This is a genomic window from Stappia sp. TSB10GB4, from assembly GCF_900185745.1.
GTDB lineage: Bacteria > Pseudomonadota > Alphaproteobacteria > Rhizobiales > Stappiaceae > Stappia.
On sequence record NZ_FYAV01000042.1, the window covers coordinates 1 to 56926 of the forward strand.

44 protein-coding genes, 2 tRNA genes and 1 pseudogene are annotated in these 56926 nt (G+C 66.9%); 27 read left to right on the plus strand and 20 right to left on the minus strand.

The window, feature by feature from the left end; translation table 11 throughout:
* Positions 1–446 precede the first annotated feature (446 nt).
* On the plus strand, positions 447–968 hold the full coding sequence (locus TSB10GB4_RS09025; protein ID WP_186395476.1) for a DUF4405 domain-containing protein: 522 nt from the start codon (positions 447–449) through the stop codon (positions 966–968).
* 286 nt (positions 969–1254) lie between these two features.
* Here the strand turns inward: TSB10GB4_RS09025 and TSB10GB4_RS09030 are convergent, their stop codons facing one another.
* Positions 1255–3960, minus strand: coding sequence for a ribonuclease E/G (locus TSB10GB4_RS09030; RefSeq protein ID WP_186395477.1), 2706 nt, complete (start codon positions 3958–3960; stop codon positions 1255–1257).
* 916 nt (positions 3961–4876) lie between these two features.
* Between TSB10GB4_RS09030 and TSB10GB4_RS09035 the strand changes: the two genes are divergently transcribed.
* The 3 genes from TSB10GB4_RS09035 to prfB all read left to right on the plus strand — a co-directional run bounded on the left by TSB10GB4_RS09035 (position 4877) and on the right by prfB (position 10252).
* Positions 4877–6229: an N-acetylmuramoyl-L-alanine amidase gene (locus tag TSB10GB4_RS09035; protein WP_244570865.1), complete on the plus strand. Its 1353-nt coding sequence runs from the start codon at positions 4877–4879 to the stop codon at positions 6227–6229.
* A 237-nt stretch (positions 6230–6466) separates the two neighbouring features.
* Positions 6467–8917, plus strand: a complete 2451-nt coding sequence (locus TSB10GB4_RS09040) for a penicillin-binding protein 1A (protein WP_186395478.1) — start codon at positions 6467–6469, stop codon at positions 8915–8917.
* A gap of 203 nt (positions 8918–9120) precedes the next feature.
* A protein-coding gene (prfB, locus tag TSB10GB4_RS09045) for a peptide chain release factor 2 (RefSeq protein ID WP_186395479.1) occupies positions 9121–10252 on the plus strand; the annotation gives its coding sequence in 2 pieces (ribosomal slippage) (positions 9121–9189 and positions 9191–10252; 1131 coding nt in all).
* Between the two features lie 90 nt (positions 10253–10342).
* Here prfB and TSB10GB4_RS09050 read toward each other — a convergent pair.
* The 3 genes from TSB10GB4_RS09050 to TSB10GB4_RS09060 form a co-directional block, all read right to left on the minus strand.
* Positions 10343–11722 (minus strand): peptidoglycan DD-metalloendopeptidase family protein, encoded by a 1380-nt coding sequence (locus TSB10GB4_RS09050; protein WP_186395480.1) that lies wholly within the window; start codon positions 11720–11722, stop codon positions 10343–10345.
* A 118-nt stretch (positions 11723–11840) separates the two neighbouring features.
* Entirely contained in the window at positions 11841–12692 is an 852-nt protein-coding gene (locus tag TSB10GB4_RS09055) for a ferritin-like domain-containing protein (RefSeq protein ID WP_186395481.1), read from the minus strand.
* 81 nt (positions 12693–12773) lie between these two features.
* Positions 12774–13244 (minus strand): peroxiredoxin, encoded by a 471-nt coding sequence (locus tag TSB10GB4_RS09060; protein WP_186389273.1) that lies wholly within the window; start codon positions 13242–13244, stop codon positions 12774–12776.
* A 198-nt stretch (positions 13245–13442) separates the two neighbouring features.
* Between TSB10GB4_RS09060 and TSB10GB4_RS09065 the strand changes: the two genes are divergently transcribed.
* A complete protein-coding gene (locus TSB10GB4_RS09065; RefSeq protein ID WP_244570870.1) occupies positions 13443–16715 on the plus strand; it encodes an AsmA-like C-terminal domain-containing protein in 3273 nt (1090 codons plus the stop codon).
* A 79-nt stretch (positions 16716–16794) separates the two neighbouring features.
* Here TSB10GB4_RS09065 and tyrS read toward each other — a convergent pair whose 3' ends face one another.
* The 4 genes from tyrS to rpsF all read right to left on the minus strand — a co-directional run bounded on the left by tyrS (position 16795) and on the right by rpsF (position 19809).
* Positions 16795–18048: a tyrosine--tRNA ligase gene (gene tyrS / locus TSB10GB4_RS09070; protein ID WP_186395483.1), complete on the minus strand. Its 1254-nt coding sequence runs from the start codon at positions 18046–18048 to the stop codon at positions 16795–16797.
* Positions 18049–18420: 372 nt separating this feature from the next.
* Positions 18421–19005, minus strand: a complete 585-nt coding sequence (rplI, locus tag TSB10GB4_RS09075) for a 50S ribosomal protein L9 (RefSeq protein WP_186389276.1) — start codon at positions 19003–19005, stop codon at positions 18421–18423.
* 90 nt (positions 19006–19095) lie between these two features.
* Positions 19096–19344 (minus strand): 30S ribosomal protein S18, encoded by a 249-nt coding sequence (gene rpsR / locus TSB10GB4_RS09080; protein WP_186389277.1) that lies wholly within the window; start codon positions 19342–19344, stop codon positions 19096–19098.
* A 12-nt stretch (positions 19345–19356) separates the two neighbouring features.
* Positions 19357–19809 carry a 30S ribosomal protein S6 gene (gene rpsF / locus TSB10GB4_RS09085; protein WP_186389278.1) on the minus strand — a complete coding sequence of 151 codons (453 nt, stop codon included), beginning with the start codon at positions 19807–19809 and terminating at the stop codon, positions 19357–19359.
* Positions 19810–20207: 398 nt separating this feature from the next.
* Between rpsF and fabD the strand changes: the two genes are divergently transcribed.
* From fabD to gmk, 7 genes are all read left to right on the plus strand, one after another.
* Positions 20208–21149, plus strand: coding sequence for an ACP S-malonyltransferase (fabD, locus tag TSB10GB4_RS09090; protein WP_186395484.1), 942 nt, complete (start codon positions 20208–20210; stop codon positions 21147–21149).
* Positions 21150–21187: 38 nt separating this feature from the next.
* Positions 21188–21925 carry a 3-oxoacyl-[acyl-carrier-protein] reductase gene (gene fabG, locus TSB10GB4_RS09095; RefSeq protein ID WP_186389280.1) on the plus strand — a complete coding sequence of 246 codons (738 nt, stop codon included), beginning with the start codon at positions 21188–21190 and terminating at the stop codon, positions 21923–21925.
* Between the two features lie 292 nt (positions 21926–22217).
* Positions 22218–22454 carry an acyl carrier protein gene (locus TSB10GB4_RS09100; RefSeq protein WP_186389281.1) on the plus strand — a complete coding sequence of 79 codons (237 nt, stop codon included), beginning with the start codon at positions 22218–22220 and terminating at the stop codon, positions 22452–22454.
* A 60-nt stretch (positions 22455–22514) separates the two neighbouring features.
* On the plus strand, positions 22515–23780 hold the full coding sequence (gene fabF / locus TSB10GB4_RS09105; protein WP_186389447.1) for a beta-ketoacyl-ACP synthase II: 1266 nt from the start codon (positions 22515–22517) through the stop codon (positions 23778–23780).
* A gap of 155 nt (positions 23781–23935) precedes the next feature.
* Positions 23936–25114, plus strand: a complete 1179-nt coding sequence (gene mltG, locus TSB10GB4_RS09110; RefSeq protein ID WP_186389282.1) for an endolytic transglycosylase MltG — start codon at positions 23936–23938, stop codon at positions 25112–25114.
* Between the two features lie 54 nt (positions 25115–25168).
* A complete protein-coding gene (locus TSB10GB4_RS09115) occupies positions 25169–26065 on the plus strand; it encodes a YicC/YloC family endoribonuclease (RefSeq protein WP_208984610.1) in 897 nt (298 codons plus the stop codon).
* 16 nt (positions 26066–26081) lie between these two features.
* Positions 26082–26777 (plus strand): guanylate kinase, encoded by a 696-nt coding sequence (gene gmk / locus TSB10GB4_RS09120; protein WP_186395485.1) that lies wholly within the window; start codon positions 26082–26084, stop codon positions 26775–26777.
* Positions 26778–26786: 9 nt separating this feature from the next.
* Here the strand turns inward: gmk and rsmA are convergent, their stop codons facing one another.
* From rsmA to lptF, 6 genes are all read right to left on the minus strand, one after another.
* On the minus strand, positions 26787–27629 hold the full coding sequence (gene rsmA, locus TSB10GB4_RS09125) for a 16S rRNA (adenine(1518)-N(6)/adenine(1519)-N(6))-dimethyltransferase RsmA (protein WP_186395486.1): 843 nt from the start codon (positions 27627–27629) through the stop codon (positions 26787–26789).
* On the minus strand, positions 27626–28645 hold the full coding sequence (gene pdxA / locus TSB10GB4_RS09130) for a 4-hydroxythreonine-4-phosphate dehydrogenase PdxA (protein WP_186389285.1): 1020 nt from the start codon (positions 28643–28645) through the stop codon (positions 27626–27628). The genes rsmA and pdxA overlap by 4 nt, the downstream gene beginning before the upstream one ends.
* A 10-nt stretch (positions 28646–28655) precedes the next feature.
* Positions 28656–29573, minus strand: a complete 918-nt coding sequence (locus tag TSB10GB4_RS09135) for a peptidylprolyl isomerase (protein WP_208984612.1) — start codon at positions 29571–29573, stop codon at positions 28656–28658.
* 405 nt (positions 29574–29978) lie between these two features.
* Entirely contained in the window at positions 29979–32420 is a 2442-nt protein-coding gene (locus TSB10GB4_RS09140) for an LPS-assembly protein LptD (protein ID WP_244570866.1), read from the minus strand.
* Complete coding sequence (lptG, locus tag TSB10GB4_RS09145) at positions 32420–33526, minus strand: LPS export ABC transporter permease LptG (RefSeq protein WP_186395487.1); 1107 nt, start codon at positions 33524–33526, stop codon at positions 32420–32422. The genes TSB10GB4_RS09140 and lptG overlap by 1 nt, the downstream gene beginning before the upstream one ends.
* The gene (gene lptF / locus TSB10GB4_RS09150; RefSeq protein ID WP_186395488.1) at positions 33526–34713 is read right to left on the minus strand and encodes an LPS export ABC transporter permease LptF; all 1188 of its coding nucleotides are present in this window, start codon (positions 34711–34713) and stop codon (positions 33526–33528) included. Before lptF ends, lptG begins: the two co-directional genes overlap by 1 nt.
* Positions 34714–35019: 306 nt before the next feature.
* On the opposite strand from lptF, the gene TSB10GB4_RS09155 reads away from it, so the two are divergent.
* Complete coding sequence (locus tag TSB10GB4_RS09155; RefSeq protein ID WP_186395489.1) at positions 35020–36516, plus strand: leucyl aminopeptidase; 1497 nt, start codon at positions 35020–35022, stop codon at positions 36514–36516.
* A gap of 147 nt (positions 36517–36663) precedes the next feature.
* Here TSB10GB4_RS09155 and TSB10GB4_RS23965 read toward each other — a convergent pair whose 3' ends face one another.
* Positions 36664–36786, minus strand: a complete 123-nt coding sequence (locus TSB10GB4_RS23965; protein WP_256376471.1) for a hypothetical protein — start codon at positions 36784–36786, stop codon at positions 36664–36666.
* Between the two features lie 302 nt (positions 36787–37088).
* Here TSB10GB4_RS23965 and TSB10GB4_RS09160 point away from each other — a divergent pair, with 302 nt between their 5' ends.
* The 3 genes from TSB10GB4_RS09160 to TSB10GB4_RS09170 all read left to right on the plus strand — a co-directional run bounded on the left by TSB10GB4_RS09160 (position 37089) and on the right by TSB10GB4_RS09170 (position 39869).
* Positions 37089–37538 carry a DNA polymerase III subunit chi gene (locus TSB10GB4_RS09160; protein ID WP_186389289.1) on the plus strand — a complete coding sequence of 150 codons (450 nt, stop codon included), beginning with the start codon at positions 37089–37091 and terminating at the stop codon, positions 37536–37538.
* On the plus strand, positions 37535–38242 hold the full coding sequence (locus TSB10GB4_RS09165) for a bifunctional 2-polyprenyl-6-hydroxyphenol methylase/3-demethylubiquinol 3-O-methyltransferase UbiG (protein ID WP_244570868.1): 708 nt from the start codon (positions 37535–37537) through the stop codon (positions 38240–38242). The genes TSB10GB4_RS09160 and TSB10GB4_RS09165 overlap by 4 nt, the downstream gene beginning before the upstream one ends.
* Positions 38243–38396: 154 nt before the next feature.
* A complete protein-coding gene (locus TSB10GB4_RS09170) occupies positions 38397–39869 on the plus strand; it encodes a diguanylate cyclase domain-containing protein (RefSeq protein WP_186395491.1) in 1473 nt (490 codons plus the stop codon).
* A gap of 22 nt (positions 39870–39891) precedes the next feature.
* On the opposite strand, the gene TSB10GB4_RS09175 is transcribed toward TSB10GB4_RS09170, so the two are convergent.
* Both TSB10GB4_RS09175 and TSB10GB4_RS09180 read right to left on the minus strand, forming a co-directional pair.
* On the minus strand, positions 39892–40590 hold the full coding sequence (locus TSB10GB4_RS09175; protein ID WP_186395492.1) for an HAD family hydrolase: 699 nt from the start codon (positions 40588–40590) through the stop codon (positions 39892–39894).
* A gap of 20 nt (positions 40591–40610) precedes the next feature.
* Complete coding sequence (locus tag TSB10GB4_RS09180; RefSeq protein ID WP_186395493.1) at positions 40611–42509, minus strand: ABC-F family ATP-binding cassette domain-containing protein; 1899 nt, start codon at positions 42507–42509, stop codon at positions 40611–40613.
* Positions 42510–42649: 140 nt separating this feature from the next.
* Between TSB10GB4_RS09180 and TSB10GB4_RS09185 the strand changes: the two genes are divergently transcribed.
* Positions 42650–43474: a cyclase family protein gene (locus tag TSB10GB4_RS09185; protein ID WP_186395494.1), complete on the plus strand. Its 825-nt coding sequence runs from the start codon at positions 42650–42652 to the stop codon at positions 43472–43474.
* Between the two features lie 93 nt (positions 43475–43567).
* Here the strand turns inward: TSB10GB4_RS09185 and glnA are convergent, their stop codons facing one another.
* Together glnA and TSB10GB4_RS09195 are read right to left on the minus strand one after the other, a co-directional pair.
* Positions 43568–44977 (minus strand): type I glutamate--ammonia ligase, encoded by a 1410-nt coding sequence (gene glnA / locus TSB10GB4_RS09190; RefSeq protein ID WP_186395495.1) that lies wholly within the window; start codon positions 44975–44977, stop codon positions 43568–43570.
* A gap of 126 nt (positions 44978–45103) precedes the next feature.
* Positions 45104–45442, minus strand: a complete 339-nt coding sequence (locus TSB10GB4_RS09195) for a P-II family nitrogen regulator (protein ID WP_067218098.1) — start codon at positions 45440–45442, stop codon at positions 45104–45106.
* 406 nt (positions 45443–45848) lie between these two features.
* Between TSB10GB4_RS09195 and TSB10GB4_RS09200 the strand changes: the two genes are divergently transcribed.
* The 10 genes from TSB10GB4_RS09200 (at position 45849) to TSB10GB4_RS09245 (ending at position 56563) form a co-directional block, all read left to right on the plus strand.
* Positions 45849–46271 carry a VOC family protein gene (locus TSB10GB4_RS09200; RefSeq protein ID WP_186395496.1) on the plus strand — a complete coding sequence of 141 codons (423 nt, stop codon included), beginning with the start codon at positions 45849–45851 and terminating at the stop codon, positions 46269–46271.
* Complete coding sequence (locus TSB10GB4_RS09205) at positions 46271–47806, plus strand: NAD(P)H-hydrate dehydratase (RefSeq protein ID WP_186395504.1); 1536 nt, start codon at positions 46271–46273, stop codon at positions 47804–47806. Before TSB10GB4_RS09200 ends, TSB10GB4_RS09205 begins: the two co-directional genes overlap by 1 nt.
* Before the next feature lie 124 nt (positions 47807–47930).
* Positions 47931–48015, plus strand: a tRNA-Leu gene (locus tag TSB10GB4_RS09210).
* Between the two features lie 124 nt (positions 48016–48139).
* On the plus strand, positions 48140–49480 hold the full coding sequence (gene tig, locus TSB10GB4_RS09215) for a trigger factor (RefSeq protein ID WP_186395497.1): 1341 nt from the start codon (positions 48140–48142) through the stop codon (positions 49478–49480).
* Between the two features lie 288 nt (positions 49481–49768).
* Positions 49769–50407 carry an ATP-dependent Clp protease proteolytic subunit gene (locus tag TSB10GB4_RS09220; RefSeq protein ID WP_186395498.1) on the plus strand — a complete coding sequence of 213 codons (639 nt, stop codon included), beginning with the start codon at positions 49769–49771 and terminating at the stop codon, positions 50405–50407.
* Positions 50408–50651: 244 nt separating this feature from the next.
* Positions 50652–51917 carry an ATP-dependent Clp protease ATP-binding subunit ClpX gene (gene clpX / locus TSB10GB4_RS09225; protein WP_186389300.1) on the plus strand — a complete coding sequence of 422 codons (1266 nt, stop codon included), beginning with the start codon at positions 50652–50654 and terminating at the stop codon, positions 51915–51917.
* Positions 51918–52369: 452 nt separating this feature from the next.
* A complete protein-coding gene (gene lon, locus TSB10GB4_RS09230; RefSeq protein ID WP_186395499.1) occupies positions 52370–54793 on the plus strand; it encodes an endopeptidase La in 2424 nt (807 codons plus the stop codon).
* A gap of 184 nt (positions 54794–54977) precedes the next feature.
* Positions 54978–55253 (plus strand): HU family DNA-binding protein, encoded by a 276-nt coding sequence (locus TSB10GB4_RS09235; RefSeq protein WP_186389302.1) that lies wholly within the window; start codon positions 54978–54980, stop codon positions 55251–55253.
* 164 nt (positions 55254–55417) lie between these two features.
* Positions 55418–56314 (plus strand): aspartyl/asparaginyl beta-hydroxylase domain-containing protein, encoded by an 897-nt coding sequence (locus tag TSB10GB4_RS09240; RefSeq protein WP_186395500.1) that lies wholly within the window; start codon positions 55418–55420, stop codon positions 56312–56314.
* A 173-nt stretch (positions 56315–56487) separates the two neighbouring features.
* Positions 56488–56563: transfer RNA gene (locus TSB10GB4_RS09245), tRNA-Val, on the plus strand.
* A gap of 44 nt (positions 56564–56607) precedes the next feature.
* On the opposite strand, the pseudogene TSB10GB4_RS24040 reads toward TSB10GB4_RS09245, so the two are convergent.
* Positions 56608–56926: pseudogene (locus TSB10GB4_RS24040) on the minus strand (hypothetical protein); the annotation flags it as partial.

The following is a 56926-nucleotide window of genomic DNA, read 5'->3' on the forward strand; positions in this document are numbered from 1 at the left end:
GTCTCTCCGGCGGCATCAACCCCGTGGAGTTGGAAGAGATGCTTGGACGTGTCCATGCCGATGCGCGTAATCTCGTTCATTGGGCGGCTCCTTCGATGTGTTGGGACCATCATCTTGGCGCAAAACGGCGCCGGATGGGGGCCGTCCACCCCAACGGGACCGGAGAGCCGGGGGCCTCGCGAAGGCACTTGCGACCGAACCCGCCAGCGCGACCCGGTGCCCATTGGCTGCCAGAGCGTTCGTGAGAACAAGCCGCCCTGCACGGCAATGCCTCACCTCCAGGGCATCGCTTCGCCCACGCGGTCCTCTCGCCCGCCCATCAAAACTGTCCGGATCTGTCGCGGCGCCACGCCTTGCGACACTCCGTTACAGTCTGGCCGTTGCCGGGCGCGCGCCGGTCTGCCACGCCTTGCCGCAGAGGAGGCAGATCAGTTTCGGAGAGCCCCATGCTGCGCGTCCTGAAAACCCATGGAACCACGTTCACCATCATCCTTTTCGCCGTCTCCGCCGTGTCCGGCGTCGCCCTGTTCTTCCATTGGAGCAGCGCCGTGTTTCACGGCATGCACGAATGGCTGTCGATGCTGCTGCTCGCGCCCGTCGCCCTGCACCTGTGGCGCAACTGGAACGGCTTCACCGTCTATCTGAAGCGCCGCCAGCTTCTCGTCCCGGCAGCCCTCGGCCTTGCCGCCTCCCTGGCCTTTGCCGTGCCGGTCCTGACCGCCGGGACCAGCGGCGGCAATCCGATGCGCGCCGCCCTCGGCGCCCTGGAGAAGGGGAGCATCGCCGAGGTCGCGCCGCTGTTCGACCTGACGCCGCAGGCGCTGGCTGAGCGTCTTGCCGCCAAGGGCTACCGGGTGGCGCCGGACGGCGACCTCGCCGCCGCCTCGCTGGCCGAGATCGCCAGCGCCTCGGGCAAGCCCGCCGGCCCGGCGCTGATCGCCGACGTGGCCTTCGCTCAAGGACTATAGCCGCAGGCCGGCGGGCGGGGACAAGTTTCGCGTGGCCCGGGGATAGCGCGGGGATACGGCAATCACGCAAGGGGGCGGGCGAGGGGCGTGCCGGCCTGCGCCGGTCCCGGCTTATCCCCGCCGCCGGCCGATCCGGATCGCCGGTCGAATTTGCGCGCGTGTCTCGAATTTTCGCGATTTCGAGACGGAATTTTGCAAAATCCGTCTCGAAATTTCTCAAAATTCCGCAAAACGAAAACGGCGCCCGGATGTCCCCAGGCGCCGTCGTCATGTCATTTATGAAAGATCAGAAGAAGCTGCGGCGCTGCCACCAGCCGGACCGCTTCGGGCCGTCCGGGTCGGTTTCCTCGCTGCTGCCGTCCTTGGCGACCGTCTCGCGCACCACGACAGGCTCGCTGGGAGCCGCCGGTTCGGCCGCAACCTCGGGCTCGGCCGCAGGCGTAACCTCCTCGGCGACAGCTTCCGCCGGCGCGTCCCCAGAACGGTCTTCAGAACCGTCTTCAGGCGTCGTTTCGCTCGTCTCTTCAGCAGGTTCGGCGTCCGCGGCGATCTGTGCTGCCGGCTCGGCCGGCTCCTGCGCTTCGGCCTCGGGCGCTTCGGCCGCTGCCTCCACGACCGGCTCGGTCACCGGCTCGTCCGTGCCCACAACCGTTTCGGAAACCGTCTCGGCCGGAGCCTCGTCCGCCGGCGCGTCGGGGCTCTCCGCCCCCTCGTCGCCGGCCTCGTGCGCCACCGCCTCGCTCACGCTGTCCCCAGCCTCGGTCTCGGCCTCAGTCCCGGCCTCGGCGTCGCTCTCGCCGTCGCCGGAGGTCTCCGACGCCTGCGCGACCGGCTCGTCGCTCTCGCTCTCGCCGTTCTCGCCTTCGCCGTCGCGGCGGCTGCGGCGGCCACCCCGGCGGCCGCGGCGGCGCTTGCGGCGGGCCCGCTCGTCCTCGTCGCCGTCCTCGCCGCGTTCGCTCGCCCCGGCCTCGGCTTCGCCGTCCGGCTCGCCGTCCTCAAGGCTCTCGTCGTCGCTCTCGCCGGTCCTCTCGTCAGCCCGGTCGCCGGCAACGCCCTGCGTCCGCTGCTGATCCTCCTCGGAGGACGGACGCCGGCGCCGGCGGCGGCGGCGGCGCTTGCTGCGGGCGCCGTCCTCGCCGTCGCTCTCGTCGCGGGCCCTCTCGTCGCGGCCGGACGACGACCGCGGGGCCTCCTCGTCCTCCTCGATCTCGTCGATCTCATCGATCTCGTCGGCCTCGTCCACCGTCATCGGCATCACGGTCGAGGGCTGGATCATGCGCGGGGCGATGTTCGGGCGCGCCTCGATCGGCTCGCCGCGCTCCAGCACATAGTGCTGGCCATTGTCCATATGGCCGGCCTGCACGGTGACCTCGAGGCCGAACCGCTCCTCCAGGTCGGCGAGGTGACCGCGCTTCTGGTTGAGGATGTAGAGCGCCGCCTCGGTCGTCGTGCGGACGATCAGATTGTGCGTCGCGCCCTTCAGCAGGTGGTCCTCAAGCGAACGCAGCACATGCAGCGCCACCGATTCCACCGAGCGGATCATGCCGGTGCCGTGGCAATGCGGGCAGGGCGTCATCGAGCTTTCCAGGACGCCGGTGCGGATGCGCTGGCGCGACATCTCCAGAAGGCCGAAATGCGAGATGCGGCCGACCTGGATGCGGGCGCGGTCGTTCTTCAGACAGTCCTTCAGCTTGCGCTCGACGGCCCGGTTGTTCTTGTTCTCCTCCATGTCGATGAAGTCGATCACGATCAGGCCGGCCAGGTCGCGCAGCCGGAGCTGGCGCGCCACTTCCTCCGCCGCTTCCAGATTGGTCTGGACGGCGGTGTCCTCGATATTGTGTTCGCGCGTCGACTTGCCGGAGTTGACGTCGATGGCGACCAGCGCCTCGGTCTGGTTGATGACGATGTAGCCGCCCGACTTCAGCGTCACCTGCGGCGAGAACATCGCATCGAGCTGGCTTTCGACCATGAAGCGCGAGAAAACCGGCGTCGCCTCCTTGTAGGGCTGGACGTTCTTGGCATGGCTCGGCATGAGCATGCGCATGAAGTCCTTGGCTTCGCGATAGCCGTCGTCGCCGGCGACCAGCACCTGGTCGATGTCCTTGTTGTAGAGGTCGCGGATCGAGCGCTTGATCAGCGATCCCTCCTCATAGACGAGATAGGGCGCCGACGACTGCAGCGTCAGGTCGCGCACGTTCTCCCAAAGCCGCATCAGGTATTCGAAATCGCGCTTGATCTCGGCCTTGGTGCGGCTGGCGCCGGCGGTGCGCAGGATCACGCCCATGCCCTGCGGCACTTCCAGTTCGGAGGCGATCTTCTTCAGCCGCTTGCGGTCGGTCGGGGTCGTGATCTTGCGCGAGATGCCGCCGCCGCGGGCGGTGTTCGGCATCAGGACCGAATAGCGGCCGGCCAGCGACAGGTAGGTGGTCAGCGCCGCGCCCTTGTTGCCGCGCTCCTCCTTGACGACCTGCACCAGGAGCACCTGCCGGCGCTTGATGACTTCCTGGATCTTGTACTGCTTGCGGTGCTTGCGGACGCGCTGGGGAACCTCCTCCATCGCGTCTTCGGCGCCGACCGACTCGACGTCGTCCTCGCCGTTCTCGCTCTCCTCGGAGGCGACAGCCTCGCCGTTCTCCTGGCTGGCGGGCCTGGCGGCCTTCGGCTTGCGGCGCGAGGGGCGCTCGTCGTCGTCGGCGCGGGCCGCCTCGGCCTCCTCTTCCTCGATGAGGGCCTGCCGGTCGGCGACCGGGATCTGATAGTAGTCGGGGTGGATCTCGCCGAAGGCGAGGAAGCCGTGCCGGTTGCCGCCATAGTCGACGAAGGCCGCCTGCAGCGACGGCTCGACCCGCGTTACCTTGGCCAGATAGATGTTGCCGCGAAGCTGCTTGCGGTTCGCGGCCTCGAAATCAAATTCCTCGACCCTGTTTCCACGCACCACGACGACCCGGGTCTCCTCCGGGTGCGCGGCGTCGATCAGCATTTTGTTTGCCATTGATGGATGTCTCCACGACCGTCGCGCCCGGGCGGCTTGTTATGCCGGCCCGGATCCGCGCGAAGGCGGCCGTCCTGTTCTGCGGTGTGATGAAAGACGAAGGGGTGCTGCACCGCGCGGCGATCCGTCCGGACCCGGCGACGCCGGTGACGGCGGCCTCGTGTCCCTTCAGGATCGTCTTCGCGCATTGGTTCATTGCAGCGCCCAGTAAGCCATGTTGCGGCGGCCGCCGCCTTGCGGCGGGCCGGATGTGTCAGTCCTGTCGGCTGCCTTGCCGGGCGCTGAGGCGGCCGTCGGTGGCAAGCCGAGACGGGGCTCCGGCCAGCCTTGCGGCCATCGTGTGCCGGCCGCGCAGTGCGCTGCCGGACGCTTCATGCGCATCGTTCCGTCGCCGATGCCCGAAGCGCCGCCGATGAGCGGGGCCAGGGGCGCTGCGGAACGCCGGTCGGGACGCAAGCGTCCGGAATGCGGGGTGTCGTCGACACGCGGCGCGCCGTTGCTGGCACGAGGCATCGCTGACACGCGGCACCATCGACCGGTTCCCGGTGTTCGGCCTTCGCCACGCAGACCGGGAACGCACGAATTCGATGGCCACCCTGCCGGGCGCCGCTGCCAATTGATCGTTCGCTGTTTACGAAAGTACAGTTGGCTTGACCGGACGCCGCCAGATGGCACCAGAACGATCCAGGCTGAATCAGCTTCAACTCCCGGACCCGTCGCATTTCTTTTACGGTCGCGGAAGGCATATGGCAAGTAGGCTGACGGAAGGACACTGACCCAGGCTTGCATCGTGCCGCTTCTGCCTCGCATCCGTGCAGCGGGCGTCGTATCGTCAATGAAAGGTTAACTTGCCCCGAGGTACATCTTGCTGCAGTAAACCGGCGGGGCGGGCAGGGACCGGCGAGAGGCATATCGAGTGACGATCATCGCGCGCATGACAGGTCTGCTGGCGCTGGTTGCCCGTCTGGCGCCGGCGCGCGGCCCTGTGCTGGCGAGCGGCCTGGTCTTGGCCGCCGGTCTGGCGCTGGCTGGAGGTCTGGTGCTTGCTGCCGGTCCGGCCCTGGCCGAACAGGCCTCCGGGAGCGCGGCGGGGCAGGCGGTGGCGCGCGAGGCGCGGATCGCCGGCGACGAGGCGCGCACCCGCTTCATCATGGACCTGTCCGCGCCGGTGGACTTCGCCGTCTCGACCCTGTCCGATCCCTATCGCGTCGTCATCGACCTGCCGCATGTCAATTTCGACCTGCCGGCGGCGGCCGGTCAGGACGGACGCGGCCTGATCACCGCCTGGCGCTTCGGCATGTTCGCCGCCGGCAAGTCGCGCATCGTGCTCGACGCTTCCGGACCGGTCGCGGTCGACAAGTCCTTCGTGCTGCCGCCGGTCTCCGACCAGCCGGCGCGGCTGGTGCTCGATCTTGTCGGCACCAGCCGCGAGACGTTCCTGGAGACGGCGAAGACGCCGGCGCCTCAGGCCGCGCGCAAGGGCGACAAGCTCACCGCCACCCGCCGCCGCGACAAGCCGCTGATCGTGCTCGACCCCGGCCATGGCGGCATCGACACGGGCGCCCGGGGCACCACCGGCACGCTGGAAAAGGCCATCGTGCTCGACTTCGCCCGGCTGCTGCGCGACAGGCTGATGGCGAGCGGGCGCTACGAGGTGCGGATGACGCGGGACGAAGACGTGTTCGTTCCCTTGCGCGAGCGGGTCCACATAGCCCGCGAGCTGGAGGCCGACCTGCTGCTGTCGATCCATGCGGATTCGGTGCGAATCGGCCGCGACCAGGTGCGCGGTGCCGGCGTCTACACCCTGTCGGAGACGGCGAGCGACGAAATCGCCGCTGCCCTTGCCGAGCGCGAGAACCGCTCGGACGTGATCGCCGGCATCGACCTTGCCAACGAGCCGGACGACGTCACCGACATCCTCATCGACCTGGCTCGCCAGGAAACCAAGAAGTTCTCCTTCCTGTTCGCCCGGACGCTGGTGGACGAACTGCGCGGCACCGCGCAACTGGTCAAGAATCCGCACAGATCCGCCGGTTTCCGCGTGTTGACGGCGCATGACGTGCCGTCCGCGCTGGTCGAGCTCGGCTATCTGTCGAACCGCCTGGACGAGAAGCTGATGACCACCGAGGAGTGGCGCGGACGCATGACGCAGGCGCTGGTCGCGGCGATCGACGGCTATTTCGGGCGCCGCTTCGGCGATGGCGCGATGAAGCTTTCGCACACGACCGCGGTCACCGCCAAGACCGACTCGGAGGAGCAGGTGGAGTGAGGTGGGGCTCCGCCTCAGCATCGCCATATTGGTCGCGGAAGGAGTGGGGGTTCTCAAACGCGGCCGCGAGCGGCGCCCGCGACAGGGAACAAGGGGCAGCGCGGTCCCGATCCGCTATTGCGCCGGGATCGTAACGGGGGCATGACGGCGCGGCGCAAGTTCGCTCCGTCCGGGCCGGCCGGAAGACCGGCCAGCGCATCGCAAGATCGAGATTACCGGGATAGACGAGCCGGATATATGAAGTTCCTGATCAAACTCTTCGGCTACCTGTTCGGCATCGGTGCCGTGCTGGGTCTGCTCGTGGCCACGGGCATCTGGCTGTTCCTGCAGGACCTGTCCGAGGACCTGCCGGACTATACCGCGCTCAAGAATTACGAGCCGCCGGTGATGACCCGCGTGCATGCGGCCGACGGCCAGTTGATGGCCGAATATGCCAAGGAGCGGCGCCTGTTCCTGCCGATCCAGGCGGTCCCCGACCTGCTGAAGCAGGCCTATATCTCGGCCGAGGACAAGAACTTCTATTCCCATCTCGGCATCGATCCGGAAGGCATCGCCCGTGCGGCGGTCGCCTATTTCCGCAATTACGGCAGCGGCCGCCGGCCGCAGGGCGCCTCGACCATCACCCAGCAGGTGGCGAAGAACTTCCTCTTGACCAACGAAGTGTCGATGGAGCGCAAGGTCAAGGAGGCGATCCTCGCCCTGCGCATCGAACAGGCCTACACCAAGGACGAGATCCTCGAGCTCTATCTCAACGAGATCTATCTCGGGGTCGGCGCCTATGGCGTCGCCGCCGCCTCGCTGCTGTATTTCGACAAGTCGGTGCACGAGCTGACCCTGGAGGAGGTGGCTTATCTCGCCGCGCTGCCGAAGGGGCCGAACAACTACCACCCGTTCCGCGAGCGCGATGCGGCGATCGAGCGTCGCAACTGGGTGATCGACCGCATGGTCGAGAACGGCTACATCGACAGCCTCGTGGCCGAGGAAGCCAAGGCCAAGCCGCTGACCGTCAAGCTGCGCTCGCGCGGCACCCACCTCTTCGCCTCGGAATATTTCTCCGAGGAGGTGCGCCGGCTGATCGCCAATCTCTATGGTGAGACGCGCCTTTACGAAGGCGGCCTGTCGGTGCGCTCGACCCTCGACCCGAAGCTGCAGGTGATCGCGCGCAAGGCGTTGATGGACGGTCTCATCGCCTTCGACCAGCGCCGCGGGGGCTGGCGCGGCCCGGTGCAGAAGATCGAGCTGGGCGCGGGCGACTGGGGCGCGGACCTGTCCCGGATCGACGGCATGTCCGACGTGCCGGAGTGGCAGCTTGCCGTGGTCCTGTCGACGTCTGGCGATCGCGCCGAGGTCGGCCTCAAGCCGGGCCGGCTGGCCAGCGGCGAACTGTCGAGCGAGCGCGAGCGGGTGTCCCTGCCGCTCGCCGGCATGAAATGGGCGCGGGTCAGCGGCCGCTCGCCGAACAGCGTCGGCGACGTGCTGTCGCCCGGCGACGTGGTCTATGTCGAGAAGGGAGCGGACGGGGCTTACGAGCTGCGCCAGTTCCCGAGCGTCTCCGGCGCGCTGCTGGCGATGGATCCCTATACGGGCCGCGTGCTGGCGATGGTCGGCGGCTTCTCCTTCTCGCAGAGCGAGTTCAACCGCGCGACGCAGGCCTATCGCCAGCCGGGCTCGTCGTTCAAGCCGTTCCTCTATGCGGCGGCGCTCGACAACGGCTACACGCCCTCCAGCGTGATCATGGACGCGCCTTTCGAGATGGCGCAGGGCCCCGGCCTGCCGATGTGGCGGCCGCAGAACTATGGCGGCAAGTATTACGGCCCCTCGACCCTGCGCGTCGGCATCGAACTGTCGCGAAACGTGATGACGGTGCGTCTGGCACAGGACATGGGCATGCCGCTCGTCGCCGAATATGCCAAGCGGTTCGGCATCTACGATGCGATGACCCCGGTTCTGTCCATGTCGCTCGGCGCCGGCGAGACCACCGTCATGCGCATGGTCACCGCCTATGCGATGATCGCCAATGGCGGTCGCAAGGTGCAGCCGACGCTGATCGACCGGATCCAGGACCGCTATGGCAAGACCGTCTATCGCCATGACGAGCGGATCTGCGAGACCTGCGCCACCGATCACTGGGCGAACCAGGGCGAGCCGGAGCTGATCGACAATCGCGAGCAGGTGCTCGATCCGATGACCGCCTATCAGATCACCTCGATGATGGAAGGCGTCGTCCAGCGCGGCACCGCCACCAGCATCAAGGTCCTCGGCCGTCCGGTCGCCGGCAAGACGGGCACGACCAACGAGGAGAAGGACGCCTGGTTCGTCGGCTACACGCCCGATCTGACGGTCGGTGTGTTCGTCGGCTACGACACGCCGAAGCCGATGGGGCGCGGCGCGACCGGCGGTCAGGTAGCGGCGCCGATCTTCACCGAATTCATGCAGGCGGCGCTGAAGGACAGCCCGCCGGTCGAGTTCCGCGTGCCCAAGGGGCTGCAGCTCATCCCGATCAACCGGCAGACGGGCCTGCGCGCGGGCGCCGGCACGCCGGGCACGATCCTGGAAGGCTTCAAGCCGGGCACGGCGCCGCCGGACGAATATTCGATCATCGGCTTCCAGGACGAGATCGGCATTCCGCGCACGGTCTCGCCGGAAGCGGGGCAGGCGGTGATGAGCGGCACCGGCGGCCTGTACTGACCTGACGCGTCCGCTTCGGCACTGCCGTATGTCTGGACCTGAAATCTTCGGCGCCGCGGCGGGGGAGACCCGGCCGCGGCGTTTGCGATCGGCGAGCCGATCAACTATGGTCCGCGACCGAAACGGACGCGCCGCCGGGCCTTTGGCCTTCGCCGCGTCCCTCTTTTCGAACTGCAACCCCCAACTGGCGAGAAAGGACGGCGATGCGCGCTGAAACCGAGGCCGTGGTCGACGAAATCAAGCAGGCCATAAGCCTGCTGAGGAGGCATCTTTGACTGGGACAACGCGATTGTCCGTCTGGATGAACTGAACGCTGCGTCCGAAGATCCGACCCTTTGGAACGACCCTGCCAAGGCGCAGAAGCTGATGCGTGAGCGCCAGCAGCTCGATGACGGGCTGACCGGCGTGCGCAGGCTGGAAGCCGACCTTGCCGACAATCTCGAACTGATCGAACTCGGCGAGATGGAAGGCGACAAGGAGGTGATCGGCGAGGCCGAGGCGGCGCTGAAGGCGCTGCGCAGCGAGGTCAACAAGCGCCAGATCGCCTCGCTCCTGTCGGGCGAAGCCGACGGCAACGACGCCTATCTGGAAATCAACTCCGGCGCCGGCGGCACGGAGAGCCAGGACTGGGCGAGCATGCTGCTGCGCATGTACACCCGCTGGGCGGAGCAGCACGGCAACAAGGTCGAGGTGCTCGAGCTTCATGACGGCGAGGAAGCCGGCATCAAGTCGGTGACGCTCAAGGTCAAGGGCGAGAACGCCTATGGCTGGCTGAAGACGGAATCGGGCGTGCACCGGCTGGTGCGCATCTCGCCCTATGACAGCCAGGCGCGGCGGCACACCAGCTTCGCCTCCGTGTGGGTCTATCCGGTCATCGACGACTCGATCGAGATCGAGGTGAACGAGAGCGACTGCCGCATCGACACCTATCGCGCCTCGGGCGCGGGTGGCCAGCACGTCAACACGACCGACTCGGCGGTGCGCATCACCCATCAGCCGACCGGCATCGTGGTGCAGTGCCAGTCGGAGCGCTCGCAGCACAAGAACCGGGCGACCGCCTGGTCGATGCTGAAGGCGCGGCTCTACGAGCTGGAGCTGCAGAAGCGCGAGGAGAAGGCCAATGCCGAGGCGGCGTCGAAGACCTCGATCGGCTGGGGCCACCAGATCCGCTCCTATGTGCTGCAGCCCTACCAGTTGGTGAAGGACCTGCGCACGGGCGTCGAGAGCACCAACCCGACCGGCGTGCTGGGCGGCGACCTTGACGACTTCATGGAAGCGACGCTGGCGCAGCGCGCCTTTGGCGGCGCGCCGGAGACGGTCGAGGACGTGGACTGACGGCCACTCCGCTCGCCAGTATGAGGCCAGGCAACAGGAAACGGCGCCCGCGGGCGCCGTTTCGCGTTTGTGGGTCTGCAGGAGCGGTGGTCAGTCGCCGAGCAGCGGGCTGATCTTCTCGCCGGTGCGCAGGAAGCGGGCCGGATTGAGCGGCCGGTCGTTGACCCGGATTTCGTAATGCAGGTGCGGGCCGGTGGAGCGGCCGGTGGAGCCGACGGTGCCGAGCCGGGCGCCGGTCGCGACCGTCTCGCCCTCGTTCACCGAAATCCGGCTCATATGGGCGAAACGGGTGACGACGCCGCTCGGGTGGCGGATCTCGACCGACTTGCCATAGCCGCCGTTGCGCCCGGCGAAGATCACCTTGCCCGGCGCCGGCGCACGGATCACCTCGCCGGTGGCGGCGCGGAAGTCGAGGCCGGTATGCATCGCCATGCGGCCGAGGAAGGGGTCGACGCGCGGGCCGAAGGAGGAGGAGAGCTCGGCGCCGGGAAGCGGCGAGGCGAGCGGGATGCCACGGGCGGCGTCCTTGACCTGGGAGAGGGCGAGAAGCGCCGTCTCCGCGCGCTGGATGCGCGAATCGAAATCGGTGTCGGCGAGCGGCACGAACGGGCCGCCCTGGCCGGAGGCCGGCAGATGCTTGGCGCCGGCAAGCTGCAGGCCGAGCTGGTCGGCGGCATCGGCGATGGTCGCCGCGTCGCGCTCGGCGGTGACGGCGATCACGTCGAGCGCCGCGTGCGCCTCGCTGTCCATGCGGTCGAGCGCGGCATTGACGTCCTCGATGATCTCGATGCGCCGGTCGGGACCGGCGGCGGCGCCCTCGGCAGAGGGCCCGGCCGGGGCGAGGTCACGCAGCGGCTTGCCGGGGGCGGCGGCCCCCTGACGGGCGGCGGCCTCGGCGGCGGCATTGTCTTCGGAGCGGGTGCCGCGCAGGCTCAGCAGCGGTGAGATCTCGATCGGCTCCGGCGTGCCGCCGATGCCGGTGGGCGCATTGGTCGTGTCGATGGCGAGGCTGGCCGGCTTGGCGGGCGGCACCGGTCCGGCGACCGCGACGCGAATGCCGCTTTCGGCCGCCTTGGCGAGCAGTCCGGAAACGCGCGCCTGACGGGTGTCGAGATCGCGCTGGCGCTCGACCACGTCGGCGAGCTGCTCCTCGATGCTGCGGCGCTCGAGCACGCGGCGGCTGGTGAGCTGGTCGATGCGCGAGCGCAGCGAGGCGATGCGGTCCTCGTAGGAGAGCTGCATCTGCGCCTGACGTTCGGCAGAAGACTGGATGATGTCGTCGCGCAGGACGAGATAGGCGGTGGCGCCGATATAGCCGACCGCAAGCGCGGCCACGACCGTCGTCGCCAGACCCGCCATCAGGGGGGAGATGGTGAAGCTGCGGACATGGTCGCCGCGGGCGATGATCACCCGATGCGGCTCCTTGCGCTTGCCGAAGTCCCTGCGGCCGTTTGCAGCGTGTCCTGTCATGCGTCTGTGGACCCGTTCCCGGCGGTGCCAGACACTCACGCGGCACCTCGTTCGGCTCCGATCATGCGCCCGTTAAGGTTAACAAAAGCTAAGGAACTGTCCGAATTCGAGAATCCATTCAGCCGGTAAGGCGAACCAGCGGTCGGTAGAAGCCGGGCGTCAGTCCGGCTTCCGAGCGTGCCCGGTCGTTGAACGGCGGCTTCAAGCCGGCCTTGAAATGGCGGCGCACCAACTCCTGGAAGCGGGCTTCGGGATCGCGGCGGTCCTGGTCGCACAGATAGCGGAACCATTTGGCGCCAAAGGCGACATGGCGTTTCTCGTCGCGATAGATGATCTCCAGGATCGCGGCGGTTTCCGGGTCGCCGCGCTCGCGCGCCTTCTCGATCATCGGCGGGGTGATGTCGAGGCCGCGCGCCTCCAGAACCAGGGGAATCACCGCCAGCCGGCCGGCGAGATCATCGCCCGTGCTTGCGGCCGCCTCCCACAGCCCGTGATGGGCGGGCAGGGCGCCATAATGCGAATCGAGCTCCTCCAGCCGCCGGCGCAGCAGCGAGAAATGCTTGGCCTCTTCCAGCCCCACGCGCACCCAGTCGTCGAAGAAGGAGCGGGGCAGGGGGCGGTCGGCGAAGCGGCCGACCATGTCCCAGGTGAGGTCGACGGCGTTGAGCTCGATATGGGCGAGGGAATGCAGCAGGGCGATGCGGCCCGAGGTGCCGCCGATGGCGCGCTTGGGCATGTCGCGGGGCGGCAGCAGGATCGGCGTCTCGGGACGGCCGGGCTGGTCCGGCATCCGCTCGCCGCCGGTGCGCCGGCGCAGCGACAAGGTGCGGCCGAACCAGGCGCGGGCGGTGGCATGGGCCACGGCGGTCTTCTCGTCCAGCGAGCGGGCCGCCACGACGCGGCGCGCGCCGCAGGCAAGGGATGCGGGAGTGAAGTCGGCCGTGTCGGCCTTGCCTGGTGAGACGCGCATGCAAGCTCCGAAGGCGTTACGGGCGGCGCCGCCGCACGGCTCTCATGCGGAGTGCTTCGCGGCGGCGGGCCCCACGACGGCTCACCGGGTCGCGCGGACGGCCTCCAGCACGGCCTCTGCATGGCCGGGAACCTTGACCTTGCGCCACGTCTCGACGATCTGGCCGGCCCCGTCAATCAGGAAGGTCGAGCGGTCCACGCCCATATAGGTCCTGCCATACATCGACTTTTCCACCCAGACGCCCCAGGCGGTGGCGACCGCGGCGTCCGGATCGGCGGCGAGGATCACCGAGAGGTCGTGCTTGGCCTTGAACTTGTCGTGCTTGGCCGCCGTATCCGGCGAGATGCCGACGACGACCGCGCCCGCTGCCTCGAACTCCGAGGCCAGGGCGGTGAAGGCGATGGCCTCCTTGGTGCAGCCCGGCGTGTCGTCCTTGGGGTAGAAGTAGAGCACGACCTTGCGGCCGCGCAGATCGGACAGGCGCAGCGTGCCGCCGCCGTCCCGCTCGAGCTCGAAATCCGGTGCGGCGATTCCTGTCGTGATTTCCGTCATGCTGCCTTCCTTTGGTCATTTGGGGGAGGGATAGTCCACGAATCCCTGCCAGTTGCGGATACGTATTACCGACCGGCTCGGATCCCCTTTCGCGGACATAGTATGATCATTCCGATTCGCGGATGATCAGCCTGCCACGCCCAAAGGACCGGGACACTGCTTAAACGCCTCATACATCGTGACAGGCCCTTGCGGGACGTGCTGCATGGCCGGCGGCGTCGCCGACCCTGGCGGGTGGTGCTGGTGATCGTCGGCATCCTGGCCGTGTCCGCCCTTGGCGGGCTGGCGGTGACCTTCGGCAGCGGGCCGGTCTCCATGCCTTACCTGGCGCAGTATCTCTCCGAGGGCGCGCTGGCGCCGGGGGCGCGGCTGCGGGTGGGGGCGGTGACCATAGATCTCTCCGAAGGTCTGCCGCCCAAGGCCGAATTGCTGGACCTGTCGATCGAGGCGGAGGCGGATGACGGCCTCTCGCTGCAAGTGCCGCGCGTGTCCGCGCCGCTCGACCCGCTGGCGCTTCTGCAAGGCGAGATGCGCCTGTCCGAGATCCGGCTCGAACATGCGCGCCTGAGCATTGCCAATGCGGCGCGCTCCGCCTCGTCGAGCGAGATCCCGGACATGGCGGTGATCGCCGAGGCGGCCGATCGCATGGCGCGGCTTGCCACGGCGCAACTGGCGCAGCGCGGCATCGCCCGGATCGAACTGGTCTCGGCGGAGATCGTCGCGGAGGGCGAGAAGACCTATCGCATGCGCGGCATCGACGCCGAACTGACCAGGGCCGACGACGGCACGCTGCAGGCGGATGCCGAGATCGCCGGCCGGCTCGGCCAGTGGAAGGCCAAGGCCCGCCGCTCTGTCGACCCCGAGACCGGCGAGAGCCTGATGCGGGTCGACCTGTACGACGTCACGCTGGGCGAGTTCGTCTCCGTCGAGTCCTCGGTCGACGCGGGCAAGGGGCTCGGCATCCCGGTGCGGGCCCGGCTCGACGTGGCCATGGGCGCGGACGGGGCGTTCGACACGACGCGGGCCGGCGTCATTGTCTCGCCGGGCTGGATCAACACCGGTCACACCGTGGTCGGTTTCGACAAGATCGACATTCAACTCTATTGGGAGGCCGGAACCCCCGGCTTTCGCGTGGTTCCGTCCCTCTACCAGTACGGCAACACGGTCCTGCCGTTCGAGGGGCTGGTGGAGCCGCCGCGGGAATGGCAGGACATGTGGTCCTTCCGCATCGTGTCGCGGGACGCGCGCATCGGCCCCTCGGACGTGGCGGGCCCGCCTTTCGAGATGGAGGCGTTCCTGGCGGAGGGGCGCGCCGACCTCAAAGAGAGAGAGCTCCATTTCGACAAGCTGGCGCTGCGTTCGGGTGCGGCCGAGATGGATGGCGCCGGGTCGGTGCGCGCCGGCGGTGACGGCCTCTACATGGCCCTTGCGGTTGAAAGCGGCCCGATGTCGGTCGCGAGCCTGAAGCGGTTGTGGCCGATCACCATGATGCCGCCGGCGCGGGCCTGGGTGATCGAGCATCTGGTCGACGGGCGGATCGACAGCGGCAGGGCGATGGTCTCGCTGCGGCCGGCCGCCTTCGACGTCGACGATCCGGAAGCCGGGTGGTCGGGCGACGACGTGCAGGTCGACATTGCCTTTTCCGATCTGAGCCTCAGCACGGTCGGCACGGTGCCGGTGGCCCAGGGCCTGTCGGGGCGTATCCATGTCGCCGACGAAGTGCTGACCGTCACGTCGTCCTCAGGCGTGATGGTGGCGCGGCCGGGCGAGCAGATTGCCATCAGCGACACCGTGTTCCAGGTGCCGGATCTGCGCGAGAGCGGCACCAAGACCGGCGTGCTCAAGCTGACGGCGAAGGGGCCGGCGAAGTCGCTGGCGACGCTGCTCGACGCCGAGCCGTTCACGGTGCTGTCGCGCAACGACCTGGCGCCGGAGGACGTCGCCGGATCCGGCGCGATGACGCTCAACGCACGCTTTGCGCTGGTCAAGGATGTTCGTGTCGACGATGTCGACTGGGACCTGTCCGGCTCGCTCAAGGGCTTCTCCAACAGCCGGGCGATCCGGGGACACAAGCTGAGCGGCGCCGATCTCACATTCGATGTCGACGAGGGCAGCCTGTCGCTGAAGGGACGCGGAAAGCTCGACGGGCTGCCGGCGAATCTGGACCTGGTGGTGCCCTTCGACAACGCCGACGGCAAGGCGGTCGCCGCCCGTCAGGGGGTGGTGATCGAGGCGACGGCAGCCCAGCTCGCCGAGCGCGGTATCGACATTCGCGGCTTCGTCAACGGTCCGCTCAAGCTGACGACCGAGGAGACGGAGGCCGGGCAGTCCTATCAGGTGGATCTCACGCGGGCCTCCATCGAACTGGCGGATCTGGGCTGGAGCAAGAGCCCTGGCGTTGCCGCGCGCGCGCAATTCCGCATGAGCGAGAGTGGCGGACAGCGGGAGATCCGCGGGTTCCGGCTGACCTCGGAGGGCGTGGAGGTCGAGGGCAACATCACCCTGACTGCAGCGGGCGATCTGGAGCGGGCGGAGTTTTCGCGCTTCGCCTTGCGGGCAAGCGACGATGCCAGCCTGCGGCTGTCCAAGCGCGGCAAGCAGATCACCGTCGACCTGCGGGCGAACCGGCTCGACGCGCGCGGGCTGGTCGCCAATCTCAGCGGCAAGGGGGGACCCGGCGGCGGCGACAAGACCGCGCTGAAGATCACCGCCGAGGTCGGGCAGTTGATCGGCTTCAACGGCGTCACCTTGTCGGGCGTGTCGCTGTCCATGTCGAAGACGGGCGGCGATCTGCGGGCGCTCGACCTGTCCGGCTCGTCGGGCGGCAGGTCGGTGTTCCAGGTGAGGATGACCGGGGAAGGGGCGGGCCGCGAAGTGACCGGCACCTTCCAGGATACGGGCGCAATCCTGCGTTTCGCCAATCTCTACCAGCGCATGCGGGGCGGTGTCGGCATTCTCTCGATCGCCATGCCGACGGCCAATGACTGGAACGGGAACTTCAAGATCAAGCGGCTGGCGATCACCGAGGATCCGGCGATCCAGGCGCTGGCGCGCAGCCCGGCGGTGCTGGATGCGCGCGATCCGCGCCGCAACCAGGTCCTTGCCGGAGTGGAGCGTCGTGGCGAGGCGAGTTTCAGCGTGCTGGAGCTGGTGTTCCGCCGCAGCGGCGACATGCTGACCGTCACCGAAGGCACGCTGGCCGGCCCGACGATCGGCGGCACGGTCTCGGGCAATGTCGATCTCGCGACCCGTTCGCTCGACATGACGGGCACGTTCGTGCCGGCCTTCGCCATCAACAATCTCTTCGCCAAGATCCCGATCCTCGGCTTCGCGCTTGGCGGCGGGGCCGACGAGGGGCTGATCGGCGTCACCTATCGGCTGACGGGGTCGCTCGCCGATCCGGTGCTGACGGTGAACCCGGCCTCGGCGATGGCGCCGGGCATCTTCCGCAAGATCTTCGAATACCGCTGAGGGCGATGCCCCCAGAACGACAGACCCCCGGGCGCGAGCGCCCGGGGGGCTGCAGTCGTGTCGGCAGTGGCTTGACGGCTCAGACGGCCTTCAGCAGCACGTGGCGCTTCTTGCCGAGGGAGAGCTTGATGACGCCGTCCTCGACGAGATCGGTTGGCCCAAGAACGCGCTTCTCGTCCTGCGCCACCACATCGTTGACGCGCAGGCCGCCGCCCTTGACCTGACGACGCGCCTCGCCGTTGGAGGCGCACAGGCCTGCCGTGACGAAGGCGGCCAGCAGGCCGAGCCCCGCTTCCAGCTCGCCGCGGGCGATCTCCACCGTCGGCAGTCCCTCGGCCAGCGCGCCTTCCTCGAAGGCGCGGCGCGCGGTCTCGGCGGCCTCTTCGGCAGCCTTGCGGCCATGCGCCATGGCGGTCGCTTCGGTGGCGAGCACCTTCTTCGCCTCGTTGATCTCCGACCCGCCGAGAGCGGCAAGGCGGGCGATCTCGTCGAGCGGCAGCACCGTGAACAGCTTCAGGAAGCGCTCGACATCGCCATCCTCGGTGTTGCGCCAGAACTGCCAGTAGTCATAGGCCGACAGCATGTCCGGGTTGAGCCAGACCGCGCCTTCCGCCGTCTTGCCCATCTTGGCGCCCGAGGCGGTGGTGAGCAGCGGCGTCGTCAGCGCGAAGAGCTCGATTTCCTCCATGCGGCGGCCGAGATCGACGCCGGAGACGATGTTGCCCCATTGGTCGGAGCCGCCCATCTGCACCCGGCAGCCGGTGCGCCGGTAGAGCTCGACGAAGTCGTAGCCCTGCAGCAGCATGTAGTTGAACTCCAGGAAGGAGAGGTGCTGCTCGCGCTCCAGGCGGGTGCGCACGGCATCGCGCTGGATCATCTGGTTGACCGAGAAGTGTCGGCCGACGTCGCGCAGGAACTCGACATACTTGATGCTCATCAGCCAGTCGGCATTGTCGAGCATCAGGGCGTCCTTGGGGCCCTCGCCAAAGGTGAGGAAGTGGTCGAACACCTTGCGGATGCCGTCCTTGTTCTCCTCGATCTGGGCATCGTCCAGCAGCGGGCGGGCGCTGTCGCGGAACGACGGGTCGCCGATCCGCGTGGTGCCGCCGCCCATCAAGGCGATGGGGCGGTGCCCGGTCTTCTGCATCCAGTGCAGCATCATGATCTGGACGAGGGAGCCGACATGCAGGCTCTTGGCCGTGCAGTCGAAGCCGATATAGGCGGTGACCGTCTCGGACCGATACAGATCGTCGAGCCCTTGCGGGTTCGAGATCTGATGGATGAAGCCCCGTTCGCTGAGGGTCTTCAAGAACTCCGATTTGAAAGCGGTCATTTCCCTTGTGTCCATTTTGAAAGGGTGTGTGGAAACCCGGACCGCCCGCGCGGGACGCACCGGGCCCGCACCTCTTAGCCGAACTGCTTGCCAAGATCACGGAGAAATCAGGCCGCTGGCGGCTTGATCGCAAAAAGCGCAAGCGGCGGACGGGCTCCGGGACCCGCGAACAAAAAAACGGCCGGACAGGCCGGCCGCTGTGAAGTTTTGCGGGTCGAGGCCGGGCGAGGGTTGGGTCGCGCCGACATCGGAATTTTGGTAGCAGGCGCGGATGACGCGGCAGTGACAGGTTCGCTTGGCGAGCGCAGAACCAAAACAAAAAGGCCCCGCCGGAGCAGGGCCTTCTCGTTCATGGGGCGAGAGGGGAACGGCTCAGAGAGCCTCTTCCTCGCCAGCCTCGGCCTCAGCGGCTTCCTCGCCCTCGGCCTCTTCGTCCTCGTCCTCTTCGAACTCGAACGTGTCCTGCTCGCGGGCGGAGAGATCCTCGCCGCGCGCCTGGCGCTCGGCCTCGTCGGCGGAGCGGGCGACGTTGAGCGTCACCGAAACCTCGACCTCCGGATGGAGGACGATGGCGACCTCGTGCAGGCCGATGGTCTTGATCGGACGGTCGAGGCGGACCTGCGAACGGGCCGAGGAGAAACCGCCCTCGGTCATCACGTCGGCGATGTCGCGGGTCGACACGGAACCGTAGAGCTGGCCGGTCTCGCCAGCCTGGCGGATGACCGTGAAGCTCTGGCCGTCGAGCGTCTTGGCGACCGACTCGGCCTCCGACTTGCGCTCCAGGTTGCGGGCCTCAAGCTGCGCGCGCTCGCTTTCGAAGCGCTGCAGGTTGGCCTTGGTGGCGCGCAGCGCCTTGCCCTGCGGCAGCAGATAGTTGCGCGCGAAGCCGTCGCGCACGCGCACCACTTCGCCCATCTGGCCGAGCTTGGCGACGCGCTCGAGAAGAATAATGTGCATTGTCGTAATCCTTTTCGTCTGTCCCGCGCCTGGCGCGGTTAGGGACGGCCGGCATGCCGGCCTGTCCCAGCCGATTGGAACGTCGTGATCTTACTTGATCACGAAGGGCAGCAGGCCGAGGAAGCGGGCGCGCTTGATGGCACGCGCGAGCTCGCGCTGCTTCTTGGCCGACACCGCGGTGATGCGGCTCGGCACGATCTTGCCGCGCTCGGAAATGTAGCGCTGCAGGAGGCGGATGTCCTTGTAGTCGATCTTCGGCGCGCTGGCGCCGGAGAACGGGCAGGTCTTGCGACGGCGGAAGAAGGGGCGGCGCGTCGGAAGCTGTGCGATATCGACCATTGCGTTTGCTCCTTATTCGTCGTCGAAGCGGCGGGGGCCGCGATCGCCGCGGTCACGGCCGCCGCGATCACCGCGGTCACCACGATCACCGCGGTCGCCACGCTCACCGCGCTCGCCACGGCCGCCGCGGCGGTCGTCACGGTCGCGCTTCTGCATCATCGCGGACTGCTCTTCCTCGTGCTCCTCGACGCGCAGCGTCATGAAGCGCAGGATGTCCTCGTTGATGCGCATCTGGCGCTCCATCTCGGCCACGGCGGCCGGAGAGGCGTCCAGATTCATCAGCGTGTAGTGCGCCTTGCGGTTCTTGTTGATGCGATAGGCCAGCGTGCGCAGGCCCCAGGTCTCCACCTTGCCGACGGTGCCGCCGTTCTCGGAGATCAGGGACTTGTACTGCTCGACCATCTGCTCGACCTGCTGGGCCGAGACGTCCTGGCGAGCCAGGAACACATGCTCGTAAAGCGGCATGAGATGCGCCTTTCTTTTCGTTTCAGTTCCCGGAACCCGGCGCTAAGCCTCTTCGAGCCCTCAAGAAAGGCGGACGAAGCAACTTCGAAGGCGGAGACACGGGAAGACGGGCGGCACTGTGCCGTCCTGCCCGCTTGGCGCCTGCCTCTCCTCTATACTGAAGAGATGCGGGCATGCGGCGGACCTTCCGTTCAGCCCCCGGCCAGAGTTCCGAACGAAGCGTGGCTTATACACCAGTTGCGCGGCTTCGCAAGGCGGAGCGAAGGGATTGCGCGCGATTTTTCTCTGCACCACCTTGACAGTGTGTGCCTGCGACGTCTCTTTGCGGCACATTTTGCGACAAGGCGGACGGGCAGACGCGAATCCGGCCGCGCCAAGGGATGTTGGAGCCAGCGCCAATGAGTATCGCATTCACGTTTCCGGGACAGGGCAGCCAGGCTGTCGGCATGGGCAAGGACCTGGCCGACAGCTTCGCCGAGGCTCGGGCGGTGTTCGATGAGGTGGACGAGGCGCTGGGGCAGAAGCTCAGCGAGATCATGTGGAACGGCACCGCCGAAGAGCTGACGCTGACGGCCAACGCCCAGCCGGCGCTGATGGCGGTGAGCCTTGCGGCCATGCGCGCGGCCGAGGCGCGCGGCCTGAACCTTGCCGCGAGCGTTGCCTATGTGGCCGGCCACTCGCTCGGCGAATATTCGGCGCTGGCCGCCGCCGGCACGCTGTCGATCGGCGATGCGGCGCGGCTGCTGCGCATTCGCGGCACGGCGATGCAGCAGGCGGTGCCGGTGGGCGAGGGGGCGATGGCCGCGCTGCTCGGCCTCGACTATGCCGAGGCGGCTGCCGTCGCTGCGGAAGCCGCGCAGGGAGAGGTCTGCCAGGCCGCCAATGACAATGCGCCGGGCCAGGTCGTGGTCTCCGGCCACACGGCGGCGGTGGAGCGCGCCATCGAGATCGCCAAGGGGCGCGGTGCCCGCCGCGCGGTGCTGCTGCCGGTGAGCGCGCCCTTCCACTGCGCGCTGATGCAGCCTGCCGCCGAGGCGATGGCCGCCGCCTTCGAGAGCGTCACCTTCAACGCTCCGGCCGTGCCGCTGGTCGCCAATGTGCTCGCAAGCCCGACCAGCGACCCGGACGAGATCCGCCGCCGGCTGGTGGAGCAGGTGACCGGCACGGTGCGCTGGCGCGAATCCATCGAGTGGATGGCCTCGGCCGGCGTCGACACGGCCTACGAGATCGGCACCGGCAAGGTGCTGACCGGCATGGTCAAGCGCATCTCCAAGGATATGACCGGCATTGCCGTCAACACGCCGGACGATATCGCAGCCCTGCTGGAGCGGCTCGCCTGACAGCAAGGCGCGCATCGCAAGACAAGGAACAAAGACCCATGTTCGACCTGACTTCCAAGACCGCGCTCGTGACCGGCGCCACCGGTGGCCTCGGCGAGGCGATCGCCCGAACCCTGCATGCGCGCGGCGCCACGGTCGCGCTGTCCGGAACCCGCGCCGAGAAGCTGGAGGCGCTGGCCGCCGATCTCGGCGAGCGTGTGCATGTCCTGCCGGCGAACCTCTCCGACCGGGCAGCGGTGGATGCGCTGGTGCCGGCTGCCGAGGCGGCCATGGGCCAGCTCGACATTCTCGTCAACAATGCCGGCATCACCCGCGACAACCTCTTCATGCGCATGAAGGATGAAGAGTGGGATGACGTCATCGAGGTCAACCTGACCGCCGGCTTCCGCCTGTGCCGCGCTGCGGTGAAGGGCATGATGCGCCGCCGCTACGGCCGCATCGTCAACATCGCCTCCGTGGTCGGCGTCACCGGCAATGCGGGCCAGGGCAACTATGCGGCGGCCAAGGCCGGCCTCATCGGCATGGCCAAGTCGCTTGCGCGCGAGGTCGCCTCGCGCAACATTACGGTGAACACGATCGCGCCCGGCTTCATCGAAACCCCGATGACGGACGCGCTCAACGACAAGCAGAAGGAATCGATCCTTGCCACGGTGCCGGCTGGCCGTCTCGGCAGGGCGGAGGAGATCGCCGCGGCGACGCTCTATCTTGCCAGCGAGGAAGCGGCCTATGTGACCGGCGAGACGCTGCACATCAACGGCGGTATGGCTATGATTTGACTTGGCAAACCCGGACGGAGCGGGCCCTGTGGAACTGGCGTTTCGCAGCTTGGCGCGCCGGCTGGTCAAGCCCCATAAAGTGTGTTACGAACCCGCCGGCCAGCGAACCCGTTCACGAATGATCGGCGCTCGGGCGCGGCCTGTCCGGCCGGCCAAGGTTGCCGGCTCGGGCATGGTGCGGGCTGGATCCCATTCGCCTCGTTCCGGCATCGCGTTCCGGAGATCGGGTACGAGGTGCGGCGCTGAGCGCTGAACTAGCGAAAACCGTTGGAAGCAACTGAGGAATTCTGAAATGAGCGACATCGCGGATCGGGTAAAGAAGATCGTTATCGAGCATCTCGGCGTCGATGCCGACAAAGTTGCCATGGAGGCGAGCTTCATCGACGATCTGGGCGCCGACAGCCTCGACACCGTCGAGCTGGTCATGGCCTTCGAGGAAGAGTTCGGCGTGGAGATTCCGGACGATGCCGCCGAGACGATCCTGACCGTCGGCGACGCCGTGAAGTTCCTGGAAAAGAACGCCGGCTGATACAGTTTTCCGCATCGGGCGGGCTTCGTGTCCGCCCGACGCGCCAGATACAGGTTCATGATGAGGCGAGTAGTCGTTACCGGCCTTGGCATGGTCACGCCCTTGGCGTGCGGTGTCGAGGAGAGCTGGGCCAGAATTCTCGAGGGCAGGAGCGGGGCCTCCCGCATCAGCCATTTTGAGGTCGACGATCTCGCCTGTCAGATCGCTTGCCAGATCCCCCGCGGAGACGGGTCGGACGGAACCTTCAATCCGGACGACTGGATGGATCCGAAGGAACAGCGCAAGGTCGACGAGTTCATCATTTTCGGCATGGCGGCCGCAGAACAGGCGATCCGCGACAGCGGCTGGACCGCGAAGTCGGCGGAAGACCAGAATCGCGCCGGCGTCCTGATCGGCTCCGGCATTGGTGGCCTGCAGGGCATCGAGGCCACTGCCCATGTGCTGCGCGACAAGGGTCCGCGGCGCATCTCCCCCTTCTTCATTCCCGGCCGGCTGATCAATCTGGTCAGTGGCTATGTCTCCATCCGCCACGGCCTGAAGGGGCCGAACCACGCGGTGGTGACGGCCTGTTCGACCGGCGCCCATGCCATCGGCGACGCGGCGCGGCTGATCGCGCTGGACGATGCCGACATCATGGTGGCGGGCGGAGCAGAGTCGCCTGTCTGCCGTCTGTCGCTGGCGGGCTTTGCCGCCGCGCGGGCGCTGTCGACCGGCTTCAACGATCGCCCGGAAGCCGCCTCGCGGCCCTATGACAAGGATCGCGACGGTTTCGTCATGGGCGAGGGCGCCGGCATTGTCGTGCTCGAGGAATACGAGCATGCCAAGGCGCGCGGCGCGACGATCTATGGCGAGGTGGTCGGCTATGGTCTTTCGGGCGACGCCTATCACATCACCGCTCCGGCTGCCGATGGCGACGGCGCCTATCGCTGCATGCAGGCGGCGCTGAAGCGGGCCGGCCTTGCCGCGTCGGATATCGACTATATCAACGCCCATGGCACCTCGACGCCGCTCGGCGACGAGATCGAACTCGGCGCGATCCAGCGGCTGGCCGGCAACAACGCGGCGCGGCTGACCATGTCCTCGACCAAGTCGTCGACCGGCCATCTGCTGGGAGCCGCCGGCGCCATCGAGGCGATCTTCTCGCTGCTGTCGATCCGGGACGGCATCGTCCCGCCGACGATAAACCTCGACAATCCGTCCGTCGACACCGAGATCGACCTGGTCCCGAAGGTGGCCAAGCGGATGACCGTCGACACCGCGCTGTCGAACTCCTTCGGCTTCGGCGGCACCAACGCATCGCTGGTGTTCCGCAAGGTCGCTGCCTGACAGGAGCTTCCGCCGCCGGGCGGGAGCAGGATGTCTGTTCCGCCGGCGCAACTGGTCCGCACTTGCGCCGGGAAGCCCAGTCTTTCCCGGTTTGGCCATAATTTCGGGCCAAGTGGCGTGTCCATTGCCTCGATCAAAAGGACCGGACAGGACAGATGACCGAGACGCCAGGCCGAGAGCCCGATACCGCCTCCCGCGAGGAGGACGCGCCCTATCGCCCGAATCCCAAGAGCCCGCGCGAGGCGATCCAGCCCGAGCCGGCTCCGCCGCCGCCGCTGCGCTCGCGGCATGTCCGCAATCCGTTCGTCATCGTCATCAATGCCCTGCTGTCGCTGGCCCTCCTGGTGGTGATCGGCACGGGCGCATTGCTCTATTGGGGCAAGGCGGAGTTCGACTCGCCCGGACCGCTGACGGTCGAGAAGACCGTGATCATTCCCTCCGGCAGCGGCTTGCGGGTGATCGCCGACACGCTGGAGAACCAGGGTGTCATCGAGGATTCCAACGTGTTCTGGGCCGGTGTCCAGGCCTACAAGAACGCCGCCCGACTGAAGGCCGGCGAATATGCCTTCGCGCCGGGCGTCTCGATGCGTCAGGTGATGGAGGACCTTGTCGGCGGCAAGGCGGTCTACCACACGGTGACGGTGCCCGAGGGCTGGAGCAGCGCCCAGGTCGTCGCCCGGGTGCGTGAGCATCCGGTGCTGACCGGCCCGCTTGACGAGATCCCTGCGGAAGGTTCGCTGCTGCCGGAGACCTATACGTTCACGCGCGGCACGACGCGGGCCCAGATCATCCAGCAGATGAAGGACGCACAGGCGAAGGCGCTGGCCGACATCTGGGATCGGCGCACGGAAGGTCTGCCCGTCGAGACGCCGGAGGAGTTGGTGGTGCTGGCCTCCATCGTCGAGAAGGAGACGGCGCGGGCCGACGAGCGGCCGCGGGTCGCCGGCGTCTTCGTCAACCGTCTGCGCCAGCGCATGCGGCTGCAGTCCGATCCGACCATCCTCTATGGGATCTATGGCGGCGAGGCCTGGCTGCAGGATCGCTCCGCGATCACCCGCTCGCAGCTCGACACCCGAACCCCCTACAACACCTATCAGATCGACCGTCTGCCGCCGGGACCGATCGGCAATCCGGGGCGCGCGGCGATGGAGGCGGTGGCCAATCCCTCGCGCACCAAGGATCTTTACTTCGTGGCCGATGGCACGGGCGGACATGTCTTCGCCGAGACCTACGAGCAGCATCAGCGCAATGTCGCGCGCTGGCGCCAGGTGGAGCGCGAGCGCCGGGAGCGGGAAGCCCAGGACCAGCCCGCGAGCAGCGGCAGCGGCGGTTGATCTCGAGGATGGCGAGAGCCTCGGTTTTCCGGGTCGCTTGAGACAGGTGGTGACATGGCACGTCCGCTTTCCAGCATGACAGGTTTCGGGCGCGCCGAAGGTGCCTTTGGCGCGGCCCGCTGGACCTGGGAACTGCGCTCGGTCAACGGCAAGGGTCTCGACCTGCGCATGCGCCTGCCGAACGGGCTGGAGGAGCTGGAAGGCGTCTGCCGGGAAGCAGCCGGCCGCCATCTGACGCGCGGCAATGTCACCATCGGGCTGAGCTACCAGCGCAGTCAGGGCGAAGCGGTGCCGCAGATCAACGAGGCGGCGCTCAACGCGGTTCTCTCCGCGCTGGAGACCGTACGGCGACGGCTGCCGGACGCGGCCCCCGTCGCGCTTGACGGCATCCTGGCGCAGCGCGGCGTCATCGAATGGAAGGAACCGGAAGAGGTTCCGGCCGAGCGCGAGGCGATGCTGGCGGCGCTGAAGGCGTCGCTGGACAGCGCGCTCGAGGAGCTTATCCGCATGCGCCGCAGCGAGGGGGCGGCCATCGCCACCGTGCTGCGCGGCCAGCTTGCGACCATTGCCGAGCTGACCCGCCAGGCCGAGGCCGCGCCCTGCCGGGCGCCGGAGGCGATCCGCGCGCGGCTGGCGGCGCAGGTCGAGGCGCTTGTCGGCAGCAGCATGGCGCTCGATGCGGCACGGCTGCATCAGGAGGCGGCGCTGCTCGCCACCAAGGCGGACATTCGCGAGGAACTGGACCGGTTTGTCGCCCATGTCCAGGCGGCGATCGAACTGCTCGACGCCGGCGGGCCGGTCGGGCGGCGGCTCGACTTCCTGGCTCAGGAGTTCAATCGCGAGGCCAATACGCTGTGTTCCAAGTCGAACGGCACGGAGCTGACGGCGATCGGGCTGGAGCTGAAGACGGTCATCGACCAGATGCGCGAGCAGATTCAGAACCTGGAATGACGGGGACGGGGCGGGCATGACGACACGGAATGGCGGAACGGTGGTCACCTCCAGGGAGGCGGAGGCGCGTCGGCGCGGGCTGATGCTGGTGCTGTCCTCTCCCTCGGGGGCGGGCAAGTCGACCATCGCGCGCCAGCTTCTCGATCGCGAGAAAACCAGCCTCACGCTTTCGGTCTCGGTGACGACCCGGCCGCGCCGGTCGAGCGAGATCGAAGGGGTGCACTATCACTTCATCTCGCGCGAGCGTTTCGAACAGATGCGCGATCGCGGCGAACTGCTCGAATGGGCCGAGGTGCACGGCAATTATTACGGCACGCCGCGCGATCCGGTCGAGGAGGCGCTGGCGGGCGGGCGCGATGTGCTCTTCGACATCGACATCCAGGGCACGTTCCAGCTCTACGAGAAGATGCGCTCCGATGTGGTGTCGCTGTTCATCCTGCCGCCGTCCATCGCCGAGATGAAGTCGCGCCTGCACCGGCGGGCGGAGGATGCCGAGGATGTCATCCAGCGCCGCCTGAAGACGGCTGTGGGCGAGATGAAGCATTGGCAGGACTACGACTATGTGATCGTCAACGACGATCTGCAGACCGCCTTCGAGGGGGCCTTGTCGATCCTGCGCGCCGAACGCCTGCGGCGCGAACGCAGCCCCGCCATCGGCCCGTTCATCGAGGGCATGGTCGAGGATCTGAAGCGCGAGACAGGCGAGGCCTGAGCGTCTCGCTTATCCGTTCGCGAAAGCGTTGGCGAGTTTCACGAAATCGGCAATGTCCAGTTGCTCGGCGCGCTGGGTCGGCGCGATGCCGGCTGCGGCAATGCGCGCCTCCGCATCGGCGGCCAGCGGCTTGAGGCTCGCCCGCAGCATCTTGCGGCGCTGGCCGAAGGCGGCGGCCGTGAGGCGTTCGAGCGCGGTCAGATCGCAGTCGAGCGGCGCCTTCCGCGGGGTGAGGTGGACAATCGCCGAGGTCACCTTGGGCGGCGGCGTGAAGGCCTTGGGTCCGACCTCGAACGCCAGCGTCGCGTGGCAGCGCCAGCCGGCCAGCACGCCGAGGCGGCCATAGGCCTTGCTGGCGGGAGCGGCAACGATGCGCTCGGCCACCTCCTTCTGGAACATCAGCGTCAGCGACTGCCAGGCCGGCGGCCAGCGCGGGCTGGTGATCCAGTCGACGAGAAGCTGGGTGCCGACATTGTAGGGCAGGTTGGCGACGATCTTCAGCGGCCCGCCATCTGCGATGCGCTCCAGATCGATGGTGAGCGCATCCGCTTCCAGGATCTCCAGCCGGCCGGGATAGCGTTCGGCGATCTCCGCCAGCGCCGGCAGGCAGCGCGGGTCCTTCTCCACCGCCACGACGCGTCTGGCGCCGGCCACCAGCAGGGCGCGGGTGAGGCCGCCCGGCCCGGGGCCGACCTCCAGCACCGTGCAATCGCTCAGGTCGCCGGCGGTGCGGGCGACCTTAAGCGTCAGGTTGAGGTCGAGCAGGAAGTTCTGGCCGAGGGATTTGCGGGCCTGCAGGTCGTGGATGCGGATGACATCGCGCAGCGGCGGCAGGTCGTCGATCTGGCTCATTCGATCAGGCCCGGATCGGCGAGCACGGCGGCAAGCCGGACCGCAGCGGCGAAGCTGTCGGGCCGGGCGCTGCCGGTGCCGGCGATGCCGAGGGCGGTGCCGTGGTCGGGCGAGGTGCGCACGAAGGGGAGGCCGAGGGTGACGTTCACCGCCTCGTGGAAGGCGAGCGTCTTGGCCGGAATCAGCGCCTGGTCGTGATACATGGCCAGGGCGCAGTCATAGCTTGCACGGGCTTCGGCATGGAACATGGTGTCGGCGGGCAGGGGGCCGCGAACATCGATGCCCATGGCGCGCAAGCGCGCCACCGCCGGGGCGATGATCTCCTCGTCCTCGTAGCCGATCGTCCCGCCTTCGCCCGCATGCGGGTTGAGGCCGGCGACGGCAATGCGCGGCGCGTCGATGCGGAAACGCCGCACAAGGTCCCGGTGGACGATGCGCCCGACATCGACGATGAGGTCGCTGGTCAGCACCTTCGGCACGTTGTGCAGCGGGATGTGGACGGTGACCGGCACCACCAGCAGGTCGGGACCGGCCAGCAGCATCACCGGGGTCGCGTCCTGCGCTCCCGCGCGCCGCGCCAACTCGCCGAGATACTCGGTGTGTCCCGGATGGGTGAAGCCGGCGTCGTAGAGCGCTTTCTTGTTGATCGGGTTGGTGACGAGGCCCGCCGCGCGCCCCTGCTGCGTGTCGGCGACGGCGCGGTCGATCGAGGCGATCACGGCGGCGGCGTTGGCTGGATCGGCAACCCCCGGACGATCCGGTATCTCGTGGCCGATCGGCACGACGGGCAGGCGCTCGCTCCAGGCTTCCAGCGCCTCCTCCGGCGTGACCTCGGCAATGGCCACATCCAGCCCGAGACGGATCGCACGGGCGGTGAGGAAGGCCGGATCGGCCAGGATGTAGAAGGGAGGAAGCTCGCGCTGGACGCGGCTCATCCAGGCGGCGAGGGCGACATCGGGACCGATGCCGCCCGGATCTCCGAGGGTGACGGCCAGAGGGCGGAGGCTGGTGCGCATGCCGGGCGGCTCAGCGATAGTCGATGATGGCGCGACCGCGCAATTCGCGCAGGTAACGCCGAGAGAGCTGTTCGCCTTCCTTGTTGCGCAATTCGTCCTCGATCTCCATGCGCGCCGCCGCATTGCTGGCGATTTCGCGCTTGTCGCAGACGGCGAAGACCTCGAACCCTTTCGACGTGTCCTCGGGTGCGGTCACCTTGCCGACGGCGGTCTTGTCCAACTGCGTCTTGACGGTGGGCGGCAGCTCGGTCTCCAGGCGGGTCACCATCGGCATCACCACCACCTCGCGGAACTCGCTGGCGAGCGCCTGGGCCTCGTTGCAGGACGAGAAGCGCGAGCGGAACGTGTCGACATCGCGGCGGCGCTGGCTCTTGTTGGCGGCGGACGTCTTGGCGGGGACCACGAAGACGATCGGCTGGATGCGATATTCCATGCTGGTGTCGCTGCTCTTGTCCTCCTGCTTGCGCAGGGCGGCGATCACGTCGGATTCGGAAATGCGCACCTCTGCCTGGAAACGGGCGCGCAGGAGCTGCGTCCAGGCGATCTCTGCCTGGATGCGGCGGCGCATTGTGTCGGCCTTGATGCCCGACTGCCCAAGCGCCTGTGTCAGTTGCGACGGCGTCAGCTTCACGCGGGTGGCAAGCGTCGCATAGGCGTCGTCAACGTCGGCCTTGCTGATCCGGATGCCGGCGCGTTCGGCCGCGTCCATTTTCAGGACCTCGTCGATCAGCTCCTCGGTGGCCTGCTTGGCGCCGCCGCGGCTGCCGGTCAGGCGCAGGAGCTGGGCCCGCTGATTGATGTCATAGGTGGTGATCGGCTTGTTGTTGACGATCACCTTGATGGCGGTCTGCGCGGAAAGCGGTCCGCCGGAAACGGTGGCGGCGATCAGAAGCGCCAGGCCCGCGAGCATCCAGCGTTTTGCAGTCATTCATTCCCCCTGTCGTCGCGTCGAGTATCGCCGCGTCCAGTGTCATCTCGTCCCGTCGCCTATGCTGGCGGTCTTCCGCCTGTCCCGCACGGCCTTGCGGACGTGGCGAGGTTTGCGTGGCGATGGCGAGGGGCGCGTGCACCTGCCCCTGGCCCGGACGGCTTCACAGTTCGTCCAGCCGGACTGCTGTGACACCAGAAAACGGCCAAAATCCGTCGATGCGACAGCATTCCGTAAGTGCCAGCGGTCCGCATTCCAGAATATGCATCCCGGAGTTGCGGGTCCGGGAGCAAGTGCCGGAAGCAAAGGGGCCACCAGTGAACCCATGTTTCCAGTAAGGCTTGTCAACTCGACATCTGAACTGGCGCTCGCGGCCGGCCGGGGACAAACGTCAAATGCGCCCTACTAGTTGCTTCCGGTGGTCGAGAACTGAGTATCGCCGAGCGTGCGCAGCCCAAAGCGGAAATAGAGCAACGTATCCGTCGTCTGGCCGTTGTTGCGGCTGCGGTCCTGCGAATAAGCGAAGGAGAGCGAGAAGCCCTCGTCGTCATAGCCGATGCCGAAGCTGTCGCGCACCATGTTCCGCCGCTCCAGATCGTAGCGGATCGAGCCGAACACGCGCCAGTTTTCCTGGAGCCGCAGGCTGGCCGAGCCGATGATCTCCTCGCGCGGAGTAGTGATGCCGAGGTTGGGCTGAGCCGAAAGATAGGCATAGGCGAGGTTGCCGGTGACGGGACCGTAGATGCCCGTTGCCTCGACCTGGCCGCGACGCACCGAGAAACTCTTGTGGTCGAAGCGGGCCTGCGCGCCGAGACGGAAGCCGTGTCGGGTGTCGAAATATAGGCTGCCGACATAGTCGCTGTAATTGGTGGCAAGACCTGAACTGGTGGTCGCACCGAGAATATCGGCCTGCTTGAACGAGTTCGTGCCGGCCAGATGGAAGGAGCGGCCGAACAGAGCGCTGATATTGTAGCCCTGGTCGAGGTTCAGGCTGTATTTCAGGCCGACATTGGCGCGGGTGCCGCCTTCGCTGCGGTCGAAGCCGGAGAACTTGTCGTATTCGAACAGGGTCGTGGAATCGAAGACGATGCTCTGCGCGTCCTCGTTGGGCAACTCGCCGATGCGCGTCTCGCCGGGGCGCACGATCACCTGGGCCACCGGCTCGAAGATCTGGTGGCCGCCCTGGAAGGTGCCGATGAACGGGAAGCGGTAATCGATGCCGACGGCGGGCATGACACGGCCGACGAAGCTCTCGTCGGTCATCGCCGCGACGTTCTTGTCCTGCGAGGCGAGGAAATAGAGGTCGCCCTTCACATAGGCGAAAGGCGTGAACACCTGGCCGAAGGAATCAATCAGGGTCGAGCGCCATTCGGTCTCGAGGCTGGCGCGGGTGAAGGTGCCCTCGACGCCGCGGAAGCGGGTGACGCCGCCGATGTTGATGGCGTCGGTCTGGTCGCGCGTCAGGCTGGTGAGATTGCCGGTCATCGACAGTTCGCCGCCGGCGATCGGGTTCTCGAAGATGTAGTTCCAGTCGAGCACCGGATGAACGAAGGGCTGCTTGTCCTGCAGGCGACTGCCGACGGGCAGGAAGCCCGGCGCGTTGAAGCCCGGCAGCGCGGCATAATCCTCCTGCGAGATGCGGAAGGCATAGGCGCGCAGATCGAAACGGTTCCGCTCGGTCTGGCCGGTCAGATAGAGCTTCGACACATCGCTGGCATTGCCGAGCGAGGCGAATTTGTAGTCGCGCAGGAACGAGCGGTCGGTGCGCCAGGACAGGTCCCAGCCCCATTTCCAGCGCTCGTTGATGTCGAACTCGCCCTCCGAGGCGATCACGCCGCGGAAACGGCGATCGCCGCTGGTCGTGACGTATTCGCCGGGCTGCGCCTGGAAGATGCCGGCGCCGTGGATCGAATAGGCGCCGTCGATCAGCTTCTGGCGCCAGTCGAACTGACCGAGCACGCCCTGCTTGGTCAGCGGTGTGGCGGAGAGCAGCAGGTCGCGGGACTGGTCGATGGCGAAGTAATAGGGAATCCGCATGCCGGCCCCGACCCGGCTGCCATAGACGAAGGAGGGGATCAGCAGGCCCGACTTGCGCTTCACGCTGGGGTCGGGCAGTGACAGATAGGGCAGGTAGACGAGAGACTTGCCGAAGAACTCGAAGGAGGCCTTCTCGAACTCGATCGTCTGTTCCTGCTGGTCGTGGACGATGGTCTGCGCCCGGATGCGCCACAGAGGCGGCTTTTCCGGCGGATTCTGGTCGCTGGTGTAGACCGTGTAGAGACCGTTGTCGAAGGTGGTGCGGTTGCCGTCCTCGCGCCGCGCGCCATCGGCCAGAAAGCGGGTCCGCTCCAGCGTGTCGAGCTGCAGCGCGCTGGCGAAGCCGTCGCGCAGGTCCTCGGACAGGTCCATGGACGCGGCCCGCAGGACATTGCCGGTCGGCTCCGTCAGGCGGACATTGCCGCTGGCGCGCAGGCGGTTGTTGCGGCGGTCGAAATCGACGCGCTCGGCCTCCACCGTGTTGCCGCCATAATAGATCTGCACATTGCCGACGGCCGAGATGATGTCCCGGTCGAAGTCGTAGCGCAGCTCATCCGCCTCAAGCAGCAGCGGCTCGGCCGGATCGACCTGCGCGCCGAGCGAATCGAAGGCGCTGCTCTGGGCAAGGGCGGGACGCGGCGGCAGCGTGACGGCGAGGCCGAGGGCCAGTGCCAGCGCCGTACCCGACAGCAGCGTGCCGGCAAGCATCGAGGCGCGCAACGAGCGCGCACGCGGGGATGCGCCCGCCCGGCCGGCGCGGCGCGGGCAGATCTGCCGATCGGTCATGCTTGCAGGAACGGCCAAGACCATCAGCCGTCCTCCAGGTGCAGGAGGATCGTGATCCCCATCAAGACTCCAAACACTCCAGGTGCCCACGCGGCAATGACCGGAGGCACGATTCCCGCGCCACCCAGGTCCTTGCCGAGCTCCGACAGAACGTAAAGCACGAACCCGGCGAGGATTCCACCCAGAATCAGGCGGCCGATACCGCCCATTCTGGAAACCCTGAGGGAAACGCAGGCCGCGATCAGCACCATTGCGGCCAAAAGTGCGGGTCTTGCCAGAAGTGTCTGATATTGAAGCGAATACCGATATGCGGGCAATCCTGCGCGCTGTGACAATTCGATCACACGCGGAAGGTCCCAGAAACCGATGGATTCGGGTGCCGCGATGCTCTCGCGGACCTCTGTCGGCGTCAGGTAGGTGGAGACCGCGTAGCTCTCATGGGTGCTCGGATCGCTGCCGGTCGTATAGACCGTCGCGTCCGCCAGGCGCCATGTCCGGTCTCCCAGCGTCGCCTCCGCCGCCTCGATGCGCTCCTGGAACCGGCCCTTCCGATCGAAGGTGAACAGGGTCACCCCCAGCAGCCGCTCTCCGGAGTTGAGGATCTGCTTGGCGTGCAGAACGGATTCGCCTTCGGAGCCGTCCTGCCGCAGCCAGATGTCGCCGGTCGTCTGCAGCAGGAAGTTCTGCTCGCGGCCGAAGATGCCGGAGGCGAGTTCGTCCGACTGGGTGCGCAGGGTGACGGCCAGCGGGTTGTAGACGAGCACCGCACTGATGCCGATCAGCAGGCCGACGACAAGGGCAGGGGCCGTGAACTGCCAGACGGAGACACCGGCGGCGCGGGCGACGACCAGTTCCAGCTTGCGGCTGAGCCCGAGAAAGGCGGCGATCGCGCCGAACAGGACGGTGAAGGGCAGCACCTGTTCCATCAGTTGCGGAACGCGCAGCAGAGAGATGGCGCCGATCCGCAGCAACCCGGCGCCCTCATGGTCGCCCGCCCGGCGCAGCAGTTCCAGCGCGTCGAAGATGAAGATCAGCACCGCGGCCAGCAGGAACAGCCCGAGAATCGCGCTGACGAAGCGCAGGGCAAAATAGACCGCGAGCGTGTGGCCGGAGCGCAGGGACGACAGCATCAGGCGGCGCCCCCCTGCTGCTGGCCCTGAAGCCGGGCGACCAGGGCCTCGATCCGCTCGCCGATGCGCTCGGCGAGGCTGCCGATCGCCGCCATCCAGCGAGGCTTGCGACCCATCGCGACCATCCAGCCGACCAGGACAATGGCACCGAGCGGCAGGAGATAGAGGGCGAAACGGGCCGCCGGCATGCTGGGAACGAGAGTCAGGATGCCGAAACCGCCGGTGCGCAGGAGGATTGCCGACACCAGCGCGGCCAGCGTTGCGGCGTGGCGGTTCTGACGGGTGGTCTTGGGCTCGCCGGCGAACAGGAAGATGATGAGCGCAAAGGCGAGCGGATAGAGCGGCTGGCTCAACCGGTCGTGCAGTTCGGCGATCAGCCGGGTGCGGTTCTCGGCCGCGTAGACGTCTTCAGGGTCCGGCGACAGCAGGTCGAGGGTGGAGCGTTCGCTCGCCTTGTAGGTGGAGACGGTGCTTGTCGGCACCATGCTCGACAGGTCGAAGGCATAGGACTGGAAGCGGACGATCGAGATGCTGCCGTTGCCGCGATTGCGCCGCTGGATCGTGCCGTCCTGCATCACCAGCAGCGTGCGGTCGGCGGCTTCGACGATTCGCCCGCGCGCGGCTTCATACGTGAAGACCGTGTCCTCGGCCCGCTCGTCATGCATCAGGAGGCCTTCCAACTGGCCGTCGCCGCCGCGGTTGCGGATATGGAAGGTGAGGCCGTCCTCGATGCCGATGAAGCGGCCCGGCCGGACGATGTTGGCGACAAGGTCGACGCGCACCTGGGTGATCTCGTCGCGCAGGGCGGCAAGGCCGGCGGGAGCCAGCAGCAGCGACAACGAGGCGCTGAACAGGCTGATCACGGTGGCGAACACCAGAATCGGGCGCAGCAGAACCGCGCGCGAGGCGCCGGACGCGTTGATGACGATCAGTTCGCTGTCGTTGGACAGGGTGTTGAGCACCACCAGCATGGCGATCAGCAGCGCGAACGGCGCCATCGCCTGCACCAGGAAGGGCATGGCCAGCATGGTCATGCCGATGAACTGGACGATGGTCTGGCCCTTGGCGGTGACGAGGTCGAGCTGGCGCAGCGCCTGCGTCGCCCAGACGACGCCGGCCAGTGCCGCCAGCGTCACCAGGAAGACGGCTGAGAGCCGCCGGAAAACATACCGCTCGAACGTTGTCATCAGGTCCGCGTCACGTAAGCCCCTGGGGGCTTCTGCCACAAAGTCGTCGGCCGCTACAGAGGCGTTGGTGTTGGGGCGGCAGCCGCGGCCCGCGTCATCGTGCGGCCGGCCGGGCGCCGGTCCGCATCCGATTAGGCGGCAGTTTAGGTAAATACTCCGAGAAGAAAAAGGGTTAACCGGAGATTACCTGGTGACGGTGCCGGGCAAGGACGCTTGCCGAGCGGAGAAACAGGTCCCATTCTAGGCGCATTCCGCGATTTCCGGCGGCCCGGATATCCATCATCCCGCCAGACATGAGGTTTCCCCTTGCTCCCCAAGATCTCTTTCGCAAAGTCCGCCGCGCCGCAAAAGGGCGTGGCCGTCCTCCTCGCCGACGACACGCTGGCGACCGGCGCCAGCGCGGCCGGCCTCGGCGAGGGGCTGCAGGACCTCATCCGGCGCGCGGCGGAGGCCGCCGGCTTTTCCGGCAAGTCGAAGACGGTGCTGGACCTGCTCGCTCCGGCCGGCCTCGGCGTCGATCGGTTGCTGGTCGTCGGCCTCGGCAAGGCTGATGCGGTCTCCGGGCTCGGCGACACCGATTGGGCGGCGCTCGGCGGCACCGTGATGGGCAAGCTCGGCAAGGCGAAGGTGGCCGAGGTGCTGCTGGAGGTGCCGGCCGGCACCGTTGCGGCCGAGCACGCCGCCGCCTTTGCGATGGGCATGAAACTGCGCGCCTATGTCTTCGACCGCTACAAGAGCAAGAAGGGCGACGACGAGGAGGCGAGCGGTTCGGTCAAGGTGTCGCTGCTGGTGGACGATGCCAAGGCGGCGAAGAAGGCCTGGGCGGATGCGGATGCGGTGAGCGAGGGCACGCTGCTTGCCCGCGACCTGGTCAATGAGCCGGCCAACGTGCTGACAACGGTCGAGTTCGCCCGGCGCGCCAGCGAGCTTTCCAAGCTCGGCGTCGAGATCGAGATCCTCGACGAGAAGGCGATGAAGAAGCTCAAGATGCACGCGCTGCTCGGCGTGGCGCAGGGCTCCGAAAGCCCGCCGCGCCTGGTGATCATGCGCTGGAACGGCGGCAAGAAGGACGCGGCTCCGCTCGCCTTCATCGGCAAGGGCGTCGTCTTCGACACCGGCGGCATCTCGATCAAACCGGCCGCCTCGATGGAGGACATGAAGGGCGATATGGGCGGCGCCGCCGCCGTCACCGGCCTGATGCACGCGCTGGCCGCCCGCAAGGCCAAGGTCAATGCCATCGGCGTCATTGGCCTCGTCGAGAACATGCCGGACGGCAAGGCGCAGCGGCCGGGCGATATCGTCACGGCGATGTCGGGGGCGACCATCGAGATCATCAACACCGATGCGGAAGGCCGCCTCGTGCTGGCCGACGCGCTCTGGTACACGCAGGACCGGTTCAAGCCGGCCTTCATGATCAATCTGGCGACGCTCACCGGCGCGATCATCATCGCGCTCGGCAACCATCACGCCGGCATCTTCTCCAACAACGACGAACTGGCCGCGCGGCTGACCGAGGCCGGGCTCGCCACCGACGAGAAGGTCTGGCGCCTGCCGCTGTCGAAGGATTACGACAAGCTCATCGACACGCCGAACGCGGACATGAAGAACACCGGCGGCCGCTCCGCCGGCTCGATCACCGCCGCGCAGTTCCTGCAGCGCTTCGTCAACGACGTGCCGTGGGTGCATATCGACGTCGCCGGCACCGCCATGGGCAGCCCGAAGACCGATCTCAGCAAGGGCTGGGCCTCCGGCTTCGGCGTGCGGCTGCTCGATCGTCTGGTCCGCGACCACTACGAAGGCTAAGGTCGCTGCCCGGGACCGCGGGAGAAGCCTTCCGTGGTCCCAGGCCCCGCCGCAGGTGCTGCAAGAGGATCCGCGGGGGCCGCAGTGGCGGACACAAAAAACCCGCCTTGCGGCGGGCTTTGTCGACCGGCAGAAGCAGGTCGGATGTCAGCAGGTCTTGTAGGCTTCGCAGTCACTGGCAGTCGGCTCGACAACCACCGTCCCCATCGCCGTGGTCACGCCCGCCAATCCGAGCACGAGACCGAAAAACAAAGCAATCCGCACAGCCATCGAATGTCTCCCGTTGCCCCGGCTCCGTTACGGCTCTACCGTCCCGCCTGTCGCTTCCATGAGACCCAACCTAAACTCGGTCCTGCCGGTTCCACTGTGATGGCGACCACAGGACGGACGGGTCGGAGGCGCACACGGCGACGGCCGAATCGACCGGGTCCGGCCCGCTCGTCACTCTGCCGGGCCGAAGTTGGGAAACCGTTAATCGTGAATCACTGGCAAATCAAAGCCCGTTTCTCGTCCCACGGCACTTCGCGCCGGGGCTGTTGCATGGGTGCCGCAGTGCACACATGGGGGGCCGCGTGAGCGAAGTCCTATTCTATCATCTGACCCGCAGGCCGCTCGAAGAGGTGCTGCCGGGGCTTCTGGAAACCTGCCTGACCCGCGGCTGGCGTTGTGTCGTCCAGACCGGCTCGCGGGAGCGCTGCGAGGCGCTCGATTCGTGGCTGTGGACCTATCGCGACGACGCGTTCCTGCCGCATGGGACGTCCGCCGACGGCCATGCCGCAGCGCAGCCGATCTATCTGACGGACGGTGAGGAGAACCCGAACGGCGCGGTGGTGCGCTTCCTCGTCGACCGGGCGAGCCCGCCGGACCTCACGCCCTATCAGCGCGGGGTCTTCCTGTTCGACGGGCAGGACCCGGAGGCGGTCGCCGACGCCCGCCGGCACTGGAAGGCGATGAAGGACGCCGGCCACGACATCACCTACTGGCAGCAGAATGAGGCCGGCCGATGGGAGAAGAAGGCATGAGCGGGGAAGGTCCGAACAAGGCGGGCTTCATGGCCCGGCGCGATGCCGCGCGCGAGCGGCTCGACGGGCTGTTCGGTGCCAAGGGCGGCAAGCGGGAGGATCGCTCCGCCTGGTTCGATGCGGTCTACGAGACCGCCGGCGGCGATGCGGCGGCCGTACCCTGGGCGGACCTTGCTCCCAAGGCGGAACTGGTCGACTGGCTGGAGACGCATCCGGGCGAGGGGCTGCTCGCCGTCGACGTCGGATGTGGGCTTGGCGACAATGCCGAGGCGCTGGCGCAGGCCGGCTACCGCACCACCGGTTTCGATCTGTCGCCGAAGGCGGTCGGGTGGGCGCGGCAGCGCTTCCCGGACAGTGCCGTCGACTACCGCGCCGCCGATCTTTTCGACCTGCCGGCGGACTGGATCGGCCGTTTCGATCTGGTGCACGAGTGCTACACGCTGCAGGCGCTTTCGGGCGAGTTGCGCGTGCGCGCCTTCACCGCCGTCGCCTCTCTCCTTGCTCCCGGCGGCCGGCTGCTGCTGCTGACGCGGACAGCACCAGAGGCAAGCACGCCCGATGGGCCGCCCTGGCCGTTGGCGCTTTCCGAACTGGAGCGCTTCTCGTCGCTCGGACTGGAGCATATCGACCGCCATGCTTACGATATCCGCAAGGGTGAGCGCGTCATTCCGCATGTCCGCGACGTTTGGCGGCGGGTGGGATAAGTCTTTTTCTCCCGGCGCCCAGCCGGCGCTGGCGAGCCTGCCGAATCGCACTAGGTATTAGTGTCAGGGCTTTATGTTTTGCCGTCCGGCCTCAAGATCCTGCATCTATCTAGCTGTTGATGACGGCTGAGACGACGGCGCCAGATGGATCAAGATGATGGGGCAGGGCGAGGCTCGGAACGCTGTTAAGCCACGCAGGGTTCTGCATCCGCTCGTCACGCGTGGTCAGATCTGGTCGATAGCTGCCGCGACCGGTCTCTTCTTCGCCGTTGCGCTGGGGCTCGTGCTCATCGTGTCCCATGTTGTCCTGTCGATGCGCCAGACCACCAACGACATAGACGATCAGCGCGCCATCGCTGCGGCGAGCGCCGCGGTCGCGGCGTTGGAGCGGCGCCTGTCGTTGATTGCGCTCGACAATGCGGAGTGGGACGAGGCGTATGACGCGGTCCTTTCCGAGCGCGGTCATGACTGGATCCGCGAGAACTGGGGAGGGCCGAGTACCGATTATCCTGTTTATGATGGGGTGGTCGTATTCGGCAGAGATCTGTCGATGATGTCCGCCTACCTCAAGGGAGCGGCCTTCGCCCCGCCAGGTGGTGCGGATCGGACGATGGTGGAGTACGCGATCAGCGCGCAGCGCTCGGACGCGGCCGTTGCCGGTCTGATGCGCGTCGGCGACGAGATCGCCGCGGCAGCCGCGATGACCATACGCCCGTTCTCGGCGCCAGCTCCCGAGGGACCCGGGCCGGTCCTCATCCTGTTCAAGCTCGTCGATGCGTCGATCCTCTCGATCATGTCCAACGACTATCAGATCGCCGGTCTGACCCTTGGAGAGGAGAGGGCGCCGGACAGTCTCAACCTTGCCCTTGAGGATGGCTCCGGGCAGGTGCTTGGCTATCTCTCATGGCCCAGCCGTAAGCCCGGCGATCAGGCGTTCGACGATCACCGCTCGCTCCTTGCGCTGGCCGGCGCGACGCTGGTCGTATTCCTGGCGATGGTGCTGGCGGCCGGTTTGCTGGAATCGTTGCGCCTGCGGCGGATTGCAACCGCGGCCGAATACGAGGCGAAGCGCGACAGGCTCACCGGCACGCTCAATCGCAGCGGATTTCTGGACATGCTGGATACGCTGGCGGCGCAAGCTTCGCCGACCCGGCCGCTGTCCCTTCACATGCTGGATCTCGACGGCTTCAAACAGGTCAACGACACCTGGGGGCACGCCGTCGGGGACATGCTGATCGCGGCCGTGGCAGTCAGGCTTGCCGGGTTCGGGGGACACTTCGTCGCCGCCGGCAGGCTGGGTGGCGACGAGTTCGCGCTGGCCCAGACGCAGATGCCCGTACAGGTACCGAAACGCAAACCGGCCCAGGCTTTGACAGAGACAGACGCAGAGACGCAGCCGATGTCTCCGGAGATGCTGGCACAACGGGTGGTCGATGCCTTCGCCCGTCCCTTCACCGTCGGTAGCCGCGAGTTGCGCGTCACCGCCAGCATGGGGCATGCCTCGATCACCGAACCGATCGATCCGGCCGAGTTGATGCGTCGTGCGGATGTGGCGATGTACCGGGCCAAGGCCGAGGGCAAGTTCCGGGCGCTGGAATATCATCCGCAGATGGAGCAGGTTTGCTGAGCCCTGTCGAGGGGAGCCGGTGTCACCCCAGCCGCGACAGCAGCGCCCGCAACTCTCCCAGATGCGCCACCTGGTGAAAGCGGTCGCTGCCGGCCGGGATGTCGGCGTGTTCCAGCGCCCAGGTGATCTCGTAAGGCACATGGACGCCGTGGCTGCCGGCATCGAGTGCCGGCACGATGTCCGACTTCAGCGAATTGCCGACCATCATCGCGCGCCCGGCGCCGTCGCCGTGGCGGGAAAACAGCGTGCGATAGGTGTCGACGGTCTTTTCCGGCACGATCTCGACCGCATGGAAATGCTCAGCCAGTCCGGATTCCGCGATCTTGCGCTCCTGGTCGAAGAGATCACCCTTGGTGATCAGGACGAGGCGGAAATTGCCGGACAGGGCGGCCAGCGTCTCCTCGACATGCGGGAGCGGTTCCACCGGGTGGGAGAGGATGTCGCGGCCGGCCTCGAGAATCTGTCCGATCACCGAGGCGGGTGCCTTGCCTTCGGTCACCTCGATGGCGGTCTCGATCATCGACAGGGTGAAACCCTTCACGCCATAGCCGTAAAGACGCAGGTTGCGGCGCTCCGCCGCCAGCAGGCGCTCTGTCAGGTTCTCCGGATCGCTGTAGTCGGCAAGCAGGCCGGTGAAGCGCTCTTCCGTCAGGCGGAAATTCCGCTCGTTGTGCCAGAGCGTGTCGTCGGCATCGAAGCCGATGGTCGTCAGCGTCGCCATGATCGTTCCTCGCGCAGCCCTCAGCCGTCTTCCAGTTCGGTCGACAGTTCCAGCCACTGCTCCTCCGTGCGGGTCAGCTTCTTCTCCAGATAGGCCCGCTCCTTGGCGAACTTCGTCGCCCGTTCCGCATCCTTGCGGAAGAAGTCGGGATCGGCCAGCGCCTCGTCGAGCTTGCCGATCTTTTCCTGCAGACGGGCCATTTCCTTTTCCGCCGCCTGGATCTCCTTGCGCAGCGGGGCCTGGCGGGCGCGCCGCTCGGCCGCCGAACGGCGCTTGTCCTGGGCCTTGCGTTCGTCCTCGGTCTCGGCGGGGGCAGCGCTCTTTGCCGCGTCGCGCCCGTTGCCGCGCTCGGCCTTGTCCTTCTGCAGGATGAGGCGGCGATAGTCCTCCATGTCGCCGTCGAAGCTGCGCACGCCGCCGTCGGCGACAAGCCACAGCCGGTCGGCACAGGCCTCCACCAGGTGGCGGTCGTGCGAGATCAGGATCACCGCCCCGTCGAACGCGTTGACCGCCTGGATCAGCGCCTCGCGGCTCTCGATGTCGAGGTGATTGGTTGGCTCGTCGAGGATCAGGAGATGTGGCCCCTCGAACGTCGCCAGGCCGAGCAGCAGGCGCGCCTTCTCGCCGCCCGACAGGTCGCGCGCCGGCGTCTCCATGCGGCTGGTCGGCAGGCCGAAGCGGGCAACGCGGGCGCGCACCTTGGCCTCCGGCGCGTCCGGCATCAGTCGGCGGACATGGGCGACGGGACTGTCGGCGGGCACCAGTTCGTCGAGCTGGTGCTGTGCGAAGAAGGCGACCTTCAGCTTGGTGGCACGGGTGATCTCGCCGGACTGCCGCTCCAGCCGGCCGGCGATCAGCTTGGCGAAGGTCGACTTGCCGTTGCCGTTGGAGCCGAGCAGGGCGATGCGGTCGTCATTGTCGATGTTGAGCGACAGGCGCGACAGGATGGTCGTGTCGCCATAGCCGACGGCGACATTCTCCAGCCGGATGATCGGCGGGGCGAGCCGGCCGTCCGGATCGGGGAAGGAGATCGGCAGCGCGTCCGTCTCCACCACCGCGGCGATCGGCTCCATCTTCTCCAACATCTTCAGCCGCGACTGCGCCTGGCGAGCCTTGGTCGCCTTGGCGCGGAAGCGGTCGACGAAGGCCTGCATGTGCTTGCGCTGGGCTTCCTGCTTCTCGCGGTTCTTCTCCTGCAGCAGCAGCGACTCGCGCCGCTGCCGGTCGAAGCTGTCATAGCCGCCGCGATAGAAGGTCAGCTTCAACTGGTCGAGATGGACGATGGAATCGACCGCCTTGTTGAGCAGGTCGCGGTCGTGACTGATCAGCAGCACCTGGTGCGGGTAGCGGGCGATGTAGCTTTCCAGCCAGAGCGTGCCTTCCAGGTCGAGATAGTTGGTCGGCTCGTCGAGCAGCAGCAGGTCCGGCTCGGAGAACAGCACGGCCGCCAGTGCGACGCGCATGCGCCAGCCACCGGAAAATGAGGAGCAGGGGCGCGCCTGCGCCTCCGCATCGAATCCGAGGCCGGCAAGGATGCGGGCCGCACGCGCTTCCGCCGTGTGGGCGTCGATATCGGCAAGGCGGGTGTGGATCTCGGCGATGCGCAGCGGGTCCGTAGCCGTCTCGGCTTCCTGCAGCAGGCGCGCGCGCTCGGTGTCGGCGGCCAGCACCACCTCGACCAGCGTCTGCTCCGTGCCTGGCGCCTCCTGCGCCACCTGGCCGATGCGCAGGCCCTTGGGCACGCGGATCTCGCCGCTTTCGGGCGCGGCCTCGCCGGTGATCAGGCGGAACAGGGTGGACTTGCCGGCGCCGTTGCGGCCGATGAAGCCGGTCTTGGCGCCCGAGGGCAGCAAGACGCTCGCCCGCTCCAGCAGCGTGCGTCCGGCAATCCTGTAGGTGAGGTCGGTGATCTGCAGCATGGGCGGATCAATGGCCGGAAATGCCTGCCTGCGCAAGGGGGAGGAGAGGGCGAGGGCAGGTCGGCGAAAGGCCGATTGCAAGCCGGCGCGAACGCGGCCTAGCATGGACGGCAACCTGTTCCAGAAGAGGGGAAACAGACATGTGCGTTCCAGGATGCCAGGAAGTCGTTGCCCGCCGGCTGAGCCGCCGCGGATTGCTGAAGGGGCTCGTCGGCACGACGGCGGGCGCCGCGGCGTTCGCGGCCTTTCCGCCGCCGCGTCCCGCCCTTGCCTCGGACATCTCGTTCGGCCGGGTCGTCGACCTCACTCATGCGCTTGGCGAGGATTTCCCGACCTTCTTCGGCAAGCCGCAGTTGCGCATGGAGAGAACGGCCGAGTTCTCCAAGGACGGCTTCAACATGTACCAGTGGCATCTCGACGAGCACACCGGTACCCATCTCGATGCGCCGCTGCATTTCTCCGCCGACGGGGTGGGGGCGGACGAGATCCCGACCGACCAGTTGGTCGTGCCGCTCGTGGTGGTGGACATTCGCGAGAAGGCGGAGGCCAATCCCGACTACCAGCTCTCTATCGGCGACCTGCGGGCCTTCGAGACAGCGCATGGCGATCTTCCGGCCGGCGGCTGCGTCGCCATGAACTCGGGCTGGGCGCAGCATGTGGCGAGCGAGCGCTACCGCAATGCCGATACCGATGGCGGCATGCACTTTCCTGGCTTCTCCAAGGAGGCTTGCCTCTACATGATGGACAAGGGCGTGGTCGGCATGGCGGTCGACACGCTGTCGCTGGACCACGGCGCGTCCAAGACCTTCGATGTGCACTACACCTGGCTGCCGTCCGGCCGCTGGGGGCTGGAATGCCTTGCCGGTCTCGACGAGGTGCCGGCCACCGGCGCAACGCTGGTTCTGGGAGCCCCGAAGATCAAGGGCGCGACCGGCGGGCCGAGCCGGGTCTTCGCGCTGGTGTGATCTGGTCCTTGCGGGCCGCGAAACGAAAAACCCCCGGCGGATGACCGCCGGGGGCTTCGAGAGCCGGTGATCGCGTGGCCGTAGCCTTGCGGATCAGACCGAGTAGTACATGTCGTACTCGACCGGATGCGGCGTCATCTCGTACCGCATGTTCTCTTCCATCTTCAGGTCGATATAGGCGTCGATCTGGTCGTCGTCCATGACGCCACCGGCCTTCAGGAACTCGCGGTCGGCGTCGAGCGACTCCAGAGCCTCGCGGAGCGAACCGCAGACGGTCGGGATTTCCTTCAGCTCCTCCGGCGGCAGGTCGTAGAGGTTCTTGTCCATCGCGTCGCCCGGATGGATCTTGTTCTTGATGCCGTCGAGGCCGGCCATTAGCATCGACGCGAAGGCGAGATACGGGTTGGCCGAGGGATCCGGGAAGCGGACCTCGATGCGCTTTGCCTTCGGGGAGGAGGTGAAGGGGATGCGGCAGGAGGCCGAGCGGTTGCGCGAGGAATAGGCCAGCAGCACCGGCGCCTCGTAGCCCGGGACCAGACGCTTGTAGGAGTTGGTCGACGGGTTGGTGAAGGCGTTCAGGGCCTTGGCGTGCTTGAGGATGCCGCCGATGTAGTAGAGGCAGGTCTCGGACAGATCCGCATACTGGTTGCCGGCGAAGACGGGCTTGCCATCCTTCCAGATCGACTGGTGCACGTGCATGCCGGTGCCGTTGTCGCCGAAGATCGGCTTGGGCATGAAGGTCGCGGTCTTGCCATAGGCATGGGCGACCTGATGCACGACGTACTTGTAGATCTGCATCTTGTCGGCGTTACGGGTCAGCGTGTCGAACTTGATGCCGAGCTCGTGCTGGGCCGCGGCCACCTCGTGGTGGTGCTTCTCGACGGTGACGCCCATCTCGGTCAGGACGGTCAGCATCTCCGAGCGGATGTCCTGGCAGCTATCGATCGGCGGGACCGGGAAATAGCCGCCCTTGGTGCGCGGACGGTGGCCGAGGTTGCCGGTCTCGTATTCCGAGCCCATGTTCGACGGCAGTTCCATGCTGTCGATCTTGAAGCCGGTGTTGTACGGGTCGGCCGTGAAGCGGACGTCGTCAAAGATGAAGAACTCGGCTTCCGGGCCGACGAAGACGGTGTCGCCGACGCCGAGCGAGCTGACATAGGCCTCGGCCTTCTTGGCGGTCGTGCGCGGGTCGCGGTTGTAGGCCTCGCCAGAGACCGGATCGACGATGTCGCAGATGATCGAGATGGTCGACTGGGCAAAGAACGGATCGACGTGGACCGTGTCCGGATCGAGCACGAGCATCATGTCGGACTCGTTGATCGCCTTCCAGCCGGCGATGGACGAGCCGTCGAAGGCGACGCCTTCCGCGAACATGTCCTCATCGACCAGGCCCGCATCCATGGTCACGTGCTGCAGCTTGCCGCGCGGATCGGAGAACCGCAGGTCGACGAACTTGATGTCCTTGTCCTTGATCTGCTTGAGAATGTCGCTGGCGCTCGTCATTTAAGATGTTCCCTGTTTTCCTTGGGGTCGGTCCCGTTGGGGGTCTTGCAGAGGGCGGCTGTGGCATGAGGCCCGCAAGGGCCGGCCGGGCTGCCCGGAAGTGTGGCCGAAAATTCGACCGGAGCCTCAGATCGCGTCGGTGCCGGTCTCGCCGGTCCGGATGCGGACGGCTTCCTCGATGGTGGAGACGAAGATCTTGCCGTCGCCGATGCGCCCGGTCTGAGCGGCATTGCGGATCGCCTCGACGGCCTTGTCGACAAGGTCGTCGGTCAGCACGATCTCGACCTTCACCTTGGGAAGGAAGTCGACCACGTATTCGGCGCCGCGATAGAGCTCGGTATGGCCCTTCTGGCGGCCGAAGCCCTTGGCCTCGGTCACGGTGATGCCCTGGAGGCCGACCTCCTGGAGGGCTTCCTTGACCTCGTCGAGCTTGAACGGCTTGATAATTGCCTCGATTTTTTTCATCGCCTCCGCCACTTCGCGTCATTCGGTTTCGAAATGCCGGCCGTTCCGGGCCTGTGCCATCCCCTGACTAGCACGCCCCGTGCCAAGTTTGCCTGCCGAAAAAAGAGCCTGCAAATCGGGCAGTCTCCGCAGGGTTTTCGCGATGCCCGGCGGCCGTCGATCTGAGTATGACCAAATATTGGTCTGATTGCCCAATATTTATGCGAATCTCCGTGCGTTCGACGGGGGGTGAGACGAGGGCGGTGGGGATGGAACCTGCCACAATCCTGATCGCACCGCTCAAATCGCGGGCAGGCCCTGGTCGCCGCCCGGATGTGGAAAGCGGCTTGCACGGCTGCTGCAATCGGCGAAACTCGTGCCGGCACAGCCTGCATGGCATGAACTCGGCAAACACGGGGAGAGGGGAATGCGGATCGAGGCGCTCGACCATCTGGTTCTGACGGTCGCGGATATCGACGAGACCGTCGGCTTCTATTGCGGCGTGCTGGGCATGGAGGAGGTGGTGTTCGGCGGCGGCCGGCGGGCGCTGCGCTTCGGCGCCCAGAAGATCAACCTGCACCTGGCGGGCGCCGAGTTCTCGCCGGCGGCAAAGCGTCCGACCCCGGGGGCGGGCGACCTGTGCTTTCTCGTTGCCTCGCTGGACGCCGCCATCGCCCGGCTGCATGAGGCCGGCGTGCCGATCGAGGAAGGGCCGGTGTCGCGCACCGGCGCGCTGTCGCCGCTGCGGTCCGTCTATGTCCGCGATCCCGATGGCAATCTGATCGAACTTTCCGAACCGCAAGCGGTGGTGATTGCCGGCGCGGCGCCTACGGCGGGGGAGGGAGCTTGATCGAGCTTCTGACCCCACAGGAAATGGGCCGGGCCGATGCGCTGGCCATTGCCGGCGGCGTGCCGGGCATCGAGCTGATGCGCCGGGCCGGGCTGGCGGTCGCGGATGCCTGCAGCCGGATCGTCGGCCATTCCGGCCAGGTTCTGGTGCTGGCCGGCCCCGGAAACAACGGCGGCGACGGCTTCGTCGCGGCGAAGGTGCTGCGCCAGCGCGGCTATCGGGTCGAGGTGCTGCTGCTTGGAGATCCTGAGCGGCTCGCGGGCGACGCGCGGCTTGCCTTCTCCGATATGACCGCCGCCGGCCTTCGCGCCGCGGTGCTTTCCCATGACACGCTGGATCTCGTGCCGGGGCAGGCGTCGCTGGTGGTCGACGCGCTGTTCGGCGCCGGTCTTTCGCGCGCGCCGGAGGGGCTGGCGGCGGAGGCGATCCAGCGGGTCAATGCATCCGGACTGCCGGTGCTGGCCGTCGATCTGCCGTCCGGCGTGGACGGGGCGAGTGGCGGGACGCCGGGCGCGGCGATCCGCGCGACCCGGACAGTGACCTTCTTCCGCCTCAAGCCCGGCCATCTGCTGTTGCCGGGGCGGTTGCTCGCCGGCCGGGTGGAACTTGCCGACATCGGCATACCGGCTTCGGTCCTTGCCGAGGCACATGGCGCTGAGCACGGAAAGGTCTGGCGCAACGATCCGGCTCTATGGGGTGGGGCGATCCGCCCGCCGGCGCTCGACGGCTACAAATACGCGCGCGGCCACGCGGTGGTGGTGTCCGGGCCGGCGCTGTCGACCGGGGCGGCACGGCTGGCGGCCGGTGCCGCGCTGAGGGCAGGGGCCGGGCTCGTGACCGTGGCGACGCCGCCGCCCGCCGCCTTTGTCAATGCCAGCCATCTGACGGCGGTGATGGTGCGCTCCTTCCGGGGCGGCGAGGGGCTCTGCGAGATGCTGGCCGACCGGCGACTCAATGCGGTGGTGCTGGGACCGGGCGCCGGGGTCGGGGAGGAGACGCGGGCGCTTGCGCTCGCCTGCCTTGTCGGCCCGCGCGCGGTGCTGCTCGATGCCGATGCCATCACTTCCTTCGCCGGGCAGGCGGACATGCTTGCCGGCGCTGTCGCCGCAAGAGCGGGTGAGAGGGCGGCGGACGTGGTGTTGACGCCGCATGACGGGGAGTTCGCGCGCCTTTTCGGCGAGGGCACCGCAGCCGATGTCGGAACCTCGCGGCTGGCCCGTGCGCGCGCCGGTGCCAAGGCCACCGGCGCCGTCGTGGTGCTGAAGGGGGCGGACACGGTCGTCGCCGCACCGGACGGGCGCGCGGCGATCAACGACAACGCACCCGCCTGGCTTGCCACCGCCGGCTCCGGCGACGTGCTGTCGGGCATCGTTACCGGCCTGTTGGCGCAGGGACTGGACGGCTTTGCGGCGGCGTCGGCGGGCGTCTGGCTGCATGGCCGCGCCGGGGCGCTGGCGGGGGCGGCGCTGACGGCCGAGGATCTTGAGCCGGCATTGCGCCTGGCGCTTGTGGAGTTCTTTTCCACCGGGCGCTGAAGGGCCGCGCGGGCAGCCGCGAGTGCGCTGCACAGCCTGTCGACAGGCCCCGTTTTTTCTTTGACCCTGCCGGGCGGGGTGCTATAGAGGCCGCGCCTTGACTTCAGGCGCTTGAAAGCATGTCGCGGGCGTGGTGAAACTGGTAGACACGCCAGATTTAGGTTCTGGTGGCGCAAGCCGTGGGGGTTCAAGTCCCTCCGCCCGCACCACGTCAGGCCTCAGGCGATGCGCTCCTGTTTTGGCAGCGAAACCGGTCAGGCAATCCCGAAGCGGGCCACACAATCACAAGAGCAGTCGGAAAGACGTTCTCGATCTAGGACGAAGCACACGACCATGCAGGTAACCGAAACGCTGGCCGAGGGGCTGAAACGCGAACTGAAAGTCGTCATTCCGGCGTCTGAGCTTGCTAGCCGCCTCGATACGTACCTTGACGACCTCAAGGACAAGGTGAAGATCAAGGGCTTCCGGCCGGGCAAGGTGCCGGCCGCGCACCTGAAGCGCCTCTATGGGCGCCAGGCGACGGCCGAGATCCTCAACGAGCTTCTGAACGAGACCACCCGCAAGGCGGTCGAGGAGCGCAACGAGAAGCCGGCGCTGCAGCCCGAGATCGATCTGCCGGAGGGTGAGGCCGAGGCGATCCTGTCCGGCTCCGCCGACATCTCGTTCAAGATGAGCTACGACATCCTGCCGGAGTTCGAGCTGATCGACTTCAAGACGGTCGAGATCGAGCGCCCGGTGGTCGAGATCGCCGATGCGGAGATCGACGAGCAGATCGCCCGGATCGCCGAGAACAACAAGCCGTTCGAGACCAAGGACGGCGCGGCCGAGGAGGGAGACCGCGTCCTCATGAGCTATCTCGGCAAGCTGGACGGCACCCCGTTCGACGGCGGCGCCGACGAGAACGGCCAGTTGGTGCTCGGCTCCAAGCAGTTCATTCCCGGCTTCGAGGAGCAGCTCGTCGGTCTGAAGGCCGGTGACGAGAAGGTCATCGAGGTGTCCTTCCCCGAGGACTATCCGGCCAAGCACCTGGCCGGCAAGCCGGTCACCTTCGACATCGTCGTCAAGGAAGTCCAGGCACCGGGCGAGGTGGCGATCGATGACGACTTCGCCAAGGGCCTCGGCCTTGAAGGTCTCGACAAGCTGAAGGAGATCATCCGCGGCCAGATCGAGAGCCAGTATGGCGCGATGACCCGTCAGAAGGTGAAGCGCCAGCTTCTCGACAAGCTGGACGAGGTCTACCGGTTCGACCTGCCCGAGCGGCTGGTGCAGTCCGAGTTCGACGGCGTGTGGCGCCAGGTCGAGCAGGACATGCAGCGCTCCGGCAAGAGCTTCGAGGACGAGGAGACGACCGAGGACGAGGCGCGCGGCGAGTATCGCAAGATCGCCGAGCGACGTGTTCGTCTCGGTCTGGTCCTGTCCGAGGTCGGCGAGCAGAATCAGGTCAAGGTGACCGACGAGGAGGTGCAGCGCGCCCTCTACGAGAAGGTTCGCCAGTTCCCCGGCCAGGAGAAGCAGGTCTTCGACTTCTACCGCAACAACCCGACGGCGCTCGCCAGCCTGCAGGCGCCGATCTACGAGGAGAAGGTCGTCGACTATATCCTCGAGCTTGCCAAGGTCACCGACAAGACGGTCACCAAGGACGAGCTGATGGCGGATGACGAGGACGAGGCCTGATCCTCTCGGTGTCATGACGGTTTGACGGACCGGCCCCGGACGACCTCCGGGGCCGGATTCGCAAGGAAAGGCAGCCTTATCACTCGCGCTTTAACCCTTGTTCGCGGCCCGTCAGCACCTATCTTCCGATACGCGGCGACATCCCTTATGAATGGGTGTCGCTTTTTCGACTCAAGACCGAGACAGAGACCGTTCCTGCCCGCCTGCCAGCGGCGACCTGAGTGAAGGGGTGGCGGCTCCGCGAGAGCGGCGGAGCCCGGGAACGTTCCTCCAAAGCATGGACGAGGCATGAAGGATCCAGTCGATTTCGCCGTGAACTCACTCGTGCCGATGGTCGTCGAGCAGACGAACCGGGGCGAGCGCGCGTTCGATATCTATTCGCGGCTCCTCAAGGAGCGCATCATCTTCCTGACCGGACCGATCGAGGATCATCTGGCGACGCTCGTCTGTGCGCAGTTGCTCTATCTTGAGGCGGAGAATCCGAGCAAGGAGATCGCCATCTATATCAATTCGCCCGGCGGCTACGTGACCTCGGGCCTGGCGATCTACGACACGATCCAGTTCATCCGACCGGAAGTCTCGACGCTGTGCATCGGCCAGGCCGCCTCGATGGGCTCGCTGCTGCTGGCGGCCGGCGCCAAGGGCAGCCGCTTCTCGCTGCCGAATTCGCGGGTCATGGTGCACCAGCCGTCCGGCGGCTTCCGCGGTACGGCCGCGGACATCATGCTGCATGCGCAGGAAATCCTGAGCCTGAAGAAGCGGCTCAACGAGATCTATGTGAAGCACACCGGCCAGTCGCTGGACGCCGTCGAGGAAGCGCTGGAGCGCGACAAGTTCCTGACGCCGGAGATGGCCAAGGAGTTCGGAATCATCGACGGTGTCATCTCCAGCCGGACCAGCCTCGCCGGGGACGACAAGTCGAAGTGATGTAACGGTGCCAAGGCCGGACCCGCCTCAGGGCGGCGTGCGGCGTCCCTCCGGACCGTCAAGGCCGGCGCCATGGCTTCGCCTTAAACGTATATTGATTTTTGAGGTGGAAGCATGATGACATTTACGGGACGAGTGCGGGCGGGTCTCTGGTCCGGTTCCGGAAAAGAGGAGAACGAATGCGTTCTTCTCGCAAGACACAGCGGAAGGGCAAGATCCTTCCGAAGCACGCGGGGTTTACCTGATGACTAAGGCCAGCGGCGGCGACTCGAAAAACACGCTCTACTGCTCTTTCTGCGGAAAGAGCCAGCATGAAGTGCGCAAGTTGATCGCCGGCCCGACCGTATTTATCTGCGACGAGTGCGTCGAGCTGTGCATGGACATCATCCGCGAGGAGAACAAATCCTCGCTGGTCAAGTCCCGCGACGGCATTCCGACGCCGCAGGAGATTCGCGCCGTCCTTGACGATTACGTGATCGGCCAGGGGCCCGCGAAGAAGGTTCTGTCCGTCGCGGTGCACAACCACTACAAGCGCCTGAACCATGCGTCGAAGAACAACGACGTGGAACTGGCCAAGTCGAACATCCTGCTCGTCGGCCCGACCGGCTGCGGCAAGACGCTGCTGGCCCAGACGCTGGCGCGCATCCTCGACGTGCCCTTCACCATGGCGGATGCGACCACGCTGACCGAGGCCGGCTATGTCGGCGAGGACGTGGAGAACATCATCCTGAAGCTGCTGCAGTCGGCCGACTACAATGTCGAGCGGGCGCAGCGCGGCATCGTCTATATCGACGAGGTCGACAAGATCAGCCGCAAGGCCGACAACCCGTCGATCACCCGCGACGTGTCGGGCGAGGGCGTGCAGCAGGCACTGCTGAAGATCATGGAAGGCACCGTCGCCTCCGTGCCGCCGCAGGGCGGGCGCAAGCATCCGCAGCAGGAGTTCCTGCAGGTGGACACGACCAACATCCTGTTCATCTGCGGCGGCGCGTTCGCGGGGCTGGAGAAGATCATCTCCGAGCGCGGACGCAAGACCTCGATCGGCTTCAAGGCGAATGTCGAGGCGCCGGAAGACCGGCGAACCGGCGAACTGTTCCAGGAACTGGAGCCGGAGGATCTGCTGAAGTTCGGCCTGATCCCGGAGTTCGTCGGCCGTCTGCCGGTGATCGCGACGCTGGGCGATCTCGACGAAGAGGCCCTGGTACAGATCCTGACCGAGCCGAAGAACGCCTTGGTCAAGCAGTACCAGCGCCTGTTCGAGATGGAGAATGTCGAGCTGGCATTCCACGACGAGGCGATGAAGGCGGTGGCCCGCAAGGCGATCGAGCGCAAGACCGGCGCCCGTGGCCTGCGGTCCATCCTCGAGGCGATCCTGCTCGACACCATGTACGAGCTGCCGGGCCTGAAGGGCGTCAAGGAAGTGGTGATCTCGGCCGAGGTCGTCACCGGCGAGGCGCGTCCGCTCTACATCTACGAGGACCGGGCCGAGACGTCCGCCACCTCGGCCTGAGGCCACGCATATCTGCCTGATGATGCTGAAGGCCCCGGTCCGGCGACGGATCGGGGCCTTTGCCGTCAAAGGATCCGGCGCGGCGGCAAGCATCTTGCTTAGGGGGACGCGATGGGGGGATTTCCCCGGATTTCCACCGTTTGCCCTGGTGGGAGGCGCAGATTTTCGGCGAATCAAGGCCGTTTGCGCTTAGACTCAGATCGACGCGGGGCGGCCGTTCGGTCAGCGTGCCTTGACACGTTGCAGGGGGCTCGCCACCTATTGGCATAACAGGCAAGCGGGGCGACCGCCAACGTGCCCAACGGGGCGGGGGTGGTCGGCCGGTCTGGACGCCAGCTTCCGGCGGTCTTCGGCGACCGGCGCGGGGCGAGATGATCCCGACACCGCTTCCGCATGCACCCGTCGTGTCTGCCACTCCCCGGGGCGGCGGGTTCGCAAGGAAAGGAAGATCCATGACTGATTTCGATGCGCGGACCGAGGGCGATACCACCCTCCATGCCGTCCTCCCCTTGCGCGATATCGTCGTGTTCCCGCACATGATCGTGCCGCTGTTCGTCGGCCGCGAGAAGTCGATCCGCGCGCTCGAAGAGGTGATGAGCGCCGACAAGCAGATCCTGCTGGCGACGCAGATCAACGCCTCCGACGACGAGCCCTCGTCCTCCGACATTTACGAGGTCGGCACGCTGGCCACCGTTCTGCAGCTCCTGAAGCTGCCGGACAACACGGTCAAGGTGCTGGTCGAGGGCGTGTCGCGTGCCCGCATCACCTCCTTCACGGAGCGCAGCGACCTGTTCGAAGCGCATGCGACGGTGCTGCCCGACACCGACACCGACACGGTCGAGGTGGAGGCGCTGTCGCGCTCGGTTGTCGCCGAGTTCGACAACTATGTGAAGCTCAACAAGAAGGTTTCGCCCGAGGTGCTCGGCGCGATCGGCCAGATCGACGACAATTCCAAGCTGGCCGACACGATCGCCTCGCATCTGGCGGTGAAGATCCCGGAGAAGCAGGAGATCCTCGCGATCACCTCGGTTGCCGGTCGGCTCGAGCGCGTTCTCGGCCTGATGGAGAGCGAAATCTCCGTCCTGCAGGTGGAAAAGCGCATCCGCTCGCGCGTCAAGCGCCAGATGGAGAAGACCCAGCGCGAGTACTATCTCAACGAGCAGATGAAGGCGATCCAGAAGGAGCTCGGCGACGGCGAGGAAGGCCGCGACGAGGTGGCCGAACTGGAAGATCGGATCATCAAGACCCGGTTGTCGAAGGAAGCGCGCGAAAAGGCCAATGCGGAGCTGCGCAAGCTCAAGCAGATGAGCCCGATGTCGGCGGAAGCCACGGTCGTGCGCAACTATCTCGACTGGCTGCTCGGCATTCCGTGGGGCAAGAAGGGCAAGGTCAAGCACGACCTCAAGCACGCTCAGGCGGTGCTGGACGCGGATCACTATGGCCTGGAGAAGGTCAAGGACCGTATCGTCGAGTATCTCGCCGTGCAGAAGCGCGCCAACAAGCTGAAGGGGCCGATCCTCTGCCTCGTCGGCCCTCCGGGTGTCGGCAAGACCTCGCTCGGCAAGTCGATCGCCAAGTCGACGGGCCGCGAGTTCGTGCGCATGTCGCTCGGCGGCGTGCGTGACGAGGCCGAGATCCGCGGTCACCGCCGCACCTATATCGGCTCGATGCCCGGCAAGGTCATCCAGTCGATGAAGAAGGCGAAGAAGTCCAACCCGCTCTTCCTGCTCGACGAGATCGACAAGATGGGCATGGATTTCCGCGGCGATCCGTCCTCGGCTCTGCTGGAGGTGCTGGATCCGGAGCAGAACTCGTCGTTCATGGACCACTATCTGGAGGTCGAGTACGACCTTTCGGACGTGATGTTCGTGACCACGGCCAACACGCTCAACATCCCGGCGCCGCTGATGGACCGGATGGAGATCATCCGCATCGCCGGCTACACCGAGGACGAGAAGGTGGAGATCGCCCGTCGTCACCTGCTGCCCAAGGCCGAGAAGGACCACGGGCTGCGCGCCGGCGAGTTCGAGGTGTCGGACGCGGCGCTCAGGATGGTGATCCGGCGCTACACCCGCGAGGCGGGCGTGCGGAACCTGGAGCGCGAACTGGCGACCCTGGCACGCAAGGCGGTCAAGGAGATCCTGATGTCCGACAAGCCGGCCATCAAGGTCGACGAGGCGGTGGTCGAGGAGTTCCTGGGCGTGCCGCGCTATCGCTACGGCGAGGCGGAGCTGGAGGACCAGGTCGGCGTCGTCACCGGTCTTGCCTGGACCGAGGTGGGGGGCGAGCTGCTCACCATCGAGGGCGTCATGATGCCCGGCAAGGGCAAGATGACGGTCACCGGCAACCTGCGTGACGTGATGAAGGAGTCCATCTCCGCGGCGGCGTCCTATGTCCGCTCGCGGGCGGTCGACTTCGGCATCGAGCCGCCGTTGTTCGACAAGCGCGACATCCACGTGCACGTGCCGGAAGGCGCGACGCCGAAGGATGGGCCGTCGGCCGGCATCGCCATGGCCACCGCCGTCATCTCGGTGATGACGGGCATTCCGGTGCGCCGCCATGTGGCGATGACGGGCGAGATCACCCTGCGCGGGCGGATCCTGCCGATCGGCGGCTTGAAGGAGAAGCTGCTGGCGGCGCTGCGCGGCGGCATCACCACCGTGATGATCCCGGAGGACAATGCCAAGGATCTCGCGGACATCCCCGACAACGTCAAGAACGGGCTGGAAATCATCCCGGTCTCGCGGATGGAGGATGTGCTGAAGACCGCTCTGGTGCGCACCCCCGAGCCCATCGAATGGGACGAGGCGGCGGCTGCCGCGGCGGCCAAGTCGGTGGTGCAGGAGGATGAGGCGGCCAAGCTCGTCGCCCATTGATCCACCGCTTATTCACAGGAAAAGGGGCGCCGGCGGAAGCAGGCGCCCCTTTGTCATGAGAAAAGCCGGAAAATCGCGGATTTCTGCGCTTTTCAGCTTGCCACGGGCGGGTTTTCGCAAGAGTGTCCCTCCCCGAAGCCTGTCACGAATCGTCGGGCTTGCTGTTTCGAGGAAAGGGACTGCCATGAACAAAAACGACCTGATCGCCGCTGTCGCAGAGAAGACGGGCCTCACCAAGGCGCAGGCTGGCGAGGCTGTCGACGCGGCGCTCGACGCGATCACTGGTACGCTGAAGAGCGGCGATGAAGTCCGCATCATCGGCTTCGGCAATTTCTCCGTCTCCGAGCGCGCCGCCTCCGAGGGCCGCAACCCGCGCACCGGCGAGACGATCCAGATCCCGGCGTCGAAGACCCCGAAGTTCAAGGCCGGCAAGGGCCTCAAGGACGCCGTCAACGCCTGATTGGCGCGGCCGTTCGAACCCTTCCGCTGACGGCCCCCGCGGGATGCCCGCCGGGGCCGTTTTGCGTTTGATCGCCCGTGCTCTGCCTTGCGCGACCCACGCGGATCGCTTGCGGCGCTGCGGGCTGTCTTTTACGCTCCGCGCACAGGATCGGAGGAAAGCAGATGTCTGCACAGGTGGAGAGGGCGCCCGAAGGGCGCGGTGCCGAGGGCTGGGCCGAGGCCTTTCGGGAGGATTGCGCCCATGTGGCGCGGCTGCTCGGGGCGCCTGGCCGCGCGCGGCTTGCAGGGCTGCGCTGGTTCGGCCGGCCGGTGCTGGAGGTCGCCTCCTCGCGGGCTCTGCAGGAGGAATTGATCGCCTCGAGCGGCGTCCACCAGGATGCGCATGGCTTCGGGCGGATCGGCTGGAAGTCGGCGCCGGAGCTGCGCGCCGGTGAGGTGACGCCGAGCGTCTGGCACTTGCCCGACCTGCCGACGCGGCCCTGGTTCGAGCCGGATGCGATCGACCGCCGGCTGGAGGCCGCGCATGCCGAGATCCTCGGCGATTTCACCGGCATTCGCGAGACCATGCAGCCGCATCCCGACAGCGGCGAGATCGTCAGCCGTGGCGCCTGGCCGGCGATCATCGTCATTGGCGCAGGCGGCGAGGCGCCCGGCCTGCGGGCGCGGCTGCCGCATCTGATGCCGCTCATCGACGCGCTGCCGGTCTGCGGCAATTTCGGCTTCGTCTTCTTCGCCGGAACCGTGGCGGGCACGTCGATCGACGCCCATTCCGGCTCGACCAATCTGCGGCTGCGGCGGCATCTGGCGCTCGCCGTGGCCGAGGACACCGATGCGGCGATGACCGTCGACGGGGTGTCGCGCCCCTGGATCGCCGGGCGCTGCATGGCCTTCGACGATGCCTATGCCCATTCGGTGGAGCATCGCAGCGGCGGCGACCGGGTCATTCTGTCGGTCGACACCTGGCACCCGGCGCTTGACGAGGAGGAGGTCGCGGTCCTGTCCGATCCGGTCTTCCCGCGCTTCGGCAAGATCACCCGCTCGCTCGACGCGCCGGACTGATCCCGCACGGCTGCGAACGGGCCTTACCTGTCAGGCCGGGACAAGGCGAATTCAAGCGGATCTGACCGGTTGAATTCGCCTGCGGCTCGGCTTACAAGGCACGAGCCTTGCGGCGGGCCGCAGGGCCATCCCCAGGGGGCATGGCCCCGGATATTCCGGGCGGTCGCACGAAGGGGCGGTTAGCTCAGTTGGTAGAGCGCCTCGTTTACACCGAGGATGTCGGGAGTTCGAGTCTCTCACCGCCCACCATTTTCGCCGCTGTACGGCCCGGAGACATGGGTAACGGTTTGTACCTAAGACATGGGTGACACCCTCGTGCCGAACGGGTTGTCGATGGTCTGCAGGGTCCTCTGTTCCAGGTCGATATATCCCAGATCGTAGTGCATGAAGCTGACGAGCCAAATGCCGTCGTCGACTTCGGTGATTCCGAGCCTCTGGCCGGCAAGCACGGTCGAGACGTTGATCTTCTTCCTCGCCATGCAGATACGGTCGAGACGTTGATCTTCTTCCTCGCCATGCAGATGCGGCCGCAGGCGGTGACGAGGATGTCCCTGTCGTGGAAGGGGTATTCCACCTCCGGCAGGCCCTCATAGGCTTTTGAGGACGGGGCGT

Coding starts and splice junctions, on each gene's coding strand:
- TSB10GB4_RS09025 (WP_186395476.1), top strand. CDS start 447: ATGCTGCGCGTCCTGAAAACCCATGGAACCACGTTCACCATCATCCTT.
- TSB10GB4_RS09030 (WP_186395477.1), bottom strand. CDS start 3,960: ATGGCAAACAAAATGCTGATCGACGCCGCGCACCCGGAGGAGACCCGG.
- TSB10GB4_RS09040 (WP_186395478.1), top strand. CDS start 6,467: ATGAAGTTCCTGATCAAACTCTTCGGCTACCTGTTCGGCATCGGTGCC.
- TSB10GB4_RS09050 (WP_186395480.1), bottom strand. CDS start 11,722: ATGACAGGACACGCTGCAAACGGCCGCAGGGACTTCGGCAAGCGCAAG.
- TSB10GB4_RS09055 (WP_186395481.1), bottom strand. CDS start 12,692: ATGCGCGTCTCACCAGGCAAGGCCGACACGGCCGACTTCACTCCCGCA.
- TSB10GB4_RS09060 (WP_186389273.1), bottom strand. CDS start 13,244: ATGACGGAAATCACGACAGGAATCGCCGCACCGGATTTCGAGCTCGAG.
- tyrS (WP_186395483.1), bottom strand. CDS start 18,048: ATGACCGCTTTCAAATCGGAGTTCTTGAAGACCCTCAGCGAACGGGGC.
- rplI (WP_186389276.1), bottom strand. CDS start 19,005: ATGCACATTATTCTTCTCGAGCGCGTCGCCAAGCTCGGCCAGATGGGC.
- rpsR (WP_186389277.1), bottom strand. CDS start 19,344: ATGGTCGATATCGCACAGCTTCCGACGCGCCGCCCCTTCTTCCGCCGT.
- rpsF (WP_186389278.1), bottom strand. CDS start 19,809: ATGCCGCTTTACGAGCATGTGTTCCTGGCTCGCCAGGACGTCTCGGCC.
- fabD (WP_186395484.1), top strand. CDS start 20,208: ATGAGTATCGCATTCACGTTTCCGGGACAGGGCAGCCAGGCTGTCGGC.
- fabG (WP_186389280.1), top strand. CDS start 21,188: ATGTTCGACCTGACTTCCAAGACCGCGCTCGTGACCGGCGCCACCGGT.
- TSB10GB4_RS09100 (WP_186389281.1), top strand. CDS start 22,218: ATGAGCGACATCGCGGATCGGGTAAAGAAGATCGTTATCGAGCATCTC.
- fabF (WP_186389447.1), top strand. CDS start 22,515: ATGAGGCGAGTAGTCGTTACCGGCCTTGGCATGGTCACGCCCTTGGCG.
- mltG (WP_186389282.1), top strand. CDS start 23,936: ATGACCGAGACGCCAGGCCGAGAGCCCGATACCGCCTCCCGCGAGGAG.
- TSB10GB4_RS09115 (WP_208984610.1), top strand. CDS start 25,169: ATGGCACGTCCGCTTTCCAGCATGACAGGTTTCGGGCGCGCCGAAGGT.
- gmk (WP_186395485.1), top strand. CDS start 26,082: ATGACGACACGGAATGGCGGAACGGTGGTCACCTCCAGGGAGGCGGAG.
- rsmA (WP_186395486.1), bottom strand. CDS start 27,629: ATGAGCCAGATCGACGACCTGCCGCCGCTGCGCGATGTCATCCGCATC.
- pdxA (WP_186389285.1), bottom strand. CDS start 28,645: ATGCGCACCAGCCTCCGCCCTCTGGCCGTCACCCTCGGAGATCCGGGC.
- TSB10GB4_RS09135 (WP_208984612.1), bottom strand. CDS start 29,573: ATGACTGCAAAACGCTGGATGCTCGCGGGCCTGGCGCTTCTGATCGCC.
- TSB10GB4_RS09140 (WP_244570866.1), bottom strand. CDS start 32,420: ATGGTCTTGGCCGTTCCTGCAAGCATGACCGATCGGCAGATCTGCCCG.
- lptG (WP_186395487.1), bottom strand. CDS start 33,526: ATGCTGTCGTCCCTGCGCTCCGGCCACACGCTCGCGGTCTATTTTGCC.
- lptF (WP_186395488.1), bottom strand. CDS start 34,713: ATGACAACGTTCGAGCGGTATGTTTTCCGGCGGCTCTCAGCCGTCTTC.
- TSB10GB4_RS23965 (WP_256376471.1), bottom strand. CDS start 36,786: ATGGCTGTGCGGATTGCTTTGTTTTTCGGTCTCGTGCTCGGATTGGCG.
- TSB10GB4_RS09165 (WP_244570868.1), top strand. CDS start 37,535: ATGAGCGGGGAAGGTCCGAACAAGGCGGGCTTCATGGCCCGGCGCGAT.
- TSB10GB4_RS09170 (WP_186395491.1), top strand. CDS start 38,397: ATGATGGGGCAGGGCGAGGCTCGGAACGCTGTTAAGCCACGCAGGGTT.
- TSB10GB4_RS09175 (WP_186395492.1), bottom strand. CDS start 40,590: ATGGCGACGCTGACGACCATCGGCTTCGATGCCGACGACACGCTCTGG.
- TSB10GB4_RS09180 (WP_186395493.1), bottom strand. CDS start 42,509: ATGCTGCAGATCACCGACCTCACCTACAGGATTGCCGGACGCACGCTG.
- TSB10GB4_RS09185 (WP_186395494.1), top strand. CDS start 42,650: ATGTGCGTTCCAGGATGCCAGGAAGTCGTTGCCCGCCGGCTGAGCCGC.
- glnA (WP_186395495.1), bottom strand. CDS start 44,977: ATGACGAGCGCCAGCGACATTCTCAAGCAGATCAAGGACAAGGACATC.
- TSB10GB4_RS09195 (WP_067218098.1), bottom strand. CDS start 45,442: ATGAAAAAAATCGAGGCAATTATCAAGCCGTTCAAGCTCGACGAGGTC.
- TSB10GB4_RS09200 (WP_186395496.1), top strand. CDS start 45,849: ATGCGGATCGAGGCGCTCGACCATCTGGTTCTGACGGTCGCGGATATC.
- tig (WP_186395497.1), top strand. CDS start 48,140: ATGCAGGTAACCGAAACGCTGGCCGAGGGGCTGAAACGCGAACTGAAA.
- TSB10GB4_RS09220 (WP_186395498.1), top strand. CDS start 49,769: ATGAAGGATCCAGTCGATTTCGCCGTGAACTCACTCGTGCCGATGGTC.
- clpX (WP_186389300.1), top strand. CDS start 50,652: ATGACTAAGGCCAGCGGCGGCGACTCGAAAAACACGCTCTACTGCTCT.
- lon (WP_186395499.1), top strand. CDS start 52,370: ATGACTGATTTCGATGCGCGGACCGAGGGCGATACCACCCTCCATGCC.
- TSB10GB4_RS09235 (WP_186389302.1), top strand. CDS start 54,978: ATGAACAAAAACGACCTGATCGCCGCTGTCGCAGAGAAGACGGGCCTC.
- TSB10GB4_RS09240 (WP_186395500.1), top strand. CDS start 55,418: ATGTCTGCACAGGTGGAGAGGGCGCCCGAAGGGCGCGGTGCCGAGGGC.